Genomic DNA, 48,052 nt, shown 5'->3' with positions numbered 1-48,052 from the left:
TAAAGACGTTAAGCGTACTCAGCGAGATTATACATTAGGCTTTAAATTATCTATTGTTGAGCAAGTAGAAAAAGGCGACTTCACCTATAAACAAGCGCAAAGTCATTACGGTATTCAAGGCCGCAGTACCGTTCTGGTATGGCTGCGAAAACATGGTAAATTAGATTGGTCTAAACCAACTTATATAGCCAACATGCCTAAATCGAAAGAAACCCCAGCACAAAAAATTAAACGTTTAGAGCGCGAGATAGAAGAGTTACGCCTAAAGGATTTAATCAAAGATGAAATGATTAATATTATGGATGAAGAATATGGAGCGGGCTTGCGAAAAAAGTACATATCCGAGCTATCACGCGCGCAAAAGAAAACCATCAAATAAAGCTTACTCCGTTATGCCGTGCATATGGCGTAACGCGACAAGGTTACTATCAAGCTATGCGCAGAATAGATGCTCGGAATAAAGAATTGGAGCCAGTCAAAGAATTAGTGATGTACTGGCGGCAATTCATGCCTCGTATTGGTGGGAAGAAACTTTATCTGATGATAAAGCCAGACCTGCAAGAGCGTGGCATTAAACTAGGTCGTGATTGTTTTTTTGATTATTTGAGAGAGCATGACTTTCTTGTAAAACCAAAGAAAAATTACACTAAAACAACAAACAGTAACCATTGGATGCGCAAGCATCCCAATTTACTAAAGGAATACATGCCTACTGCGGCCGAGGAAGTCTTCGTTAGTGACATTACATACGTAAAGTCAGCGCAAGGCGTGCATTACCTATCGTTAGTCACTGATGCTTACAGTCGAAAAATAATGGGTTATGAGCTGAGTGATGAAATGAAAGCAACCGATGTAGTCAGAGCATTAGAAATGACAATTAAGCAACGCGTATATAAACGTGATGCCATTCATCATTCAGATAGAGGTTTACAATATTGCTCTGAAGTATATCAAAATGCGCTATTAAAAGAGGGCATTAGACCATCGATGACCGATGGGTATGACTGTTATCAAAACGCATTAGCAGAGCGTATTAACGGGATATTAAAGCAAGAGTTTTTACTGTATAAATGTCGCAATATGGCAGAGTTAAAACAGCTCGTTGAAGAATCGATATTTATATACAATGAAATGCGACCGCACTTAAGTTTGGATATGAAAACACCAAATCAAGTGCATAAAAAAGACCTGGCGCTTTCGCACCAAGTCTTTCATTAAAACCGTCAACCTATTTCAGGACGGGACAAACCAAGGCGTTGGAACCCTTAATTATTAGGCTGGTTTGGCTTGGCTTCGCAGTTTTTGAAATAACCAACTAAGCCCCACTAACGACAAGCCTAAGCCAATAAACGACAGCGCTTTTAAAAGCCCCGTTAAATTAGCCATGTCCACTAAGAATACTTTTAAAATAACGGCTGCCAATAATCCTAACCCTATTTTTTGGATTAATAGCTGATTTTTTAAATGCCCTAGCACCACAGTAATAGCCCCTAACACAAGCCAAATAACCGAGTAGCTATAAAGCTCTGCGTTGCTTGCACCTGTTGATAAGTAAATATAAGGGCCTTGCCAGTATTGGCGTATAAAGCCATTAATTGCCAGCACACTCAATACACCCGCTACTGTGAGTATAAATGGCGCAGCTTTTGTATACAGCGGTTTAATTAACGTATAAAGCCAAAGCACGAGACCCGCAGGCACTAACCAAAGCAAAAATAGCCAATTAAATACAAAATATTCGCCAATATAAATAGAGCTTAAAAATGGATTAGCGTTTAGTAAGGTGCTCAGTGCAGTAACACCCGCAGCACCTGCTAATGCTATGCCTGCCACTTGGTATAATTTAGCTAAGCTATCGGCAATACGAGCACGGTGTAAATATACACAACCCAGCGCAAGCCAATTACAGGTGAGTAAAGCTTGTTCATAAAAGCTCAAAGAATCAAACTGCGGATAGTGTCCTACCAGTTGATAACTGGTTTCGGTGGTAATAAATAACGCCAAGCAATGCAGCGCTGCGCCTTCAAGCCAAACTTTTAACTGCGATGCGTTAAAGCATTTGGCTGCAGTGTAAAATAACACCACACACAAAGGATAAACTACTAAGCTCCAGTGCACACCCAATACACTAAGCGCCTCGTAACTTGGGGTCCACGGTGACAGTGTAAGGCGAATTAGTAATGCAGCCACCAGCGCTTTAATTGGCCAATGTGGCATAGGCACCCGATAGCGGTTTATTAACACGCTAATGAGTAAAACTTGAATAGCCAGTGCAATGGTTAGCCCGCTGTCATTTAATAACATAGTAATAGCAAGCGTGATGTTGGCATTTGCCCCCACCCAATATGTAAAGCGCTGAAAAAGCGTTGCGCCACCTATTGCGCACTTAATTAAAATGGCGCTACTTGTAAGTAGTATCAATGCCCACAGTGGATAGGCTGCGGCCAACGCATGGTTTGGGATTATAGCGTATAAGGTGGCAATCATTATAAAAACGCTAAACGAGGCGGTAATATGAAAAGCCAATCGTTTAGGTTGCCACTTTATACCAAAATAAATCCCATATACGCTGAGCGCTAACCCTAAAAATATAGCGCCACCATATTGGTGCCTAAATATAAATAGCGAGTCAGAATAATCAGCATAATAAAAAGGCGTGCTTAATAGCCAGAGTACAGCTATTAGCATCGCCACCCCTTGCCATAAATCCCAGCGGCTATTTTTAAGCACTAAAAACAGCAATGTTAATATGCTTAACGCATTTATTATTTGCCACTGTAAGTAGTTATTACTATCAAAAAGCATAGCCAGTAACAAAGGGACAATACAGGCAAGCATTAAAGGGTTACTAGGGAGTGCGTTTATTAGGCGCTTTAAACTATGTGGGCGAGTTTCAACCACCGCAAGTTTTAACCCCAAGCGTGGCACGGCAATTAAACCAATAACACTTAATAGCCCATACGTGCCCATAAGCCAAATGTTGCTGCTGGTAGCTAAAGTAAAACCAACAACATACCAGCTAAAATGCCCCGCCCAAAGTAAATACCACAGCCATGCACGCTGCACTTTATACGCGACCAGCGCAGCAGATAAGCTCACAAATCCAATGTACATATAAAGCGCAAATAAATTATTGCTGCCAGTGTTAATCAGCACGGGGACACAATAAGCACCAATAATACCTAGTACGGCTAATACTGGGCCAAGCATTATTGCCATAGCGCTCGCACTTATGGCAATAACCCCAAGGACAACAAATGCTGTTAAAGGGCTGATCATGTTATAGCTGCTATACGCTAATAAGGTCAGTGCAAAGCACGTAATAACCCCCCCACTGGCAAGCGCTGCAGGTATATAGTTATTAAACCCTTCAAATACACTATTTTTGTAATGCATATAAGCTGCGGCTGCAATTAAGCCTCCACCAAATACACCGCCTAGGGTTAATCGCATTGCAGGAGAGAGCAACCCGGCTTCTAAACTGTACTTTGCTAAAAATATACCGCCTAGCGCCAATGCGATTGCGCCTATCCAGGTCATCCAGTTTTGCTCAAAGTCGCTACGCAGTTTTTCAAAAAAAGAAGTGAAAAGTGTGGGTTTGAGATTTTTACTGCCTTGCTTATGTTTACTGGCAGAAGCATTAGCGGGAGGCTTTATTGCTGAAGCTGGCGTTCTTACCTGCCCACGAGGCTGACTTGGCTGATTGGATTGATTAGGACTAACTTGATTAAAAGTCGCCTCATTGCTATTTGTTTGAGCCGTGTCTGCATGTTCAGCTGTGGAGCAATCGGTGCTTTTATCGGTGCTTTTATCGGCGTTTTCAGCGTGGCTTTGTGCGTTGTTAGCTAATTCTAAACTAAGTACTTTTGCTTTTAATTGGGCAATTTCTTGCTTTAAATTACTAAGTTGTGCAATTGCGACAATACCGCAAATAGCACCGGCCATTATTGCAAATGCAAATAAACCCACTATTCCTAAAAACTCATCCATGGCACGCTCTTTTTATTTATTATGTTATGAGTGTACCTAAAATTTTTAAAAGTTATAGCAATCTGCTTATATATGGGTTTATTTAATGTAAACAAAATCACGCTACAGCTAGGCAAAAAAAAGCCCCAAACAATAATGCTTAGGGCTTTTACTTTCTAGAACGTGTTACAAGTTGCTTATTCTACGCTGTCTGTAATTGTGCGCGTTACACTCATTTTAAAGCCTGAACTGGTTGTCTCATCGTGCTCTAAAATTAAGATATAGTTACCTTCTTCGGTAAAATCTATATCGCTTTGTTGAATTAACACTATTTGTTGGCCGTTATCTTCGTATACGGCATACACAGTGTAAGCTTCATCATCTACATCAATTTCTTCTTGATCGTATCTATCTAAGCCATCAATTACATTGGTGGCGTCATCAACGGTTTCACCATTTAAGGTAAAGTACACGTCAACTTCGCTTACTGTTTGCCCTGCGTAGCTTTCAATTAGGTTAACAACCGAAATAGTATGGCTGTAGCTGCTAGGTGTTAGGTTTTCCTCAACACTCATCATGCGTAAACCATTATCGACATCGTTGTAAAAAACGCCTACCGCACTTTGCTCGCGCTCTAGGGTCATTAAAAAGTTATCGGCAAGCTTAGTGCCCTCTTCGTCGTACATTGCAACGCTGTAACTGTTTGGCGAAAGCTCAACGTAATCGGTGTAGGTATCGCTTGCTACCGTATTAGTATCGTTAACTGTGGTGCCACGGGTCGTGCTAAAGCTAACTGGCGAGTAATCGTCAACGGTATTTATAAAGCGCAATTGGCCTAACGCTGATTGGTGCTTTAGTGCTGTAACATAGTTATTGTCAGTCACAATATCGAGCGTGATACCGTTTTCTTCTGTTGCATAGCTTGGGCGGATCATGGCTACGTAGCTTTCTTCATCGTAAAAATAAACCGACTCCGACTCATACACTACATCAGTGCTACCTGCCTCAGTGATATAAATTGTGTAGTAACCCTCATCAAGGGTTTGTAAATCTAGTTCACTTAAATACTGTGTTGATGTAAATAGTTCAGCACTTTCAAATACGCCATCATCGGTTGCTAGGTAAATATCGTAGCTAGTGTCTTCACTGGTGATATTGTAAAAACCTAAGTTAAACTCATCTGTATCACTTGAAATGGGCACGCTTAGCTCTGTGAACGTAGGTTCGTCAAAGTTACCGCTCATTACAATTAGTTCGGTTTTGTCCCCTTTGATTGATACTTCTTGTTCGCTAATTGTAATGTAGCTGTCGTTTGCATCTAAGTATTCAAAGCTTAAATCGTAAGTGCCGGTGCTGTAATTATGACGCGTGGTTACATCAGCAAAATCAGTGCCTGAGCGCTCAGTTTCGTCTACAAATAAACGCGTATATGGGCTGTTATATGAGCCGTTATATAATTGTACGTAGCCTGTATCACTTGAGCCGTCGCTGCCGCCACAACCAACTAAAATAGACATTAAACTTAGAGGTAAAGCAGCTTTCAACAGAGAGTTGGTCATTAAAGTTTCCTTATTATTAAAATCACTATTATGACTTCTTTGCTGCATTTTAATTTCATAGTTTACAAAGTATTACCCTCGCTGACAGTTCTTTACGAAAACGTTTAAAAGTGTAATAAATGTGCAAATAATAAGGATATTTGCGTAGAAAGCTTAAGGGGCTATTTTATATTGATCTCGGCCATTATTTTTAGCAACGTATAAAGCCATGTCTGCCCGCTTCATTACCTTGTCGAGGGGCTCGTTAGCGCTTTGCAGCGCCATACCAATACTTACGGTAAGCTGTTTGACCTGTTTAACTTTAATATTGTGTGCAATGTCTATTAGTTGCCCACAAAATTCAGCCGCTTGGCTTATATTACCGGTGGGCAAATAGCCGCCAAACTCCTCACCGCCTAAACGAGCAAATACTGCATTATTAACAAATGCACTATTATACTTAGTAGCTAACTGCTGTAGTACTAAGTCACCCTCATCATGGCCAAATTCATCATTAATAGCCTTAAAATGATCAATATCAACAATTAAAATCACATAAGGCGTGGCGGAGGCGGTTTTAACATGCCGATAAAAATAACGCCTATTATGTACTTGTGTTAAGTCATCAGTAATTAGTTCGCGCGCTAAACGGTTATGAATACTTTGCACAAAGCGCATGGTTTTAAATAAGCCATAGGCGGTAAAAAGCATTCCCATGGTTCTGCATAAGTCTTCAAAATAAACACTCATCCAATAGGGCTGCACAACTAATTCATCTATTACATCGGCCGTTGTGCCCATACTCCATAGCAATAAACCCAATGTAGAAAACACATACGCTTGTTTTGAAAGCTCAGAGCACTGCACTATCCAAAATAAAAATATAAGCACAATAAGGTTGCAAAAGTCGGTAGTAAAACCGTACACGTTATTTTGCACATCTAAAGGGGGGAAAGTATTTAAAGCATAAAGTGAGAAAACAATAATGTAGAGCAGTAACGCTATACTTACCGCCTTATTTATCCAACTCATTTTATAAAAGTTAGACAGCCTAACGGTAAGTTTTACAGTTTCAATCATAGGGTGGCGCTTTTTAGTGCGTTATTAACAAACTATAGCACACCAGAAAAAACCGTTATAAAAGGTTACCTTACCCTGTACTTGCTGGGTTATTTCACCACCTTGAATACAAAGAGTTGAGCAATGCAGACACAAATACAATGCAAAGCTACAAACCCACATTTGCATTAGTACCTACACAGTTTTAGTCGCGCTGAGCAGCTTACTTAACTATACCAACCAAGCATAAAACTATATTAGAGTGCTAAGGCCCCATAAAGCTAATATTAAAATAGTAATAGCAATCATCGCTTTAGTTTTGTGTTTACTGATTATTTGCTCGGCTTTATTACCTGCGTAATATACAACAACGGCTAAACTAAAATAGCGAATTGAACGAGCAATACCAGAGGCTAATAAAAACAAACCAATAGAGTATTTCGTAGCCCCAGCGGCAAGCATCGCAATTTGAAACGGAATGGGCACAATGCCCAGCGTCATTACAAACCAAAAACCTTGGCTTTGCATTTGCTGCTTAACATTTTCAAATTGCTCTTGGCTTGAAAACATTTCAATAACCCAGTCACCTATAGCGTCAAATAGGTAATAACCCAGCGCATAACCAAATAAAGCACCAATCACGCACCCAACTGTAGCCATAAGCGCTATTAACCAAAGCTTTTCACGACGTGCTTGCATAAGAGGCACAAGCACTGCTTCAAGCGGAATAGGGACTATCGTAGATTCTAAAAACGACGCTACGGTAATGCCTGTTAGCATATGTTTAGAATCTATAAAGTGCCGTGTTTTTTCTTTTAGTTTTTTTTGAATAGCCATGTAAATCCTTTTTTGCTTGTGATGATAAGCCGTTGCTCAATGGGTTAATTCTTACATATTTACGTTAATACACGCTGAAAACAGTTAAAGATTTACCCCCATATAACTGTTAACAAATTAGCAATATTTATAAGAATATTTTATTATGTGCCAATGCAGCTAAATACCTACCAAAGCAGTTAAAATTTATGCAAAGTGCACGTTTTATTCCCTTTAGAAAACAAGATATTGTTGATATGTGCAGCGCTGAGCTCACAAACAACTCAGAGCAAACATCGTTTAAACAATTTTGCGATTTATTAGCAAGCCTTATCCATTACGATTACCATTCAACACTTGAGTCGCTCAAAAATAACTACGCGCCCTTTGATCCCAATAGCGATACGCGATCTTTAGCGCCAGTATCCGCTGATCAAAAAGCGCAGTGCCAACGCGAATTTGCTAAAGATTTTGCTAAGGTACTTAATGCAGCTAACTTTGAAGTGATCACCCATCAAGACCTACAAGATGCACTCAACGAAGAGTCACTATTTAAAGTACGCCTTGAGGTAGAGTTTGACGACTTTGAAGAAGTGGTTTTTTATCGTCGTGGCGAATCACAACTTACTGAAACAATAACCAGCTTTTGGGGCTTGCGTAAAAAGCCCCTGCACTTTACCAATTACGACCGCGTTGCAGTGTTTATTCGCTTTAAAGATAAAGCCTACTTTGAGGCTAAAAATAAAACGCCTTTAGGGTTTGAACCAAGCTCTACCATAGTTAAGCTGTTTCAAAATGTACCCAAAGCCGACCTTGAAATGCTATTTCCAAATAGCGAAGTACGTATGCGCCCTATAGATAAAGTGATTATTGGCTCATCGGCTTTAGTAGGCGGTGCTGTGGTATTAATCACTAAGCTTGGCGCATCTATTTTATTGTTATTTGCTTTATTTGCTTTTTGGGGTGGCTTTAGAAGTGAAGCCGTAGAAATGACCCAACAACACTTTATTACCTTTGCTATTGGAATGGGGGTTTTTGGCAGCTTTATTTTTAAAGAGTGGAGTAAATTTAAAAACCGTAAAATTAAATTTATGAAAGCGCTAAGCGATAACCTCTACTTTAAAAATCTAGATAACAATGCCGGTGTTTTTCATACCCTTATTGACGCCGCCGAAGAAGAAGACATAAAAGAAGCCCTGCTTGCCTATACATTTTTACTAAAATCAGAAAGTGGCTTAAGCGCACAAATGCTTGATGAGCAAATAGAGGCGTGGTTTAAAACAAAGTATAAATGCGAACTCGACTTTGAAATTAGCGATGCGCTTGAAAAGCTCACTCGGATGCGTTTAGTAACCTGCACTAACGATGTGTATAGTGCAATAAATTTAGATCATGCCAAGACTATTTTGGATGAGCGCTGGGATAACCTGTTTCAATATAATTAATCTGCAATGTTTACCTAACAACAAAAAAGCAGCTGTAATTACAGCTGCTTTTTACATTACTTAACAAGATGCAATTAGCTAAGCAGCTTGATGCCTAGTAAATTTTGCATGCACTAATTTATAAAGCGCAGGCAATATTAATAGCGTCAGTAGAGTTGATGAAATAATTCCGCCAACCACAACCGTTGCCAGCGGCCTTTGTAGCTCAGCGCCGGTGCCTGTATTTAGCGCCATAGGAATAAACCCTAAACTCGCCACTAAAGCCGTCATAAGTACTGGTCGCAAGCGCGAAAGCGCACCGCTTTGTATTGCATCTATCAAACTAAGCCCATCAGCTCTTAACTGTTTAATAAACGACAGCATAACCACACCATTTAATACCGCTACACCACTTAGCGCGATAAACCCCACACCTGCCGATATTGATAACGGCATATCGCGTAGCAGTAACGCGAGCACACCACCACTAAGGGCAAGTGGTACGCCACTAAATATAATAAACGAATCACGCAGTGAATTAAACGCGCTATAAAGCAGGCCAAATATAAGTAATAAAGTAACCGGTACCACCAGCGATAGCCGCTTACTTGCCGATTCTAGTTGTTCAAACGTGNGCTTGCGCATCGCTTACAAAGCTTGCTAAATCGCGCCCTTCTACATTTGCAGTTACTACAACATTACGCTTACCGCTTTCACGGTTTATTTGATTAGGCCCTTTATTAATACTAATATTTGCAACTTCGCCCAGCGGTACAAATGCAAGGTCGGGATTAGCACTTTTTGGCACAGCAACAGGTAAACGTGCAAGCTGTGTTATATCGCTAGACCAACGCTCATCTAAACGCACTAATAACGAAAAACGTTTGTCGCCTACATAAATTAGCCCAGTTTTTACACCACCTATAGCAGCACTTACACTTTGCTGTATATCGGTTACGGTTAAGCCTAACAGCGCCATGTGGTCGCGAAGCGGCGTTACCGAAAGTGTAGGCAGGCCTTCCATTTGCTCAAGGCGTACATCGGTTGCGCCAGTAATATTTTGTACCAAGGCTGTGGCTTTTTCACCGAACTGTTTTAATGTTGATAAATCATCGCCATAAATACGCACAGCCACATCGGCGCGCACGCCAGCAATTAGCTCGTTAAAGCGCATTTCTATTGGTTGGGTAAACTCATAGTTATTACCGGGTACTTCATTAACTAAATGACGAATTTGCTTAACCAGTTCTTCTTTGCTTAAAGCAGGATTTGGCCATTGATCGCGAGGTTTTAACATTAAAAAGGTGTCGGCAACGTTAGGTGGCATAGGATCGTTTGCTACATCGGGAGTACCAATTTTTGAAAATACTTTTGCCACCTCCGGCTTAGCTAAAATGGCTTGCTCAAGCTCTTTTTGCATTTTTACCGATTGCTCAATACCGGTGCCGGTAATGCGCAGCGCATGCATAGCGATATCGCCCTCATCAAGCTGCGGTAAAAATTCAGCCCCCATATTTTTAACTTTAAAGCCAAGCGCAATTACAAGCACACCCGCAATACTAACCATCATCCACGGTAATTTAAGCGATAAGCCAAGTAGCGGTTTATAGCCTTTTTTAATTCCGCGCATCACGGCATTTTCGCTCTCACTCACCTTAGCGCGTACAAATACCGCAATGGCGGCAGGTACAAAAGTTACTGCAAAAATAAGTGCGCCAACTAGTGCGGCTACAACGGTAAACGCCATTGGCTGAAACATTTTGCCCTCAACACCACTTAATGCAAACAGCGGTAAATACACCAGCATAATAATTAAAATGCCAAATACTGCTGGGCTGAACACTTCTTTAGTGGCGGCGGTTACCACATTTAAACGCTCGTTTAGTGTAAGTTGCCTGCCATGCTTATGTTGCGCAAGGCCAAGTTGCCTTAAGCAGTTTTCAACTACAATTACAGCGCCATCAACAATTAAACCAAAATCGATTGCGCCTAGGCTCATTAAGTTACCCGACACCCTATTACCTACCATACCGGTTATGGCAAATAACATACTAAGCGGAATAACCATGGCCGTAATCAATGCGCCAGTTACGTTACCCAGTAGTAGCAGTAAAATAACAACCACCAGCACCGCGCCTTCAAACAGGTTGGTTTTTACAGTGTCTATGGTTTTATCAACAAGGGTTGTACGGTCATAAACAGCCTCAACCACTACACCTGCTGGTAGGCTTAGCTGTACATCTTTGAGTTTATCTGCCATGGCTTTTGCCACTACGCGGCTGTTTTCACCAATGAGCATCATGGCGGTGCCAAGCACGGTTTCTTTACCATTATAAGTAGCGGCGCCGGTTCTGAGCTCTTTGCCTAAACGCACGTTGGCCACATCTTTTATGCGAACGGGTGCATCATCTCGCTTAGCAACTACGGTATTGGCTATATCATCAATGGTTTTTAATTGCCCCGGCGAGCGCACTAAATATTGCCCATCAAAACGCTCTATAAATCCTGCGCCTTGGTTACTGTTATTTAATTTAAGTGCCGTAATAACATCACTAAGCGTAAGCTTATAAGCGAGTAGCTTTTCTGGCATGGGCGCTACTTGGTACTGGCGCTCAAAACCCCCTTGGCTGTTTATTTCGGTAACGCCTTTTACTTTTAATAGCTGCGGGCGAATAACCCAATCTTGCAGGGTACGTAAATCTTCTGCATTAAATGGCGTACCATCATCTTTTAATGCACCGTTATTTGCATGCACAGAATAAGTAAAAATCTCCCCTAACCCGCTGGCAATTGGCCCTAAGTTTGGTTCAATATTGGCTGGTAGGTCTGAACGAATACTTTGAATGCGCTCACTAATTTGCTGGCGCGCCCAATAAATATCGGTCCCTTCATTAAAAATAACGGTTACTTGCGAGAGCCCATAACGCGAAATTGAGCGGGTGTAATCAAGCTTAGGAATACCCGCCATTGCAGTTTCAATCAAATATGTAATACGCTGCTCGGCTTCAAGCGGGGTAAAACCCGGCGCCTTGGTATTTATTTGCACTTGCACATTGGTTATATCGGGTACGGCATCAACGGCTAAATTTTGTGTGTTGTATACGCCAAACCCAGCAAATAAAAGTGTGAGTGCAAGCACCATCATTCGGCGCTTAACCGCAAACGAAACTATCCAGTTAATCATGTTGCCTCCTAGTGAGAGTGACTTGCGCCGCTTTTTAAAATATCGGCTTTAATTACATAACTATTCTCAGTTACGTACTCACTGTTTGGCGAAAGCCCTTCGAGCACTTCTACCCATTCGCTGTTTTTAGCACCGAGTTTTACTGGGCGTACTTCAAACACATTGCCACTTTTTATAAACACGCTAGGTTTGCCGTTAAACTCTTGAACAGCAATCGCTTTAACGCGTACAGCCACATCTATTTTTGCAATGCTAATATCACTATTAACATGCATACCAGGTCGCCAATGGCCATCAGGGTTTTTAAGCTCGATTCGCGCACGCGCAATATGCCCGCCACTCATCATTGGGGCTATGTAAAACACCTCACCTTGGGCATTTAAATGATGATGTAAGTCATACACTGTAGCGCTTTGCCCTATGGCGAGCTTTTCAATGTTATCGGGAAAGGCCGACAGCTCCACCCATACGGTTTCAAGGTTTACTATTTGCATTAAAGCGCTACTGGCAAGCTCGCCGCGCTTTAAATATTGCTCAGTAATAACGCCTGTAATTGGGCTTTTTATGGCGTAATTTTGTAGGGTTTCGCGGTTGGTTATGCTGGCAAGCTTATCGCCTTTTTTAACGTTTTGGCCAATGCTTACAAAAATATCGTTAACTAAGCCAGTATAAGGCGCCATTACTTCAACGGTGCTCTGCGCAGTGGGTGCTATAACACCAAATAAAGTATCGGTTAGCTCAACGCTACCTGCTTTTGCAATGTCAGTTTTAATACCAGCGCGTTCAACTGCTTTCTCGCTTAGCGTTGTGCGCCCTTCTTCTTGCTCATAATGATAATTTATTTCAGCGCCTTTATAGCGAGCCATTACATCAAGCTTAAAAGAATGCGGCTCGTTTACGCTCACGGTACTCACTAAATAGTCATCTTCAGCTTTAAAGCGAATAAGCTGTGGCGCTTCACTTAAACGCTGCACGTTTATGGTTACCTCTAACTGGTTTACATCAACGGCTTTACCGTTCTTAAACCCATATATTCGCAGCTCAGTATTACCGGCAAACTGGATTAATTTAAGCTCTAAATTAAGCGTGTTATTGGTTAGTAAAAAGCCGCCATGCGGGCCTTTTTGTGTGTGTTCGTCTTTATGGCCTTGTTCGTGGCTGTCACCATGACTTTCTTCGTGATTGTCATCAGATGCCATAGCCATGCTACTCAAAAATGGGAGTGTAAGTAATTGCGTAATTAATAATGCGATAAGAGTTTTATTCATGATTGATGAGTCTCAATTAAAGGTTGACCAGTTAAACGCTCAAGGGTAAGGAGCACTTGGTATAGCTCGCTATGCGTTATGATAAGTGCGCGTTTAGAATCAAATAAAGCTTGCTGTGCGTCGAGTAATTGCAATACCGATATTTGCCCTTGTTGATAGCTTTTTAAACTTTGTTTTATGAGCGTTTGCGCTTGTGGAATAACGCTCTGTGTTAAAAGCTGTGCTTGCGCCGCTTTACCTTGGTAATACGCATAGAGCGTGCGTATTTGCTTACGTAACTGTATACGTAATTGCCCTTGTTGCTCATTAAGTAGCGTAAGCTGATGCTGCGCAGCCTCAATATTCCCGCTATTAGCGTTACTTAATTGCAGCGGCATTGAAAACGAAAACACTAACGAGCTGGCATCAGTTTGCTGGTTATATCGCACACCACCACCAAGGGTTAAATCACTTTGACCCGTTGATTTTTGCAGTGCTAAGTTGGCAGTTTGTTGCATATATTGCTGCTGTAGCAGTGCAAACTCAGGCGCTGTATTTACCATATCAAGTAACGCTGCCTCACTTTTAATAGCAGCTATTTTTGATAAATCGCCCGTATAGTAATCACTCACTTGCTCCTCTTGCCAAAGCTCATTGAGTGCTAAGCGAGAGCGCTCAAATTCACTTTGTAGCATGGCCGTGTTTAAATCTACTTGGCTTAATGCATAGCGCATGCGGGTTACATCAGCACTTGAGACCGCACCGGCTTTAGCGCGTTTTTCAATTGCGTTGAGTGCCTGCTTAACAGTGTTTTTACGCTCACTGTTTAGTGCAATTAACGCCTGAAATTTTAATACTTGGTAATAACGCTCAGCGGTGGTTGCTAAAAGTGCTAACCGAGTATTTTTATACTCAATTGTTTGCGCTTTTATATTTGCAGTAGCGTAATTAATACGATTTTGGCGTTTATCGCCAAGCTCAATTAACTGGCTCAAAGCCAGCGTGTACTGCGCCCCCGAAAACGCATGAGAGCCATGAGTTCCTAAAAAGTTTTCAGCTTCAAAGCTCAGCTCAGGGTTAGGTGAAAGCGCGGCTTGGCTTTTAAGCGCGGTTAATATTTTTTGATGGTAAGGGTAGCGTTTAAGCTGTAAGTTTTGCTGCTCGGTATTTTTAAGCGCTTGCTTTAGCGTTAATACGTTTTGAGGCTCGCTTTTTGCCAAAGCGCTCAATGTTGGTAATGCACACAGTAGCGCCACCAGCATAAGTAGTTTTTTGTTCATATAGCATATCCGTTTTAACAAACAGAGTTGGCTTAATCACTATGCCTATTTTAAAAACAAGCGCGATTAAGCAACCTAAATATGTACATAACTAGCCTTGTAGCGAACAGGCGCAGGCAGTTATATACAAAGTGTTTAAAATTAAAAACTAGCTATAAAAATTGGGTGGCGGAACATCTGGTGGGTAATTTAAACCATTGTAGCAAGCAGGCTGAGCTGCTTGGCTTTTTTCAGGGTTTATAGAGTGATTTAGTGTACTGTAGTAACCACAGTGGCAATGTTGATGGGCATGAATTTCGGGAGGTGGTTGCGCGTCTTCATCGTTTGTATCGGCCACAGACTGAATGTGCGAAGCATGATCGACTTCTTCTTGTAAATGATACGCGGCAGCATCACAGCTAATAAAGCTGTGTACAAGCACAAGAAGTATCACGACTAAAAAGTAGTTTGAGCGCATCCATTACCTAATTAAATTTAAAGTAGGTTCCTATTTTACAAACTAGGAACAGCGGCATATTAAACCCGCACGCGTCTTGAGGTCAATAAACAACGCGCAAAACCGTTGATAAAAGTTTACTGCCCTTCGTCTACACAACATTCGTTTTGTAAAAAACCAATTACATCGTCTAAGCGCTGGTACATAGCCACGCAATAAAGCGTGCGCCCTTCGCGCCTTTGGCTAATTAGCCCAGCATTAACTAAGCCCGATATATGGTGCGAAAGTGTAGAGCCCGCCATGCTTAGCTCTTCTTGTATATTGCCAACACTAATTCCAGTGTGCCCTGCTTTAACTACACGCTTATATATAGTTAAACGCGTAGGATGGCCTAATTCTTTTAATGCTTTTGCAACGTCGATAATTTCCATTACAACCTCGTAATTTCTAAATTATTAGAAATAATAACAATTTGAATCTTTAAATACAGCTTTATTAGCAAGTTACCTTAAAAGTTAAAAAATAAAACATTTAAAAACAAGGGCATAAAAATTATTTCTATATATTTAGAAATAAAGTATTGACGATATTATTGCTCATCAATATACTTCCATAAAATTCGAAATATAACTTACTTAACGTAAGTTATACCTTGTGTACTTTGGAGTGCGTTATGAGTAATGAAATGCTAGCAATGGCAAAAGAGGCGTTAGGCATGTTTGCCTTTTTAGCTACAGAGTTAACTATTTTATTTATTGTTATTAGTTATTTAGTGGGTGTTTTACAGCTATTTATAACACCCGAAAAAATTCAATCCATTTTAAGTTCAAAAAACGGTAAGGGTTACGTTGTTGCTGCTTTATTGGGGGCTATTACACCATTTTGTTCGTGCTCAACCATTCCGTTTTTAAAAGGATTATTAAGAGCGAGAGCGGGCTTTGGCCCTATGATGGTATTTTTATTTGGCAGCCCGCTACTTAACCCGGTGATCATTGGGTTATTTGTAATTACCTTTGGCTGGCAGGTCGCTTTATTTTACTTTTTAGTGGCTATGGTGGTGTCGGTTGTTGCAGGCTATACCCTTGAAAAGCTAGGCTTTGAAAGGTATGTAAAACCAGAAGCTTACAACACAGAATCTACTAGTAGCTGCGCAAAACCAAGCTGTAGTGAGCCTAAAGAAGTTGAGCCAAGCTGTGCAACCACAAACTGCGGCGAACCTAAAGCAATAGAGCCTAAAAAAGCGCAGCCTAATCGCTGGGTAAAAGTGTGGCACGCCACCTTTAAAGACTTTAAACAAGTGTTTCCGTACTTAATGCTAGGGGTAGCAATAGGCTCGTTTATTTATGGCTTTATTCCTACCGAGCTAATTGCTAAATATGCGGGCGATGGTATGTGGTATGCCATTCCTATTGCAGCCATTATTGGTATTCCACTTTATATTAGAGCCGAAGCCGTTATTCCGCTAAGTGCCGCATTGGTCAAAAAAGGCATGGCGCTTGGCTCGGTAATGGCATTAATAATTGGCAGCGCGGGCGCAAGCTTAACAGAAGTTATTTTGCTTAAATCAATTTTTAAAAACCAAATGATAGCCGCCTTTTTGTTTGTCATTATTACTATGGCTATTGGTGCAGGCTTTTTATACCAAGCTATTTTTTAAATGCTCATTTTTCTAAACTCAGTGGGTGACACGCCCACTGATTTTTTAAACCGTTTTGAAAAATTAAATATATTAGGGTACCCCACGTAAGCGGCAATATGGGCAACCGGCCAGCGGGTATTTAGTAGCAAGTTTTTAGCCCGTTTAATACGTAAATAAATAAGCTGCTGCATTGGGCTTTTACCAAATTGTGCCTGGCATAACCTGTGTAAATGCGGTGCTGAGTAATGTACTTGTTCGCACATAGCCTCTATTGTCCAATCAAATTGCAGGCGTTCTTCTACTTCTAAAAACAAGCTGGTTAATCTGTTTTGCCCGCCTATTTGCGGCTCGCTTTGAAGCGTAGTGTTTAAATAGTGGCTTAAAATAGGCATTACGCCTTCGCGCAAAGTAGCGTTTGCCTCGCTGTATAAAAGCTCCATCGCTAAATGTAATGGCGCTAATTGCTGATTAGTTAATACCTTAGCGTGCGCTAAGTTTAAATGTTGCCAGCGCTTGGTATTTGCAAGGTTTAGCCAAATCACATCCCATTTTTCGCTCGCTATTTCTACCTCAAAACTTTGCCTTGCAGGCAATATCGCTAAGCTATTTTCGGCAAGTGTATATTGGTTATTAATGGTTTTAAGCGTGCCCTGCCCAGCTAAGGTATAAAAAAGAGTGTGTTCAAGCGGGTTAGTACGTGCAACACAATAATCACCCAATAAATTTGAGCAACCTGCCAGCTCTATTTCAAGGTTTGGCATTTGCGAAAGCGTGGCTAAATCAATAAACCGCTCTATACACTCTGGGCCAATATCGAGTACATCTACAATGGTGTTGCGCATAATTTAAAATGATAGTTTTGGATAAATAAAAGAGAGCTTTAAGCATAACCGCAACGCATTATTTTAGCTATATTTAAGCCACTATAATTGCCACACATGCAATAGGACACGAATGAACTCACTACAGCACATAATTAACCGCCGCGATTGGGAAAACCCAATTTCGGTGCAAGTTAATCAAGTAAAAGCGCACAGCCCACTTAATGGTTTTAAAAGCGTTGACCATGCCCGTACAAACACACAATCACAAAAACAAAGTTTAAACGGCCAGTGGGATTTTAAATTATTTGATAAACCCGAAGCGGTTGATGAGTCATTACTAAGTGAGGCACTCGCCAGCGACTGGCAAAGTATTCCAGTGCCTTCTAACTGGCAATTACACGGCTTTGATAAACCTATTTATTGTAATGTTAAATACCCCTTTGCAGTTAATCCGCCTTTTGTACCAAGCGATAACCCTACAGGCTGTTACCGCACTGAATTTACGATTACGGCGGATCAATTAGCTCAGCGTAATCATATTATCTTTGAAGGCGTTAACTCGGCGTTTCACCTTTGGTGTAATGGCCAATGGGTGGGCTACTCGCAAGATAGCCGCTTACCCAGCGAATTTGATTTAAGCAAACTGTTAGTTGCAGGTACTAATCGGATTGCGGTTATGGTTATTCGCTGGAGCGATGGCAGTTACCTAGAAGATCAAGACATGTGGTGGCTAAGCGGTATATTCCGCGATGTTAATTTACTTACTAAACCGCAACACCAAATACGCGATGTATTTATAACCCCAGATTTAGACGCCTGCTACCGCGATGCGACTTTGCATATAAAAACCGCAATTGATGCGCCAAATAACTACCAAGTAGCAGTACAGGTTTTTGATGGCGAACAAGCACTGTGTGAGCCACACATACAAAGCACTAACAATAAACGCGTTGATGAAAAAGGCGGCTGGAACGATGTCGTATTTCAAACAATTGATATACAAAACCCTAAAAAATGGACCGCCGAAACCCCGACCTTATACCGCTGCGTTGTAAGCTTACTAGATGAGCAAGGCAATACTGTAGATGTAGAAGCCTACAACATTGGCTTTAGAAAAGTAGAAATGCTTAACGGGCAGCTTTGCTTAAACGGCAAGCCGCTGCTTATGCGCGGTGTTAATCGCCACGAACACCACCCAGAAAACGGCCACACGGTGAGCACTGCCGACATGATTGAAGATATTAAGCTGATGAAGCAAAATAACTTTAATGCTGTACGTACCGCTCACTACCCTAACCACCCTCGTTTTTACGAGCTGTGTGACGAGCTAGGTTTATACGTAGTAGACGAAGCCAATATAGAAACTCACGGTATGTTTCCTATGGGTAGGCTTGCCAGCGATCCGCAGTGGGCTGGCGCATTTATGTCGCGCTATACGCAAATGGTTGAGCGCGATAAAAACCACGCCTCTATTATTATTTGGTCACTGGGTAACGAATGCGGGCACGGTGCCAACCACGATGCGATGTACGGTTGGTCAAAAAGCTTTGACCCATCGCGCCCAGTGCAATACGAAGGTGGCGGCGCAAATACCACAGCAACCGATATTATTTGCCCTATGTACGCCCGTGTAGATACCCATGTTGCCGACGATGCCGTACCTAAATACTCTATTAAAAAGTGGTTAAGCCTACCGGGTGAAACGCGTCCACTTATTTTATGCGAGTATGCCCATGCAATGGGTAACAGCCTAGGTAGCTTTGACGATTACTGGCAAGCATTTAGAGAATACCCGCGTTTGCAAGGCGGCTTTATTTGGGATTGGGTAGACCAAGGTTTATCTAAAACAGATAAAAACGGCAAGCATTATTGGGCTTACGGTGGCGACTTTGGTGATGAACTAAACGACCGCCAATTTTGTATAAACGGCTTATTATTTCCAGACCGTACACCGCACCCAAGCCTGTTTGAAGCTAAATACAGCCAGCAACATTTACAATTTACGCTGCGAGAGCAAACTCAAAACCACTATACCGTTGATGTATTTAGCGATTATGTATTTAGAGCAACCGATAACGAAAAGCTTATTTGGCAGTTAATAGAAAATGGCCAATGTGTAGAGCAAGGCGAGCAAGTTATTAATATTGCTCCGCAAAGCACGCAAACGCTAACTATTAATTCAAAAACGGTGTTTAAAGCAGGTGCGCAATACCACCTTAATTTAGATGTTGCACTGATTAACGACTCAAGCTTTGCAAGTGCCGAGCATGTATTAAACACCGAGCAATTTAAGCTTATAAATAGCCAAAGTTTAAGCGCTGATGCATTTTCGCCTGCTTTAGCAAACGCCTCAACGCACGGCGCACTAAATATTAGCGAAACCAACACACAGCTAAGTATTGAAGGCGATACCTTTAAACTTGTGTTTAATAGCCAATCAGGCCTTATTGAGCAATGGCTGCACAATCAAACCCAAGTTATTAAAAGCCCATTAGTTGATAATTTTTACCGCGCCCCGCTTGATAACGACATAGGCGTAAGCGAAGTAGACAACCTAGACCCTAACGCATGGGAAGCACGCTGGTTAAGAGCGGGTATTGGGCAGTGGCAGCGTACATGTCGCTCGTTTGAAGTAGTGCAATCAACCTTAGATATACGTATTACCTGTGTATTTAGTTATGAATTTAATGGCGCAGTACAAGCAAAAACAACTTGGCTTTATACACTTAATAATACCGGTGAAATTAACTTAAATGTTGATGTACAACTAAACGATACTCTCCCACCCATGCCACGCATAGGGTTAAGCACAACGCTTAATAAACCAAGCGATACACAAGTAAATTGGCTTGGTTTAGGCCCATTTGAAAACTACCCAGATCGTAAAGCGGCTGCGCGCTTAGGGTATTACAGCGCACAATATAATGAGCTACATACTCCGTATATATTCCCAACCGATAATGGCGTACGTAGTGATTGCCAATTACTTTGCATTAATAACCTAAACATAACTGGTACGTTTTTATTTGCCGCCAGCGATTACTCACAAAGCATGTTAACGCAAGCAAAGCACACCAATGAGCTAGTAGCTGATGATTGCTTACATGTACATATTGACCATCAACATATGGGTGTTGGCGGCGATGACTCGTGGAGCCCAAGTACCCATAAAGAGTATTTACTAGAGCAAAAGCAATACAACTACTCTTTAAAATTTAGTGCTAAATAAAACAGCGCTTAACCCATACAAAAATAGCGGCTAATTTAGCCGCTATTTTTTAATACTGAATTGTTATTTACTACTACTGAGGCAGCGATTTATTCGCTAACTTTTTAGCAATTACGTTATCAACCGATAAGCTACCTGCACCTTGTATAGCCAGTGCAGCCGTGGCAACTAACAAAGTAAGTGCGAACTCATAGCCGTTGTTTGCTACAAATAAACCATGACTAATGTGCACGCTAAATATCGCAATCAGCATAGTAAACGCCGTAACTACAGCCGCTGGGCGCGTTAATAAACCAATGGCTAAGGCAATGCCGCCAAAAAATTCAGCGCTGCCTGCCATCATTGCAAGCCAGTAGCCAGGCTCAAGGCCAATGCTTGCCATCCACTGCCCTGTGCCTTCAAGGCCGTAGCCGCCAAACCAAGCAAATAATTTTTGTGCACCGTGCGCTGCTAAAATTAAACCAACGGGTACACGTAAAATAAGTGCTGCCATGCCTGCGTTAGAGCTTAATAATGAGTGTAAGTATTTCATAGTGTGATCCTGTTTTATTGTTAATAAGGCTAGTAACCAATGAGTACAGTTTACTATCATCATTTAAAACAATTAATACGAATATTATTGCCAAATTATCAACATGGTGTTTTTAATTACTTAACTAAGTTGCGGCTATTTTGTACTTAGCGGGCATAAACACCTCAGGAGCTAGTTTAATAGCGCACTTTTAAGCGCTATTAAACAGTAAACTAATAGCTAAATAGTCCGGCTCTGCTAGTATAAAAAAAGTAGTAAAAATTGGACCCGCTTATGAGCTATAAAGGTAATAGATTGACGTTTTTCCCACCTAAAAATAAGGGGGCGCTCTTTTTTGTTTTCATTACTTTGCTCACGTTATTTATTACTTTTGATTCTCATGCTGCCGATACATGTAAAATAAAGCACTTAAACTCACCCACGCCTGCCTCTGTGCTAAAGGTAAATACTCCTTCTGAACTCACTGCTCAACGCGGTGTTAATCAATATAAAATAAGTTGCTCTGTTAAAAATGGTGGCGTACTAAGCTTTTTACGCCCGGGGCTAGATAGCTTTACTTGGCAGCAAAACAACACTGTAAAAGCGCCCTTAAAAGCAGGGCAAGTAGCCTACTTAATGGACTCGGGGGCTTTTACAGCCACAATAACATTAGAATCAAAGCTTAATTACACACCGCGGTTTAAATGGCAGCCAACTCATATTTATTTTAAAAAAGCACAGCAACATTCGCTGATTATGGGCTCATTTTATGGGTTGTGCATTACACTTATTTTTTATGTATTAATAATGGGGCATAGACTTAACGAAAGTGTATTTAAGCTCTACAGCATTTACATTTTTTGTATTGGCAGCTTTATTTTACTCCAAGAAGGGCAACTGTATTTATTTGTAACGCAGCATGTCTCTGGCGTTATTTTTAACTTATACCTACTTAGCATTGGCTTAACCGTACTAAGTGCCACATGGTTTATGCTTGCGTTACTCGAGACTAATAAACGCTGGCCTAAATTAACCAAGCTGCTCAAAACATTGGCCTGTACTGTAATGCTATGCGCGGTACTTAAAATGCTCGTTACCGACCTGTTATTTTGGACAATAGCAGGGCATATAATGGCTTATTCTTCGCTGTTTATTGTGGCTGTTATTTTTACTTTAGCAGCCATGCAAGCCCTCAAAGGTGTACGCGAGGCAACACTCGTATTTGTAGCGCTTAGCTTTGTATTAGTAAGTATGATTTTTAGGGTGCTGCTTATTAACCAAAGCCCGTTTATGCAGCGTTATGGGTTTGTGTTAGCGTTTGCGGTTGAATCATTTTTATTAGCTGTTGCGGTTTCAAGGCGTATAAGCCGAATGCGAATTGCACAAAAGCGCGCCGAAACCGAAGCAGACTACGACCCCCTTTGTGGTATTTTAAACCGCAGGGGCTGGGCTAAAAAATCAACCGCGCTTATCAATATGCACGCCAAAAAAGGCGGCGTATTATGCTTGATGTATATAGATTTAGACGACTTTAAACAAATAAACGACAGCTACGGCCATGCTGTAGGCGATGACGCTTTATGCAACGTTGCCCGTTGCTTAAAAAGCAGTGTTCGCAGCAGCGATGCTGTAGGGCGCTTAGGCGGTGATGAATTTGTCGTACTTGCACATTTTTATACTAATGCGCAGGTAAATCCTAAAACTCATCATTTAAAAACCGCCCTAAATAGGCTCACAATAAATCACAACAACGACCCTATAGCCATTAAAGCAAGTATGGGTACTACCGTATTTAGTGAACCGCCCCACTCTATTGATGAAATTTTAAAAGCGGGCGACACCGCCATGTACCACGAAAAAATACAACGAAAGGTTAAGCCGCTCACGTTAGTAGATGGCTAAATTTAAGCAATACTGCTTATTGCTATTAAACCGTAGCCGGCTTGGCAAATTGTTTACGGTTAACATAGTGGCTCATAATAATGGTAAATAAAGTTGAGCACACTGCAGCCGCTGCATATACCTGCCAAATCACAAATTCAAACTTAAGCGCGAGTGCAATCACAGCAAAAAACACACAGCCCCCTAACGAGCCAATAATGCCGCCGTTAAGCACCTTATACGCCGAGTATTTTTTATCACTTGCATGCGCAATACTGCCCATAACCGCCAAAATTACCGGAAAAGTAGAAAGTAACCCGCTCCACATTGCCCCTATTTTTGCCGATATAAACGTAACTAACATAATAAAGCAGCTGACCAGTAACATTTTTAGCGGCAGCTCCCACGCAGCGGTAAAAGGTTTGGCATCGGGCGCAAATTTTAACTTACTCGATGCCAGCGCAAGCACCAATAAAGTACTGAGCGAGAGCACCGATGCAAAGGCAATATTAACCGGCAATAGCAAGGTAAATGCACTAAAAGCGCACCATAGTGTTAATGCAGCAAACAACGCTTTAACCACCCCATATTTTGCAAGCATGGCAGCATAACAAAAGCAAAATAAGCCTATACCGCTCATGCCATATAGCGACGCCACAGCCGAGTTACTCGCAAATAACTTACCTTGCTCAAGCGCAATAAAATACGAAATAGGGCCCGATGTAATAGGCAAGCCCGGAATAATACCGCTCACAAAACTGCCAAAGCGTTTTTGAGCAAGGTGAATAAATAATAAAAGTAATGGCGCAATGGTGAGTTTTAACAGCAACATAAATAACTATAAAGTATGAGAGTTGCGCGTTAGTCTACGTTTAAAATTCCGTACTGTAGAGTGAATAAATATCACTCATACGGTGTAATTATTTTCATCTATAGGTACAAAAAAGGCCACTACAAAAGTGGCCTATTCTTTAATAAATATTGCTTACGCTTTTTTAAATAAAACCTCAGGGTTTACCATAGTTTTCATTTCAAGCACGTTGCCGTTTGGATCTTCAATAAAAAAGGTTTCTTGTTCAAACTCATCACCAACAAAACGGCGATACGGTTTATCTAGGTATTCAAGCCCCGCATCTTCTATACGTTTTTTTAAACCGTTAAATTCATCTTCAGATAAATGAATACCAAAATGCGGTACCGCCACTGCGCCCATATCTACATCGTGGCGAACAGTGGGTAAGCGCTCTTCGCTTTGGTGTAATGTGAGCTCATTACCCCAAAAGTCTATGTCTACCCAGCGCCCTTCTTCGCTGTTCCCTGTTTTACAGCCAAGCACATCACAGTAAAACGTTTTCGCTACTTTTAAATCGCCAGCGGGTATAGCCAAGTGCAAACAGTTAGACATAAATTACCTTTAATCTTTTAAATTTGTATATTAATAACCTCTATTATACATAAAATATAATTTATGAAACATTAACAGCCACAAATAAGCATAGTTAATACCAACCCAGATTAAAAAGTAGCCTTAATAACATTTAACGCTAACACCCACATTTTATTTATTAGAGATAGTTAGAAAGCGTAAAAGGATTAGTTTAAAATGCGCTGCTATGATTAAATTCTTATTTTTAAAATTTATAACCTTCTTTTTAGGCTTTGTAGTCTGCTTTGCCATGCACACAACTTTTGCATTGCCTTTAGTTATTTCGGCGGCGCTTACAGGGCTAATTGGCTCGTTTATTCCTTTTCCTGCTCGGTTTAAAAACCATCCCTATGCGGCTATTTACGCAGGTAGTTTTGCCGGCATGTGCTCTTCACACTTAATTACAAGTTATTGGGAAATAGCCATAATTTCTGTTATTGGCGCCAGTTTATATGTGCTTACCATAAATATGTTTACCGGATTTGGCGGTAAGCTTGGCAGTGTTGCCTTTGCAAGCGTGGCTTTATTTATGTTGGCCAAAGGAATGGTTTTATGAATTTAGAATACCCGTTTATAGCCTTATTAGGTGCGTTTTTAACGTTTTACTTAGCCAAACATAATCGTTTTGATGGCATACGTGCCTCAGCCTCGCTTTCAATTATTGCTTACTTACTATTAAGTGCTTTGAACCTAAACCCCGACTTATACTCAGTTGTATTTTTTGGCGGCACATTTATAGGCATGAGCGCCCCACACCGATTTGGTATTTATACCGTGGCCAGCTCATCTATTTTATTTTCGTTTTTATTTGAATACCTAGTACCAAAGCTTGATGGTTATGGCGGTGCCTTAGGTGTGAGTGCGTTTTTATCTATTTGTATTTGCCACATGTTTATTTTACTTGGAGCGCCAAGAAGTAAAAAGCCACTTGGCTAAATCACTCGTTTTTAACTTTAACACTACTGGTTGGGTAGCCAAATAGCACTTTGCATTTAGCTTTTAACCCTTTCGCCGTATAGGTACTTTTTAATAAATGAGCCCACTGATGAAACGTTATTATTAGTGGGTTATTACTATTTAGCTGCCCTACTATGCCGTATTTACAGGGCTGATTTTTGTTTTCTTCTACAAATGTGCCAAATAATTTATCCCAAATAATAAGCACTCCGGCAAAGTTTTTATCAAGGTAGCGTTTATTAATTGCATGATGAACCCTGTGGTGCGATGGCGTATTAAATACGCTTTCAAACCAGCCTAACTTAGCCACTATTTGCGTGTGCACAAAAAATTGATACGCCAAATTAAGTGCCACTACACTAAATACGGTTAAAGGGTCAAACCCTAGCAGTATCATAGGTAGCCAAAATACCCACATGCCGGCTACTGGGTACATTATGCTTTGCCTAAACGCAGTGGTAAAATTCATTTTAGTGGAACTGTGGTGCACCACATGCGCAGCCCACAACCAATGAATATGATGCGACGCACGATGAAACCAATAGTACAAAAAATCTTGCAGTAAAAATGCAAAAGCAACGCTTAATACACTTAGCTTTATATCAAATAAGCGGTACTCGTAAAGCATGTAAAAAAATGGCATAAGTAGCAGCAGTGCAATTGCATCTGCGCCTTGGTGCAACAAGGCTAAAACGGTGTTTGCTAGGCTGTCTTTTATATTGTAATAGCGCTTAAATTTTACAAATTCAAAGCATACAAACACTAAAAATACAGGGCTTAGGGCAAGTAAAATAATTTCTGAGTTCATACTTTGCCCGCCATAAAGTAATGCTGCAGTTTATTTAATGCCTGGGTTATATCTTTACTAATTAGGTGTTTTAGCAAAGCATTTGGCAGCCACCACGGCGCTTTGCAGCGTATACAATAATTAAGCTCGGTAGTGATACTTTTAGCGCCTGTATTAGCAACTAAATAAATATCACCTTGATGGTTTGCCACAGGCTTATTACCTACTATTTGGTAGCAAATGTGGCTGGGGTTAGCCATTATTATACGCTCATTAAACGTGGCATTTGCCATTTTCACTTGCCTAATGGCGCCTTTCCCGCCTTTTAGCTCACCGCTATTTGCTGTTTTTATTAGCTCAAACTTGGCATTAAAAAAGCGATCTAACTGCTGATGATCCAACAAGGTGGTTATTATTTGCAAAGGATCTGCATTAAGCGTTTGTTTTATTGATATAAAGATCATTGTTTACAGCGAAGATAATTACTCATGTAACTAGCATATAAAAATTGAACATGGCAAGCTTGCTCATACACGACCATTTTTTAGCTTTAGACGACAAATGCATACACTGGCTGATCATTACTTTTCGAGCATTTTAGATTACTTGCAAACCCAAGGTATTGATTCTAATACGGCTCTTAAGGCAATCGGGTTTACTGAATTTAGTCGCCAGCATAGTCAGCAATTAGCACCCCGTATTAGTTTACAAAGTTACAATGCGCTGCTTGTGTATGGCCAAAAAGCGCTAAACGATCCGCTGTTTGGTTTTACTTTAGGTATGCACATTCGCCCCGCAGATTACGGTATATTGGGCTATTTAATAGAATCGAGCGATACCCTAAGTAGCGCTATAAAGGCACTGTTAAATTACGACAGCTTAGTGGCAGATATTGGTAAAGCGCAGTTTTTGCAAGTTGCAGACACCGCTACGGTGCGCTGGCATGCTCATCCTCATTGTAATGAACAAGTAGTATTACGAAACATGACTGCGTGGGTAAGCGTTATTCGCCAGTTAATAAACGCATCGCTTTGCCCAAGCAGTATCAGCTTTATACATAATTGGCCTAAAAGGCACACACAACAGTTAGAGGCCTGGTTTAAATGCCCCGTTATAAGCGGCGCAGCGCATAACCAAATAAACTTTCCGAGCAGTTATTTAAACCTTGCCTTTAAAACCGACAACGCCATTGTAAATGCTACATTTAAGCAGCTTTCACAACAGCAGCTATCGCGTTTTAAAAGTCAGCAGTGCTTAACAGAAAAAGTTAAACAGCTACTTATTGCAAAAACAACATTACAAAATTGCCAGCTTATTGCAGTTGCAAGCGCACTAAACGTAACACCGCGCACGCTACAGCGACATTTAAAAAAACAACATGTAACCTTTGCGCAATTGCTTGAACAAGAAAGAAAAAACCGCTCCCACACGTTAGTTGGCACGCTCCCACTTAGCGAACTAGCTAACCTGTTAGGCTTTAAAGATCAGAGCTCGTTTAATCGTGCTTTTTTACGATGGCACCATTGCACACCCACACAATTTTTAAAACGTAAATGAACCACAGTGTTATTCACATTAAATAAACATTTATGGTATACCTTTTAATCAACACTCTTTAAACTAGAACGCATAATAATTAAAAATGTGGGTTAAATTTGTGCGTGTAGTATTAAGTATTTTTGTGTTTATGCTTTATAGCGCCATGTGCAACGCACAGACCATTACCTTTGTAGCAGAAGATCTCCCGCCTTATCATTTTATAAATGAAAATAACGAACCCGACGGCGCATTAGTCGATTTAGCCAAAGCCACCATTAAACACACAAAGCTATCCGCCAAGTTTGAAATAATTCCTATGGCGCGTATTTTTACAATGCTTGAAAACAGCCCAAATGCAATTGCGTTGTCTCTTTTAAAAACCCCTATTAGAGCAAGGCAATACACCTGGCTAGGTGAGTCATACTTTGCCGATGCTTATTTAGTTAGCTTAAAAAACCGTACTGATGAAGTTACCCACCTTAATCACGCAAAATTTTACCAAGTGGCCACAATACGTGGCTATTCAAGTGCCACCTATTTGAAAAACGCCGGTTTTACCGAAGACAAAAACCTAGTTCTTGTAAGCTACTATCAGCAACTGTGGCAAATGCTTTATAAAAAACGCATCGACTTTGTACTAACCAATACACTTACATTAAATAACGAGCTAAAGCACTCAGGCCTAAATCCCAATTTAATAACTAAGCGAATTCATTTAACCGACTACCCTTCAAAATTATATTTTAGTGCCAACAAAACCCTAGATAAACACACCGCAAGCGCTATTAGCCATGCACTTAACACGCTAAAAGAAACGGCGAATATCAGGCTATTTTAACCAAGTGGCAACTACCGCTTCCGGCTACTGCCAACAAGTTGTAATAAACAGGGTCTATAATTTTAGCAACGCAAACACTGCTAGTTGGCTATGCGAACAATTAAAACACCTCAGGGTATAAAACTCAGTTACCAAGACGAAGGCGATAAAAAAGCCCCCGCAATCATACTTATTATGGGTTTAGGCGCACAAATGACTGTGTGGCCCGACTCGCTTTACTACACCTTAGTAAAAAAAGGCTTTAGGGTTATACGCTTTGATAACCGCGACACTGGCCTTTCTACTCATTTAGAGCATCACCCTAGCCCGAGTTTATTTAAATCGTGGTTAAGTAAACGCCTGCCCATACGCACGCAAACGCCCTATTTACTTGATGATATGGCAAACGATGTATTGGCGCTTATGGCGGCCCTTAAAATAAAAAAAGCGCATTTTGTAGGTGCTTCTATGGGCGGTATGATTGCTCAGCTAATTGCAGCTCAACATAAAAAAAAGGTGCTAAGTTTAACCACTATAATGTCAAGCTCTAGCCTGCCAAGGCTCAGTGCCAAAAGCATTGGCGTATTTATAAAGCTTGCCAAACTAAAGCCCAAAACATCCAGCCGTGATGAGGCAATAAACTACAACATTAAACTTAACCAACTTATTGGCAGCCCTGCTTACCCTCAATCAGAAGACGCACTTCGCCATCATGCAACGCAAATTGTAGAGCGCTCGCATAATCCAAGTGGCTACAAACGCCAACTTATTGCTATGGCCGCGAGTAAAGACAGGCAACATTTAATTCGTAAAATTAAAACGCCCACTTTAGTAATTCATGGCAGCGACGATGTGGTAATACCCGTAAGTGCAGGCAAAAAAACGGTAAGCCTTATAAAAAAAGCCAAACTAAGAGTAGTCCCTGGGATGGGCCATAACTTTGCGCCAGAACTTATGCCTCTTATGACAAAGTGGATAGTTAAGCATGTAAAAAAAGCGCAGCGCAAACACCTAAATAAAAAACGTAAAAAACAACAGCAACAAAAAACCACTTTGGTATAACCAAAAAGGCACTATAAAAACTACGAAAACAAAAAATTGGTAATATTGATATTTTAAATTGGTATGTTAGATTAAAGTTAAGCGAAGTTAATATCGTTCATTTTTAATATCATCACACAGAGACAACAATGAAAAATCTAACATCTACTTTTAAACTCACAGCACTGGCTGCTGTTACCCCTTTGCTATTTATGGGCTGTGCCAGCACAAGTACACCTGTTGATAGTAATGTCGCAGTACCTGCGTCAAAATTTGATTTATCGCAATGGAAAATAAACGTACCTGTAGATCTCAATAACGATGGAAAAATAGATACCGTAGACGTAGAAGAGATCCAAACCTACGCGCACCCTGATTTTTTCTACCTTGATGATCAAGGTTATATGGTATTTACCTCGCCAAATAAAGCGCTTACCAGTGCCAATTCAACCAATACCCGCAGTGAACTAAGACAAATGATCCGCGGCACCAATACCAAAATAAAAACTAAAAATTCAAAGAATAACTTTGCCCTAGCTGTACACCCGCTATCGGAGCGCTTTGGCTCGGTAGGCGGAAAAATGGAAGCCACCCTCAAGGTGGATCATGTTGCACTTCGCGCTAACGATCCTAATAAAAAAGCCGCTTACTCTGTGGTGGTAGGGCAAATTCACGCAGGTAAAGATCAAGCCTTAATAGATACAAAACTGGGTTTTGGCTGGGGTAACGAACCACTTAAAATTTATTATAAAAAATGGCCTGGCCATAAAACCGGATCTGTTTTTTGGAATTACGAACGTAACTTACCAAAAAAAGACCCTAACCGAACCGACATTACATACCCTGTGTGGGGTAATACCTGGGAAAACTCGGACGATCCCGGTGTGGCGGGCATAGCGCTTGGCGAAGACTTTAGTTACACGGTAAACGTGCATAAAAACATGATGTACTTAACCTTTAGCGCCCAAGGCAAAAAAGACGTTAACTACGCAATTAACTTAGGCAATAACGTAGATGCCTATGGCAAGGTAGATGAAAAAGATCACCCTAATGGCTATGCTGCCGATTGGCATTACTTTAAAGCGGGTGCTTATAACCAATGTAGCACTAAAAGCGCTAAAGGCATTTGGTACCCAGGTTGTTTAGGCACTGGCGATTGGGCCACCGACAAACAAAATGGTGATTACGCCCAAGTGAGCTTTAAAAAATTAGTATTAAGCCCATCAACTAAGCCGTAAGCGTTGTTGTAGTTAAGTAGTTTTTAAGTGATGTAAACAGTGGCGATGGTAAATTATTAATGTCGCACCAGCGCCACTGCATACATTTATTTGGCTCGTTTAGCACAGGCTCGCCGCCCTCGTAATCGGCTTTTACATATAAAGTAATGTAGTGTTTATTCTCAGCACTAAAAATATCGTTAGTAAAATCAAGCTTAGTAATTTTACTCACATTTAGCCCTGTTTCCTCAAATACCTCGCGTATTGCGCACTGCTCAACACTTTCACCAAATTCTAAATGTCCACCAGGCGTTGCCCATGTATTTGCACCATGCGACCCTATTCGCTCACCTAATAAAATAGTGTTTTGGCGCATTATAATAACCGCAACCCCTACTCTTACTACGTTACTCATATTGCGTATTCTCTTATTTTAATTGCTCGCCATGCTGAGCCACACGCTTTGTATTGTCAATTTTGTATTTTAAAACCCAAAGTGTTGCTTAACTTTTAGCCGACCATAGTCGAATACCTATCGGTTAAAAAAAAGCCTACCTTTTGTAAGGTCTCTCACACACATTTAGTATTAGGAGCCCACTATGTTAGGCCCATATAAACAACAATACGAAAGCTTTAAACAAAACCCAGCACAATTTTGGCTTGAACAAGCAAAGCGCTTACCTTGGTATAAAAAGCCTGAACACGCCTACACACAAGACACTGACGGCCTTTACCATTGGTTTGATGATGGCCAACTAAACACCAGTTTTTTAGCGCTCGACCAACACGTTATTGCCGGTTTTGGCGAGCAAACCGCGCTTATTTACGACTCCCCCGTAACCAATACGCAGCAGAAGTATAGCTACTACCAGCTACAGCAAGAGGTAGCTAAATTTGCCGGTGTAATGCAATCGTTAGGCGTTAGTAAAGGCGACCGCGTTGTTATTTATATGCCCATGATCCCCCAAGCTGTAATAGGCATGCTGGCCTGCGCCCGATTAGGCGCTATACACTCTGTGGTATTTGGTGGTTTTGCAGCGCATGAACTCGCCGTACGTATAGACGATGCAAAACCTAAACTCATACTGAGCGCTTCGTGCGGTGTAGAGGTAGATAGCGTAATAGAATATAAACCGCTGATTGATCACGCCATAGATCTTGCCAATCATAAAATAGATCACTGTGTTATTTACCAGCGCGAACAAGTAGCTGCCACGCTTATCCCCTCAAGAGATATTAACTGGGATGAGGCAATGCAAACAGCCACTGCAGTAGAGCCAGTACCTGTAAGTGGGCGTGATCCTCTTTATATTTTATATACCTCAGGCACCACAGGCACGCCTAAAGGCGTAGTACGTGAAAACGGCGGCCATGGCGTTGCTATGCACTACAGCATGGAAACCGTTTACGGCATGCAGCCCGGCGAGGTGTTTTGGGCTGCCTCAGATATAGGCTGGGTCGTTGGGCACTCCTACATAGTGTATGCCCCGCTAATTTATCGCTGTACAACAGTATTATTTGAAGGCAAACCAGTTCGCACACCTGATGCCAGTGCATTTTGGCGAGTAGTAGAGCAATACCAAGTAAATGCATTATTTACAGCGCCCACTGCGTTTAGAGCCATCAAAAAAGAAGACCCAAATGCAGAGGGCTTTAAGCAGTACAACACCAGTAGTTTAAAACGACTATTTTTAGCGGGAGAGCGGCTCNCTGCCAATACTCGATCACTGGTGGCAAACAGAAACCGGCTGGGCCATTGCCTGTAACCCCGTAGGCATAGAAGAATTAGTAACAAAACCAGGTAGCTCTACCGTGCCAACCCCTGGGTTTGATGTGCAAATATTGAATATGCAAGGCGGGCAATGCGCACCAAACGAGCAAGGCGTGGTGGCTATAAAATTGCCGCTGCCGCCAGGTTGCTTACCCACCATTTGGCAAAACACAGCGCGCTTTAAAACCGGTTATTTAACTCAGTACCCGGGGTATTATCTTTCCGGCGATGGTGGTTACATAGATGATGATGGTTACCTATTTATAATGGGCCGCACAGACGATGTTATAAACGTAGCAGGCCATAGGCTTTCAACTGGCGAAATGGAAGAAATAGTCGCATCCCACCCTGCCGTTGCAGAGTGCGCGGTGTTTGGGGTTACCGATACACTAAAAGGCCAATTACCGATGGCCATGATCGTACTTAAAAACGATTTTACCGGCTCCCCTACCGATGTAGAGCAAGAGCTTGTGCAAACAGTACGCAACCAAATAGGCGCTATAGCGTGCCTTAAAACGATAGTAAGCGTAGAGCGATTACCAAAAACTCGTTCAGGTAAAATACTACGCAAAAATTTACGTCAACTGGTCGATGGCGACGAACTACAAATTCCTTCAACCATAGACGATGCCGGTATTTTTGAAGAAATAAACCAGCAGCTCACCCTGCGTTAAATCCAACCTAACAAAGCCATTTTATATTTAAAATAAAATGGCTTTTACTTTGACTGAAATTTTATACTCATTAGCACTTTCCTACTTAATGCTAGGGTCTGTTGATCTTTTAAGGTTAAATTTGCAGCTGTCTGTTTGGTATTTAGGCAAGGCAGAGCCTATATAGTGTGGTTGTTCCCCACAAATAGGCGATAACGTAGCATTAATGCCAAACAGGCGCTGCCCAAAGGGTTCTTCCTAGGGGCTATTTACTCTTTGTTGCCTACATGGATGTAGGTAAAGGGCGTGAGCAGGACGCGGAAGCTTTGCTCGGCTTTTACTTAGCCCACTAGGTTACAAACCTCGCGCCGCGATTAAATAGCCCCTAGTTTGAACAAATTTTAATCCGCAAAGGTCAACAGACCCTTAGAACATTAAACAGGATTGTGCATGCTTCGCTTATTACAAACACTACTTGCCACCAGCCTACTATTTACAGGTTTTATGGCGCAAAGTTACGAAATTGAAGATTTAGGCGATGGCCTCCACCGCTTTATTGACGACAGACACCGCTCGGTATTTTTAATCACCCCACAAGGTGCAATAGTTACCGACCCACTTAATAAAAAAGCCGCCACTTGGTTAAAGGAGCAAATTAAAACTCGCTATAACGTACCCGTTAAATACGTTGTATACAGCCATAATCACAGCGACCATATTTACGGCGCAGAGGTATTTAAAAGCCCGCACACAACCTTTGTTGCGCACAAACTTACCGCGCAAGATATTAAAAACACGAAAATAAAAACGGTTATGCCTAACCTTACTTTTGATGATGAACTAATACTTAGCCTTGGCGGCTCAACCTTAAAACTTAACTACCACGGCCCTAACGATGGCCGAGGCTCAGTAAGTATGCTGTTCGAAAAACAAAAAACACTATTTGTGGTCGACTGGATAGTCATTGGCAGAATGCCATGGCAAAAACTGTGGAGCTACGATATTCAAGGTATGATTAATTCAACCCAAGCGGTATTAAATTACGACTTTAATACCTTTGTGGGCGGCCATGCCGATATGGGTAATAAAGCCGATGTAGCACGTTACTTACGCTATATAGAGAAGCTTTACAGCCAAGTAACCGCAGGCGCACTTGCAGGGCAAAGCCTAGAGCAAATAAAACAAAACGTTAAGCTCGATGAATTTTCAGATTTAAAGCAATATAAAGCATGGCTGCCACTTAATATTGAGGGCGTATACGAGCGCCTTATGGAAGAGTCGGGCATGGGCTGGCGCAGCGATTTATAAATTGTATGTGTATGCATTTATAGCTTAAATACAAGTGCATACGTATTCACATTGAATTAACAACGCAAGCTTGTGATAGTGCACTTTTTGTATGCTAAGGCGCCACCATGAAATTAGTTGCTTTACTGTTTAGCTTATCAATATTTGTAGTGCATACCAGCTATGCAAATACGCCCACAGTGCAAGTAAGCAAGGGCCACATTGAGGTGATCGACAATATAGAATCACAGTTTGTAAAAAACCGTTTTTTAAATGTATGGCTACCGCCAGGTTACAACAAAAACACCACCTACGATGTACTTTACATGCACGATGGCCGCATGCTGTTTGACGCCAATAGCACATGGAACAAACAAGAATGGCGCGTAGATGAAGTAGCCGGCTCATTAATAGAGCAAGGCAAAGTACGCCCATTTATTGTGGTAGGCATTCCAAACGCCGTTGAAAACCGCCACAGCGAATACTACCCACAACAACCGTTTGAGGCCTTGAGCAAACAAAAGCAAAATGCCCTATACCAGTTAGAAAAATACCCAGGCCACAAATTATTTGCCTCTAAGGTGTACTCAGACAACTACTCACGCTTTTTAGTTAAAGAAGTTATTCCTTATATAGAGTCTAACTACAACGTAAATAAAGGCGCGCAGCATCGCTATATTGGTGGCTCTAGCATGGGTGGGCTTATATCGTGGTATACACTACTTAATTATCCTAACGAATTTACAGGCGCTATTTGTATGTCGACCCACTGGCCAGGTATTTTTAGCCACGACGACGAAGTATTTGCCGAGTTTAAAAATTACATTGCCAACAACATCGAAAAGCTGAGTAACCAAAAAGTGTATTTTGATTATGGCGACAGCACTTTAGATGCCATGTACCCTAGGCTACAAGCGCAAATTGATGATTTATTTATGGCGCAACAATACCCAGCAAAGCTATGGCAAAGCCAGTATTTCCCGGGGGAAGATCACACCGAAAACGCGTGGGCAAAACGCTTACACATTCCCCTTGAGTTTATGTTTAGAAAAACCAAGCAAGCTGCCCCCGAATAATCATTTACAAGTATTATCCTATCAGCAATCACAAAAAAGCGGCTTAACGTTTACTACGTTAAGCCGCTTTTTTAATAGACTTTTAAACCTAATTAACCTAATAACTAACTAAAATCAACCACCACTTCATAGCGCCCTGGCATATCGTTTACATCGTAAACCCAGCCGTGGCGTTTAATTATTTTTTCGCTTAATTGCAAGCCTAGTCCGTACCCTATGCTGGCGTGTTTTGCTGAAGGCGAGCTCGCTTTAGGGGCATCGTCTTGCTTACTACAATTAACAATAGTCACTTTACTGCCTTGCTGCGTAATATGTACTTGGCCAAATTGGGTATGTTGGTAGGCATTACGAATTAAATTAGTCAGTACTATGTGGCACGCAGTAGCATCGGTGGTAATAACGCTCTCTTGCTGGGTGTTTAAAACCACCTCAACGTGCTTAGCATTAAGCAAGTAGTTAAGCTCATTACTCAGGGTCGTTATTTTATCACTAAGGTTTACAGGTTCTGGACTACTTTGCTGATCTTCGTTGCGGCTTAGCCATAATAACGTATCGGTTAAATCGCTCATGGTTAAACCGGCGCGCTCTATACGCTCAAGTGTAAGCTGTTGTTTATCACTTAACGGGGCTTTTTCGCTCAGCCGATTGAGTAACTCAACGTTACTGCGAATAACCGAAATTGGCGTACGCAGCTCGTGGCTGGCATAGCTTAAAAAGCGCTGTTCACGCTCTACGCTTTCATTTGCCGAAAGTAAGCTGCTGCGTATTAATGTGGCTAAAGTGTTTAGTTCGTTATATGTAAAATCGGGCGGTGTTTGCTGCAGATTAGTTTGGTTTAACGATTTAGCCCAACCCCTTAACGACTCCACTGGCTTGGCTATTTTTTTCATTACCATAAACAAAAAAAACGCAAATAATACAATGGCAGCAATGCCTGTAATGGCAATCCATAGCATGCGTTGTTCGGGCTCTATATTAGCGAGCAATTTTGGTTTGTCTTTTTCGAGCATAATGCGCGATATATAACGCGGCTCGCCTTCGGGGTTTGGATAATACACCACAAAAAATAAATTTTGCGGCATAGAAAACATCGATGGCCTGTCTTTTGTTTTATGTAAAAGCCCCACCTCTGTTGGTTTTTTAAAACGCTGCTGAATTGACGCAGGCATGTCTTCCCAGCGACTTGCTATATTAAAGCCCACCAGCTCTTTTGTTTCCCCAGGCTTTACTTCTGTGGTTTGCGAAAGCTTTAACATAACTCCGTTTAAGCCTTTATCTAGCCCATCAATAAAGTAATTTACACTTAAAAACGAAAAGCCAATGGCCATAGCAGAGCTAAGCACCACCATACTGGCAAAAAAGTAGAGCCTTAAACTAGGCCTTATTTTCATTGTGGTTGCCCTTCATTTGCTGTTATTGCAAAGCCCACACTAGGAATGGTTTCAAGTGTAACTTGGTGTGTGGTGGCTTCTAATTGCTTACGTAAATGATGCACATGCACTTTTAAACTGTTGCTGTCGGGCTGCTCTTCGCCCCATATAGCTTGCATAATGCTACTGCGCGTAACAGGCTGCGGCGCATGGCGTACTAAGGTTTCTAGCAATTTAAATGCAATGGGCGATAACTTTAATGTTTGCCCCTCTACATCGGCACTGCGCTTTGCTAAATCTAAATTTAAATTAGCTAAAGTGAGGCGTTTTGCCTCACCACTTTTGCGCTTTGCCAGTACTTGTACTCGCGCTACAAGCTCTTTCATGGCGAAGGGTTTTACTAAATAGTCGTCGCTACCGGCGGCAAAGCCCTCAAGTTTATTATCGAGGCTATCGCGTGCGGTCAACATTAATACCGGAATATCTTTACCTTGTTCACGCAATGTTTTGCACATTGTTAAGCCGTCCATTTTGGGCATGTTTACATCTAAAATAATCATTTGATAATCATTAATTTGCAGTAAATTTAAGCCCAAAACGCCGTTGCTTGCATGGTCACACTCAATGTCTTCTATATCGAGGTAATCAACAATTGTTGTTGCCAGGTCTATGTCGTCTTCAACCAGTAGTACGTTTATCATTAAGAGGCAGCTCCTTGGGTGCGTTTACCACTTAAAAAGTCTAACACATTGGCAAGTAAGCGCTTAATGTCTATTTGAATCATTAATAATGCCGGAATAAGGATTAACGTAATAACCGTGGCAAACAAAATACCATAACCAAGTGATGCTGCAGCAGGAATTAAAAACTGTGCCTGCATTGAGGTTTCGCTTAATAACGGCACTAAGCCCGCATAGGTGGTAATTGAGGTAAGCATTACCGCGCGCAGGCGGCTTGTACACGACTCTACAATGGCATCGTGCGTGCTCATGCCTTCATCTTTTACCAGCTCGTTGAAGCGCGATACCAATAATAGGCTGTCGTTTACAACCACCCCACTGAGGGCCAAAATACCATTTAAAGAAAGTATGCTGATGGTTAAGTCGTTCCACCAATGGCCTAAAATAGCACCCACAATACCAAAAGGAATCGCCACCATAATCAACATAGGTTGAATGTACGATTTAAGCGGAATCGCCAGCAATACGTAAATAACTAATAACGCGGCTATAAACATAGTGGCCATTGAGCCTGTTGTTTCGTCTTGCTCTTCGGCTTCTCCGGCAAAGTGAATACTTAAGTTAGGAAATTGCGCGTTAAGCTCAGGTACTAAATCGCGGCTTAAGTTAGCAACTAATTCGTTAGATGCCACAATGTTTTTATCTACTTGTGCGCTTAAGTAAATTGCACGTAGGCCATCAATGCGGGTTATTTCATCTTGCTGATATTCGCTACTTATATTGGCTACGTTAACCAAAGGTACTACGGTGCCATCGGGTAACCTAATACGCGATTGCATTATATCGGCTGGTGTTTTACGGGCGTTTTCTGGGTAACGCACACGTACTTTTACTTCGTCTTTATCGCGCTGGTAACGCTGTACAATTGCTCCACCAAAAGCTTGTAAAACCTGCTCTGATAGGCTCGCCGTATCCATACCTAAAGCGCGCCCTTGTGCGTTTAAGGTAAATTTAAGCTGTGGCTGACCTGGGTTTAAATTATCATCTATGCCATTAACACCAGCAGTATTTTGTAAGCGCTCTTTAAACAGTGCGCCTGCGGCCATTACGGTTTCGTCATCCCAGGCTTTTAACTCTACTTTAAAGTTATCGACCATTTTACGTGTAGCCAATACTTGTAGTTTTTTGCTGCCCTCTGGCATACCGGCAAGGCGCTGCCATTCTTGTGCAAATTCGCTTGCTGTAAAGTCGCCCTCGTTTAACAGCTCAACACTTACCGTACCGCTAGTATCGCTACTGCTCACTAATTGTAAGCTCGTTATTTCGCTCTCTTGCGAGTCAAACTTATCCATTAAATTTTGCTGGGCTTGTAGTGCACTTTGCTCAAGCGCTAACAAGTTTTTATTAGTTTGCCCATACGCTGCATCGTTTTGCATAACAAGCTCAGCGGTTACGGTATCGCCGGCAATACTTGGGAAAAAACCTACTTTTACTGCACCGGTCATAGGCATACCAACAACCAGAATAAAAAAGGCCACAAATGCAGCAACAATGGCGTATCTAAATCGTAACGAGTATTCAATAACGCGGCGGTACACTTTATCGCTAAACCAAGTTAGGCCGCTGTCGGCGCCGTGCTGCACCTTTGACCACAAGCCACTAAGGCCCGACTTTAACTGGCGTTTAGTACTTACGTGGGCTAAATGCGACGGTAAAATAAGTTTTGATTCAACAACCGAAAGCAGTAAACAAATCGTCACTACGGTCGCAAACTGTGAGTAAATTTTACCTAAATTGCCAGATACATTCGAAAGCGCAACAAACGCAGCTACCGTGGTTAATACGCCAAATATGGTGGGGACAGCCACCTTCATGGTGCCTAAAATCGTGTTATTTAGGGTGTCGCCGTGTTTTTTGCGAGTGGTGTAGATACTCTCCCCTACAACCACGGCATCGTCGACCACGATCCCCAACGCCATAATAAAACCAAAGGTGGTCATTTCATTTATGGTCAGCGCGGTGTAGCTGTCGGTCATAAAGTACAGTGTGCCAAAAAATACAAATGGCAAGCCACCTGCAACCCATAGCGCAACGCGTACATTTAAAAATATCGCTAAAATAACAAACACCATAATAATACCGGTTACGGCATTTTTAGTAAGCAGCGATAGGCGCTCGGTGATCATGGTGCTTTTATCGTGCCAGCTTTCAAGCTCTACATTTTGCGGTAATAAGCCGCGCTCGTGCCATGTATCAATTACGCTTTGTGCTTGCTCAACTATGGTGGTTATATCACTATTTTCATCCATTAAAATTTCAATGCCTACGGCATTTTTCTGGTTATAACGACTTAGTGAGTTGGTATCTTCTGCGAATGTGTCGGTAACGGTTGCTACATCACCTAATTTAATTTGTGTGCCTGATTGCGTTGTAAGCAACACTATATTGGCAAAGTCGCGCTGCCAATAAGCTTGGTCTGCCGCTTTTAGGCGCATTATTTTATTGCTATCGCGCAAGCTAGTAGAAAGCGGGCTCGATGATTCGTTGTTAATCACCTCGCTTACATCGCTAATTGTTAAACCGTAGGCTTGTAGTTTGCCTTCGTCGATTTCTACCGACATCATAGGGTCAAGCACGCCCGACTGCTCTACATCGCTAATGCCCGATTTAGCTAATAAATCGGCTTTTAGTTTTTCACCTAGGTTTTGCAACGTATGGCGGTCGGCATCACCAAATAATTGTAAAGTTAATGCGTGATCTTGCCTGCGCGCTTTGTCGATCACCGGCTCTTCGGCATCTGCCGGAAAGTTATTTATGGCATCAACTTGGTTTTTAACATCGGTGAGTAGCTCATCAAGCGAGTAATCGGTTTTTTTCTCAATGCTTACATGGCTGCCGCTGGCATCGGATGTAGAGGTAATGCGCTTAATACCGGGTACGGTTTCAAGGGCTTCTTCTACTTTTAGGGCGATGCCTTCTTCTGCTTGTAAGGCATCGCCACTGTCGTAAACCACCGATACCGAAATAGTATCTGGCTCAAGGCTTGGAAACGCCTCTTTACGCAAAGTAGAAAGCGACATTATGCCCATTACTATTACGCTAATGAGTAATAAATTGGCGGCCACTGAGTTGTTAGCAAACCAGCTAATAATGCCGTGCAAAGGGTTAGTATTATTAGGTAATTGCGGTGCTTGATGCGGGCTCATTATGGCATCTCCTCAACAATTGGGTTTACTAACATATCGTTTAAGTAGCTTACGAGTGGGCGAGCCACCACACGTAAATTAGTGTGCCCTTCAATAGGAGAGATATAAACGTCATCACCGCGCTCAAATAGTTTTTGCGCTTGAATGCTCATTAACGTGTTTTGATCGTTTACGTACCAAATTAAGCCTTCTTGCGATACTGCTGAGGCGGGTAATTTAATTACGTTGTTAAGCGCTTTACCGGCAATTTGTACCGCTAAAAATGTACCTGGTAATAACGGTGTTGCTTGCTCAAAAGGTTTGTCTAGCGCAACCACTACACTGCGCTGGCGAGAGTTATCGTCAAGATGCTGCTCAAAACGAGCAATGTAACCTTGCCACTGATTCTGTGTTGTTACATCACTTAAAATAACCTCGCCCGACTTATCGCTTGCCAGGTTTTGCCATTGGCTTAATGAAAGCGGTACGCTAATTTCTACTTTGTCGGTGCTGTTTAATGTAGCAAGTGTATCGCCAATGCTTACGTAAGTGCCTAAATCTACATCGCGCGATAAAATAACAGCATCAAACGGGGCACTTATATGGGTGTTTTTTTCATCACGCTGCGCAGTTTGTAGTGCGTATTGGGCGTTATCTGCCGTTGCTTGGGCGGCTTCTAGCTGTAGCGTTCTAAATACTAAAGGCGAGCTTGGTGCTTGTGTTACACCCGAGCGCTGCCATTCACGCTTTGCTTGGTTTCCTAAGTCTTGCTCTTCTTGTAGGGCAAGTTTGGCATCTGCCAATGTGGCTTTAGCGCTCGCGACTGCTTGTAAGTATTCGGTGTTATCTATTTGTGCAAGCACTTGGCCCTTTTTAACTACATTACCGGTAGCAAATTGCTCGCTCATATTGGTTATTTCGCCCTTAACTTGTGCTTTTAAGCTAAGTGCCCAGTGTGCTTTAGCCTCACCGTGGCCGCTAACATAGGCTTGATACGTACTTGGCACAGCGTTAATAACCGATACATTGGGTGCCACAGATTTAGCCGGCTCTGGCTTTGGGCCATTTGCTTGCTGCGCCATTTTTTGGCCGTTATATGAAATAGCAAGCCCTATACAAACAATGGCAACAAGAGTTACAACAACAGGTACTGGCGAAATTTTCATGACGATACTCCAAGGCCCAAGGCAAGGCCTAAATCTATACGGTTAGTTAAAAGGGTGTAATTTATTTGGCTAAGCTGAGCTTGTAGGTCGTACACCTGCTGCTGCACAGTGAGTAGGTCTAAAATATCAACCAAACCTTGCTGGTATTTACTTTGGTAGTTGCTATAACTGCGCTTAGCACTGGCAAGTGCTTTACTAATTTGTAGCTGCTGCTGTGTTAATGATTGCTCTTGGCCTAGTGCGTTTTCTACTTCGTTTACGGCGCTAAGTAGCGTGTCTTGGTATTCCCAAAAGGCTTGTTCGGCATTTAATTTTGCAATATCAACTTGTGCACGAAGTGCCCCGCCTTGAAACAATGGCGCACTTAAACTGCCTAATAAGTTCCAAACTGGGCTGGTTAATAATGCTTGGCTGGGTGTAGTTGCTAAATCGCTAAGCGATGCCGAAAGCGTAATGCTTGGCAGTAAATCTTTGTAAGCTACATCAACTAAATAACGTTTAGATTGAATATTGTAATAGGCACTTTGTAAATCGGGACGACGCGCTAAATCTTGCTCTGGTAGCGCGCTTAGCGGCTCAATAACCTCAGGTAAAACAGAAGTAGTAGGTAAGTTTTCAAGTTTATCAACGCCCACTAATAATACTAAAGCACGTTTAGCTTGCGCTATTTGTTCTTGATAATCGGCAATAGTGGCTCGGGTAGAGGCGGTATTTGTACGCGCGGTATCAAGGGCTTCTAAATCACCTAAGCCGTATTGGTAACGCTCAACAATACTTTGCTCGTTATTTTCTAAAACCGTTAAACGCTGCTGCTCTATGTTAAGTAAATCTTGCTGCAAAATAATGTTTAAATACGTGCGCATCACGCTGGCTACTAAGGTGTCTTTAGCGCCTTGGTAAGTGGCCTGATTACTGGCTATGGTCATGTCTTGCGCGGCTACGTTATCAGCAATTTTTTGCCATACGTCGGCCTCCCAGCTAACCCCTAGTGATGAGCTGTACTGTGTGCCAGTTGTTTCGTTGCGCTGAGCGTCAAAATCGGCATCTACACTAAACCACTGGCTTGCTGCGGTAACATCGCGCTGCGCATAAGCAAGTTTTAGCGCCACATGCACTTGGTTAAATGAAGGGTTATTTGCAACGGCTTGGTTAATAAGCGAATCAAGCCCTGCTATATTCACTAAATCAGTGATATAACTTACCTCGGTTGCATCATCTTGTGTGTATTGCCAATTTGCATGCTGCTTTAGCGATTGCTCGGTGCTATTACCTGTATAGCTTGGCTGGCTACTACACGCAGCAAGCGTGCAGCTAAGTGCAAGCAATAAAACCGTTGAGCGCTTTTTAAAATAAACCATTTAACTGTGCCTAATTTACATCATTACACACAGTGTATTAGGGCAAGGGTTAAGGATGGGTTAAAAGGGGTTAACTAAAAACCTCAGTGAAATATTTTTCACCGAGGTAGATAATATTAAAGTGCGCGAGAGTAGCTTAGCGATATAAAATCGAGGCCTGGGTTGGGCTTTTTAATACCAGCGTTTGAATAATGAAAATACTTAAGTGACACGCTATGTTGCTCAGCCTCACCAAATTTCATGGCAATGCCTAGGCGGTCTTCAAACTGGTAATGTGTGCTTATGTTTTTTCCCGCAAATTTGGTGTCATCTAATAAGCTTAAACCAATACCAAACTCGGCAAAAACGCGGTTCCCAGCAATACTGCCAATAGGATAAAAAATAACAGGTGAAAGCGATAAGCCTAAATTAGCGTCGTAGCGTTTTGGGTCATCGTATTCAAAAAAGTTGGCATTGGCTTCTAGGTAAATCTCTAGCTCTTCAAAGCCTTCTATTTGATAATCTAAGGCATATTGATAAGCCACCTTAATCCCTCGCACGTCTCCTTCACCTTGAATATAGCTCATCGAAAAGTAATCTTGTGCAGCCGTTGCAGCGCCTGCGTATAGCGTTATAGCTATTAAAAATAATTTATAAAGTTTCATGTTATTCACCTCAAGCAGCTCTATTTTCATTGCAATTGCTTGACCTAAACACAGCAAATTTAGCTGCTCTAGATTAAGCAATGATTCAATGAGGTGCATACTAATTGCATTTAACTATTTTGATAATTGCAATTTAAGTGGAATAACTTTCTTCAATATATTGATAATTAAACAGTGCTTGAGCGCGCGCTAACGTGTGTTGTTAACCGCTTATATTGCTGCTTAAAAAGCTGCCAACCCACAATGCCCGACAAGGTATTACCGCATGCCATACCGATAAATAACCCTGTTAAACCGTAAAAATACGAGCCTAACCAAAGTAGTGGTAAGTAACACAAAAATAGCCGTAATATGGAGATAAATAAGGCCGTGGTCGCAAAGCCCAGCGCGTTACATACCGACACCGTGATCATACATACACCCAAAGCCGCGTAGCTCAGGGGCACAAATGCAAAGTAATCTGTTAGGTTAGCCACTATTTCACTATTATTGCTAAGCGCATTTGCAAGCGGGTTAGCCACACCTAGCATAATAACCGCTAATAAAATTTGTATGCCAATTACAAAACCGCACGCAAGTTTTACTACGCTTAATATTTGCCTAAGCTCGCCCCGCCCTTTTAAATTTCCAACAATGGGGGGCAGCGCCATGGTAAGCGCTAAAATTAAAATAATCGCAATATATTCAATACGGTTTGCAAGCCCCCAAGCTGCTACAGCAAACCCACCATACACGGCAATCAATGCCGTTACTATCATGGCTGAAATAGGCGGAATAAACTGTGAAAGTAAAGCCGGCGCCATCATTTTGGCAATGGCTTTTATTGCCTGCTCGGTGCGGTTTTTTAAAACGTCAAAGGTTACAAGGTCTCGTTTAATAAGCGTGTAAAACACCACTACTAAGCCTATTGAAAAAGCAACACAGCTTGCCCATGCAGCACCCGCTAACTCCATATCAAAGGTAAACATAAACAATGGATCGAGCGCTATATTTAACACACTGGTTAGCACCATAATTCGCCCAGGCAATAAGGTTTCGTTATGAGCACGGCAAATGCTGTAACCAAAATAAAGCAGCGCTCCAAGCCAGCAGCTTATTAGCCAAGGCAACCAGTAAAGCTCAGTTAAATTAAATAACGAAGGCGTTGCACCCAGCGCTAAAATTATAGGCTGCTGAAAAAGCCACAACGCCAAGCACAATAGCGTTACTATTACGGTGCCAATAAGTACGATTAAACTACCTAAGTAGCGTGCGTAGTTAACTTTATTTTCCCCAAGTGCAGTAGAAATGGTCGCAGTTGCCGCAATACCTAAGCCTACTTGTACTCCCACAATTACCTGAAAAATAGCAATACTAAAGGCAACTACAGCGAGCGGCTCAGCGCCTAGCTTAGCAATAAAAATACTATCAACCAGCTGGCTTCCCATAATAGAAAACAAGCCAACCAACATAGGCCAGGTTTGCTTAAATAAATACTTTAAAAGTAATGATGTATTACGGCTCATAAGGCAGGCTCACTCTAAACTTAAAAATTTAAACGAGAAAAATACCGAAAAAAAAGGCGCTTATAGTAAGCGCCACAGGAAAAGTCACAATGAATAAGCTGCTAGTATATTTACACAACTAAGTATTGATAATATAGTTGTTTAAATAATCAGTTTATTGAAAAATTTGATAATGAACATTGCCCATTTAAATCTGTTTGTCAGAATCGCAACAACACATAATATTAGCTTAGCTGGCAAGGAGTTAGGTTTGTCGGCCGCGGTTTCTAGTGCCCAAATGAATAAGCTTGAAGAAACGCTCGGCGTTAAACTCATTCATCGTACAACCCGAAAAGTATCGCTAACCGAAGAGGGCCAAGCTTTTTTACCCCACGCCGAGGAAGTGCTTGCCAATGTTGAAATGGCACGCGCCTCGGTAGGTATAGGCAGTGTAACTCCACAAGGAAAATTGCGCATTACCGCCCCTGCTTCGTTCGGGCGTATGCATATTATTCCTGCATTGGCTGGATTTATTGAGCAATACCCCGACCTGACAATTGATTTACGCTTAAGCGATAGCATTATTGATATGGTCGGCGGTGGTTTTGATATAGCAATACGCGACGCCGCATTAAACGACTCAACCCTTATAGCCCGAAAGGTTGCCCGCGATAAACGCTTAATTTGCGCATCGCCTAATTACCTTGCAAAACACGGCGCCCCAACAACACCGCAAGATTTAAAAAATCATACCTGTGTTAATTTACATGGTTTAACTACGTGGTCGTTTATTACACCCGAGGGCACACAAAACATTAAAACCAATAACGTATTACAAGCCGATAACGGTGAAGCGGTGCGCGATGCGTGCGTGCAAGGCTTAGGTATTACGCTAATGTCGAGCTGGTGTGCCTATAAAAAATTACAAAGTGGTGAGCTGGTACAAATTTTACAAGACTACCCACTTGCATCCGACACCGCTATTTGGAGTGTTTACCCAAGTTCGCGTTTATTAGCGCCAAAAGTAAGGGCCTTTATAGACTACTTTAGCGGCTACTTTGGTGACGAACCCTACTGGGAAAAAATATAATTATTTAACCGTAAAATATAAAAGCACAAACCAAGGTTTGTGCTTTTTGCGTTTTAAGCTTTAAACTTTAAGCTTTAAACTTTAAGCTTTAAACTTTAAGCTTTAAATATAAGGAGCTTTATTAGGTAAGCCTTGGGCAAGTAAAAACAGCAGCAGCTAACTTGTACTTTTATACTTCGTATTTAATCGTGTAAGTTTATTGAATAACTTAATAAAAACTCCCTATAATGTTAATTAAAAGCTAGCCATGCACCTCAAACATATCAATAACTCTTTTAAAACTTTCATTTTATTTGCACAATTTATTGCCATACTAAAACCTACGTATATAAATCGTTTTGGGGTAAGTATGAGAACAATTAAACGAAGTCGTTTAAAAGCGCCTAGCGTTAACACTACAAAGACTAAGCTCGCATTTTTCCTGCTTAGTGCCACGGTACTTTTAACTGCATGTGGCGAGCAGATAAAAAGCGAAAGTACACCTGCCTCCCCAGAAGCTAAAAGCGCTAAAAACACGCTTATTAATACCGATGATTTTAATATTAAAGCCATGGTAAAGCTGCCACAAACTGTAGAGTGTACGCTTGAAAACGGCCTACAAACTCAGTGTGCTCAAGTGGTTTTAAAATATCAGCCCGACAACATTGAAGTCGGCCCTTTTTGCCCAGAAACACTCGACGACGTAGGCGGAATTTGGGATTGGGATGGCACCGATGCGGGGCTATATAGGTTAGATAAAGCATTTTTAACCATGCTTAACGAGCAAGGTTTTACCTTTTACGATGAAGACGGCAACGTGCATATTGTTGATAACGCGACCATTCGCCCAACAGTTGATCATGCATGTATTAATGTATCGGTAGATAAAAGCGTAGAAATTACCGCCCTTTTACCACTGCACCCTGTTATGTCTGAGCAATCAACAGCGCTGGGCACTGTATCTAAAGTGGGTATAGCGCTTGCGGGTGTGCCTATTTTTTCGGATGCGCCAAGTGTGCAACATACTGGGCATTTACCCGCGCTTGATACCTGCGCAGGCCATATTGATCCGGGCGGTTGGTACCACTACCACGGCACCGCTAGTGATATAGACAGCGTATATAAACACGAACATGTTAACGCCAACTGTAATAATTTAACGCAAAAGCCAAGCGCCCTATTTGGTTATGGCTTTGATGGCTACCCAATTTACGGAAGCCAAGAAATTGATGGTACATCCCCAACCGAGCTTGATAGCTGTAATGGCCACACAGGCCCTGCAGGTGAAAGCGGCATAGTTACTTACCACTACCATGCAAGTAATACATTCCCTAACTTACCTAAGTGCTTAAAAGGCGTGGTTGCACAAAACAACTTTACGACCACAGCACAAGCGGGTGTAGGGGCCAAGCCACCTGAAGGCACTAAAATAACTCGCCATGAACCACCTGGTGGCGGCGCTCCAAAAGCAGGTGGTCCTAACGGCGG

36 protein-coding genes and 3 pseudogenes are annotated in these 48,052 nt (G+C 41.7%); 16 read left to right on the top strand and 23 right to left on the bottom strand.

Annotation, left to right across the window (positions count from 1 at the left end):
- Positions 1-1,218, top strand: a protein-coding gene (locus L650_RS23700; protein ID WP_128081048.1) for an IS3 family transposase whose coding sequence is annotated in 2 segments (ribosomal slippage) — positions 1-335 and positions 335-1,218 — 1,219 coding nt annotated over the 2 segments. Because the reading frame shifts where the segments join, the coding sequence is not laid out codon by codon here. This gene is flagged as partial in the annotation.
- A 54-nt stretch (positions 1,219-1,272) separates the two neighbouring features.
- On the opposite strand, the gene L650_RS0109385 is transcribed toward L650_RS23700, so the two are convergent.
- From L650_RS0109385 to L650_RS0109370, 4 genes are all read right to left on the bottom strand, one after another.
- The gene (locus L650_RS0109385; protein ID WP_029772952.1) at positions 1,273-3,990 is read right to left on the bottom strand and encodes a DUF2339 domain-containing protein; all 2,718 of its coding nucleotides are present in this window, start codon (positions 3,988-3,990) and stop codon (positions 1,273-1,275) included.
- Positions 3,991-4,166: 176 nt separating this feature from the next.
- On the bottom strand, positions 4,167-5,528 hold the full coding sequence (locus L650_RS0109380) for a DUF4397 domain-containing protein (protein WP_024033201.1): 1,362 nt from the start codon (positions 5,526-5,528) through the stop codon (positions 4,167-4,169).
- Positions 5,529-5,681: 153 nt separating this feature from the next.
- The gene (locus L650_RS0109375; protein WP_029772951.1) at positions 5,682-6,587 is read right to left on the bottom strand and encodes a GGDEF domain-containing protein; all 906 of its coding nucleotides are present in this window, start codon (positions 6,585-6,587) and stop codon (positions 5,682-5,684) included.
- Positions 6,588-6,818: 231 nt separating this feature from the next.
- Positions 6,819-7,403 carry a YqaA family protein gene (locus L650_RS0109370; protein ID WP_029772950.1) on the bottom strand — a complete coding sequence of 195 codons (585 nt, stop codon included), beginning with the start codon at positions 7,401-7,403 and terminating at the stop codon, positions 6,819-6,821.
- Positions 7,404-7,591: 188 nt separating this feature from the next.
- Between L650_RS0109370 and L650_RS0109365 the strand changes: the two genes are divergently transcribed.
- Entirely contained in the window at positions 7,592-8,827 is a 1,236-nt protein-coding gene (locus L650_RS0109365) for a TMEM143 family protein (protein WP_029772949.1), read from the top strand.
- A gap of 78 nt (positions 8,828-8,905) precedes the next feature.
- Here the strand turns inward: L650_RS0109365 and L650_RS0109360 are convergent.
- The 5 genes and pseudogenes from L650_RS0109360 to L650_RS0109340 all read right to left on the bottom strand — a co-directional run bounded on the left by L650_RS0109360 (position 8,906) and on the right by L650_RS0109340 (position 15,384).
- Positions 8,906-11,990: pseudogene (locus L650_RS0109360) on the bottom strand (efflux RND transporter permease subunit).
- Positions 11,991-11,998: 8 nt separating this feature from the next.
- On the bottom strand, positions 11,999-13,258 hold the full coding sequence (locus L650_RS0109355) for an efflux RND transporter periplasmic adaptor subunit (protein WP_029772948.1): 1,260 nt from the start codon (positions 13,256-13,258) through the stop codon (positions 11,999-12,001).
- A complete protein-coding gene (locus L650_RS0109350) occupies positions 13,255-14,517 on the bottom strand; it encodes a TolC family protein (RefSeq protein WP_029772947.1) in 1,263 nt (420 codons plus the stop codon). Before L650_RS0109350 ends, L650_RS0109355 begins: the two co-directional genes overlap by 4 nt.
- Positions 14,518-14,665: 148 nt before the next feature.
- Positions 14,666-14,974: a hypothetical protein gene (locus tag L650_RS0109345; protein ID WP_029772946.1), complete on the bottom strand. Its 309-nt coding sequence runs from the start codon at positions 14,972-14,974 to the stop codon at positions 14,666-14,668.
- Between the two features lie 116 nt (positions 14,975-15,090).
- On the bottom strand, positions 15,091-15,384 hold the full coding sequence (locus L650_RS0109340; RefSeq protein WP_024033207.1) for an ArsR/SmtB family transcription factor: 294 nt from the start codon (positions 15,382-15,384) through the stop codon (positions 15,091-15,093).
- A gap of 242 nt (positions 15,385-15,626) precedes the next feature.
- On the opposite strand from L650_RS0109340, the gene L650_RS0109335 reads away from it, so the two are divergent.
- The gene (locus L650_RS0109335; RefSeq protein ID WP_029772945.1) at positions 15,627-16,610 is read left to right on the top strand and encodes a permease; all 984 of its coding nucleotides are present in this window, start codon (positions 15,627-15,629) and stop codon (positions 16,608-16,610) included.
- Here L650_RS0109335 and L650_RS0109330 read toward each other — a convergent pair.
- Positions 16,607-17,434 (bottom strand): AraC family transcriptional regulator, encoded by an 828-nt coding sequence (locus L650_RS0109330; RefSeq protein WP_029772944.1) that lies wholly within the window; start codon positions 17,432-17,434, stop codon positions 16,607-16,609. The two genes, L650_RS0109335 and L650_RS0109330, sit on opposite strands and share 4 nt — an antisense overlap.
- Positions 17,435-17,546: 112 nt before the next feature.
- On the opposite strand from L650_RS0109330, the gene L650_RS0109325 reads away from it, so the two are divergent.
- The gene (locus tag L650_RS0109325; RefSeq protein ID WP_029772943.1) at positions 17,547-20,645 is read left to right on the top strand and encodes a beta-galactosidase; all 3,099 of its coding nucleotides are present in this window, start codon (positions 17,547-17,549) and stop codon (positions 20,643-20,645) included.
- Positions 20,646-20,718: 73 nt separating this feature from the next.
- On the opposite strand, the gene L650_RS0109320 is transcribed toward L650_RS0109325, so the two are convergent.
- Complete coding sequence (locus L650_RS0109320; RefSeq protein ID WP_004586061.1) at positions 20,719-21,177, bottom strand: DoxX family protein; 459 nt, start codon at positions 21,175-21,177, stop codon at positions 20,719-20,721.
- 294 nt (positions 21,178-21,471) lie between these two features.
- On the opposite strand from L650_RS0109320, the gene L650_RS0109315 reads away from it, so the two are divergent.
- Positions 21,472-23,058 carry a diguanylate cyclase gene (locus L650_RS0109315; protein ID WP_223230559.1) on the top strand — a complete coding sequence of 529 codons (1,587 nt, stop codon included), beginning with the start codon at positions 21,472-21,474 and terminating at the stop codon, positions 23,056-23,058.
- A 25-nt stretch (positions 23,059-23,083) separates the two neighbouring features.
- On the opposite strand, the gene L650_RS0109310 is transcribed toward L650_RS0109315, so the two are convergent.
- The gene (locus L650_RS0109310; RefSeq protein ID WP_223230558.1) at positions 23,084-23,869 is read right to left on the bottom strand and encodes a hypothetical protein; all 786 of its coding nucleotides are present in this window, start codon (positions 23,867-23,869) and stop codon (positions 23,084-23,086) included.
- Between the two features lie 153 nt (positions 23,870-24,022).
- On the bottom strand, positions 24,023-24,442 hold the full coding sequence (locus tag L650_RS0109305; protein ID WP_024033213.1) for a VOC family protein: 420 nt from the start codon (positions 24,440-24,442) through the stop codon (positions 24,023-24,025).
- Between the two features lie 271 nt (positions 24,443-24,713).
- On the opposite strand from L650_RS0109305, the gene L650_RS0109300 reads away from it, so the two are divergent.
- Positions 24,714-25,019 carry a hypothetical protein gene (locus tag L650_RS0109300; RefSeq protein ID WP_085065459.1) on the top strand — a complete coding sequence of 102 codons (306 nt, stop codon included), beginning with the start codon at positions 24,714-24,716 and terminating at the stop codon, positions 25,017-25,019.
- Positions 25,016-25,399: a hypothetical protein gene (locus L650_RS0109295; RefSeq protein ID WP_004586056.1), complete on the top strand. Its 384-nt coding sequence runs from the start codon at positions 25,016-25,018 to the stop codon at positions 25,397-25,399. Before L650_RS0109300 ends, L650_RS0109295 begins: the two co-directional genes overlap by 4 nt.
- A gap of 1 nt (position 25,400) precedes the next feature.
- Here the strand turns inward: L650_RS0109295 and L650_RS0109290 are convergent, their stop codons facing one another.
- Both L650_RS0109290 and L650_RS0109285 read right to left on the bottom strand, forming a co-directional pair.
- The gene (locus L650_RS0109290) at positions 25,401-26,228 is read right to left on the bottom strand and encodes a sterol desaturase family protein (RefSeq protein WP_029772939.1); all 828 of its coding nucleotides are present in this window, start codon (positions 26,226-26,228) and stop codon (positions 25,401-25,403) included.
- The gene (locus tag L650_RS0109285; RefSeq protein WP_004586054.1) at positions 26,225-26,671 is read right to left on the bottom strand and encodes an SRPBCC family protein; all 447 of its coding nucleotides are present in this window, start codon (positions 26,669-26,671) and stop codon (positions 26,225-26,227) included. The genes L650_RS0109290 and L650_RS0109285 overlap by 4 nt, the downstream gene beginning before the upstream one ends.
- A gap of 97 nt (positions 26,672-26,768) precedes the next feature.
- Here L650_RS0109285 and L650_RS0109280 point away from each other — a divergent pair, with 97 nt between their 5' ends.
- The 4 genes and pseudogenes from L650_RS0109280 to L650_RS0109265 all read left to right on the top strand — a co-directional run bounded on the left by L650_RS0109280 (position 26,769) and on the right by L650_RS0109265 (position 30,842).
- A complete protein-coding gene (locus tag L650_RS0109280; protein WP_029772938.1) occupies positions 26,769-27,764 on the top strand; it encodes an AraC family transcriptional regulator in 996 nt (331 codons plus the stop codon).
- A gap of 85 nt (positions 27,765-27,849) precedes the next feature.
- Positions 27,850-28,628: pseudogene (locus L650_RS0109275) on the top strand (substrate-binding periplasmic protein).
- A gap of 46 nt (positions 28,629-28,674) precedes the next feature.
- A complete protein-coding gene (locus L650_RS0109270; RefSeq protein WP_029772937.1) occupies positions 28,675-29,625 on the top strand; it encodes an alpha/beta fold hydrolase in 951 nt (316 codons plus the stop codon).
- A 128-nt stretch (positions 29,626-29,753) separates the two neighbouring features.
- Entirely contained in the window at positions 29,754-30,842 is a 1,089-nt protein-coding gene (locus L650_RS0109265; RefSeq protein ID WP_029772936.1) for a polysaccharide lyase family 7 protein, read from the top strand.
- On the opposite strand, the gene L650_RS0109260 is transcribed toward L650_RS0109265, so the two are convergent.
- Positions 30,832-31,236, bottom strand: a complete 405-nt coding sequence (locus tag L650_RS0109260) for a nucleotide triphosphate diphosphatase NUDT15 (protein WP_029772935.1) — start codon at positions 31,234-31,236, stop codon at positions 30,832-30,834. The two genes, L650_RS0109265 and L650_RS0109260, sit on opposite strands and share 11 nt — an antisense overlap.
- A gap of 184 nt (positions 31,237-31,420) precedes the next feature.
- Between L650_RS0109260 and L650_RS0109255 the strand changes: the two are divergent.
- The 3 genes and pseudogenes from L650_RS0109255 (at position 31,421) to L650_RS0109245 (ending at position 35,608) form a co-directional block, all read left to right on the top strand.
- Positions 31,421-33,266: pseudogene (locus tag L650_RS0109255) on the top strand (AMP-binding protein).
- 429 nt (positions 33,267-33,695) lie between these two features.
- Positions 33,696-34,553, top strand: a complete 858-nt coding sequence (locus L650_RS0109250; protein WP_029772934.1) for an MBL fold metallo-hydrolase — start codon at positions 33,696-33,698, stop codon at positions 34,551-34,553.
- Positions 34,554-34,660: 107 nt separating this feature from the next.
- A complete protein-coding gene (locus L650_RS0109245) occupies positions 34,661-35,608 on the top strand; it encodes an alpha/beta hydrolase (protein ID WP_029772933.1) in 948 nt (315 codons plus the stop codon).
- A gap of 104 nt (positions 35,609-35,712) precedes the next feature.
- On the opposite strand, the gene L650_RS0109240 is transcribed toward L650_RS0109245, so the two are convergent.
- The 7 genes from L650_RS0109240 to L650_RS0109210 all read right to left on the bottom strand — a co-directional run bounded on the left by L650_RS0109240 (position 35,713) and on the right by L650_RS0109210 (position 45,516).
- Entirely contained in the window at positions 35,713-36,999 is a 1,287-nt protein-coding gene (locus tag L650_RS0109240; protein ID WP_029772932.1) for a sensor histidine kinase, read from the bottom strand.
- Positions 36,996-37,679, bottom strand: a complete 684-nt coding sequence (locus L650_RS0109235) for a response regulator transcription factor (RefSeq protein ID WP_029772931.1) — start codon at positions 37,677-37,679, stop codon at positions 36,996-36,998. Before L650_RS0109235 ends, L650_RS0109240 begins: the two co-directional genes overlap by 4 nt.
- Positions 37,679-40,864 carry an efflux RND transporter permease subunit gene (locus L650_RS0109230; protein WP_029772930.1) on the bottom strand — a complete coding sequence of 1,062 codons (3,186 nt, stop codon included), beginning with the start codon at positions 40,862-40,864 and terminating at the stop codon, positions 37,679-37,681. The genes L650_RS0109235 and L650_RS0109230 overlap by 1 nt, the downstream gene beginning before the upstream one ends.
- Positions 40,864-42,009 carry an efflux RND transporter periplasmic adaptor subunit gene (locus tag L650_RS0109225; RefSeq protein WP_029772929.1) on the bottom strand — a complete coding sequence of 382 codons (1,146 nt, stop codon included), beginning with the start codon at positions 42,007-42,009 and terminating at the stop codon, positions 40,864-40,866. Before L650_RS0109225 ends, L650_RS0109230 begins: the two co-directional genes overlap by 1 nt.
- Positions 42,006-43,367, bottom strand: coding sequence for a TolC family protein (locus tag L650_RS0109220; protein WP_029772928.1), 1,362 nt, complete (start codon positions 43,365-43,367; stop codon positions 42,006-42,008). Before L650_RS0109220 ends, L650_RS0109225 begins: the two co-directional genes overlap by 4 nt.
- A 116-nt stretch (positions 43,368-43,483) precedes the next feature.
- A complete protein-coding gene (locus L650_RS0109215; RefSeq protein ID WP_085065458.1) occupies positions 43,484-44,110 on the bottom strand; it encodes an acyloxyacyl hydrolase in 627 nt (208 codons plus the stop codon).
- Between the two features lie 68 nt (positions 44,111-44,178).
- Positions 44,179-45,516 carry an MATE family efflux transporter gene (locus L650_RS0109210; RefSeq protein ID WP_029772927.1) on the bottom strand — a complete coding sequence of 446 codons (1,338 nt, stop codon included), beginning with the start codon at positions 45,514-45,516 and terminating at the stop codon, positions 44,179-44,181.
- A 172-nt stretch (positions 45,517-45,688) separates the two neighbouring features.
- On the opposite strand from L650_RS0109210, the gene L650_RS0109205 reads away from it, so the two are divergent.
- Complete coding sequence (locus tag L650_RS0109205) at positions 45,689-46,585, top strand: LysR family transcriptional regulator (RefSeq protein WP_024033248.1); 897 nt, start codon at positions 45,689-45,691, stop codon at positions 46,583-46,585.
- A 247-nt stretch (positions 46,586-46,832) separates the two neighbouring features.
- The coding region (locus L650_RS0109200) for a YHYH protein (protein ID WP_085065457.1) at positions 46,833-48,052 on the top strand (1,220 nt) is incomplete at its 3' end.

The sequence above is a fragment of the Pseudoalteromonas sp. TB51 genome (assembly GCF_000498055.1).
Classification (GTDB): Bacteria; Pseudomonadota; Gammaproteobacteria; order Enterobacterales; family Alteromonadaceae; genus Pseudoalteromonas; species Pseudoalteromonas atlantica.
Note: the sequence above shows the minus strand (reverse complement) of the source record. Positions and strands in the feature narration are given on the sequence as shown.

Bases quoted from the DNA above. Each gene is read 5' to 3' on its own strand.
- L650_RS0109370 (WP_029772950.1), bottom strand. From the start codon at position 7,403: ATGGCTATTCAAAAAAAACTAAAAGAAAAAACACGGCACTTTATAGAT.
- L650_RS0109380 (WP_024033201.1), bottom strand. From the start codon at position 5,528: ATGACCAACTCTCTGTTGAAAGCTGCTTTACCTCTAAGTTTAATGTCT.
- L650_RS0109310 (WP_223230558.1), bottom strand. From the start codon at position 23,869: ATGTTGCTGTTAAAACTCACCATTGCGCCATTACTTTTATTATTTATT.
- L650_RS0109330 (WP_029772944.1), bottom strand. From the start codon at position 17,434: ATGCGCAACACCATTGTAGATGTACTCGATATTGGCCCAGAGTGTATA.
- L650_RS0109320 (WP_004586061.1), bottom strand. From the start codon at position 21,177: ATGAAATACTTACACTCATTATTAAGCTCTAACGCAGGCATGGCAGCA.
- L650_RS0109245 (WP_029772933.1), top strand. From the start codon at position 34,661: ATGAAATTAGTTGCTTTACTGTTTAGCTTATCAATATTTGTAGTGCAT.
- L650_RS0109345 (WP_029772946.1), bottom strand. From the start codon at position 14,974: ATGCGCTCAAACTACTTTTTAGTCGTGATACTTCTTGTGCTTGTACAC.
- L650_RS0109220 (WP_029772928.1), bottom strand. From the start codon at position 43,367: ATGGTTTATTTTAAAAAGCGCTCAACGGTTTTATTGCTTGCACTTAGC.
- L650_RS0109340 (WP_024033207.1), bottom strand. From the start codon at position 15,384: ATGGAAATTATCGACGTTGCAAAAGCATTAAAAGAATTAGGCCATCCT.
- L650_RS0109350 (WP_029772947.1), bottom strand. From the start codon at position 14,517: ATGAACAAAAAACTACTTATGCTGGTGGCGCTACTGTGTGCATTACCA.
- L650_RS0109235 (WP_029772931.1), bottom strand. From the start codon at position 37,679: ATGATAAACGTACTACTGGTTGAAGACGACATAGACCTGGCAACAACA.
- L650_RS0109285 (WP_004586054.1), bottom strand. From the start codon at position 26,671: ATGATCTTTATATCAATAAAACAAACGCTTAATGCAGATCCTTTGCAA.
- L650_RS0109290 (WP_029772939.1), bottom strand. From the start codon at position 26,228: ATGAACTCAGAAATTATTTTACTTGCCCTAAGCCCTGTATTTTTAGTG.
- L650_RS0109260 (WP_029772935.1), bottom strand. From the start codon at position 31,236: ATGAGTAACGTAGTAAGAGTAGGGGTTGCGGTTATTATAATGCGCCAA.
- L650_RS0109300 (WP_085065459.1), top strand. From the start codon at position 24,714: ATGCACACAACTTTTGCATTGCCTTTAGTTATTTCGGCGGCGCTTACA.
- L650_RS0109240 (WP_029772932.1), bottom strand. From the start codon at position 36,999: ATGAAAATAAGGCCTAGTTTAAGGCTCTACTTTTTTGCCAGTATGGTG.
- L650_RS0109305 (WP_024033213.1), bottom strand. From the start codon at position 24,442: ATGTCTAACTGTTTGCACTTGGCTATACCCGCTGGCGATTTAAAAGTA.
- L650_RS0109215 (WP_085065458.1), bottom strand. From the start codon at position 44,110: ATGCACCTCATTGAATCATTGCTTAATCTAGAGCAGCTAAATTTGCTG.
- L650_RS0109280 (WP_029772938.1), top strand. From the start codon at position 26,769: ATGCATACACTGGCTGATCATTACTTTTCGAGCATTTTAGATTACTTG.
- L650_RS0109230 (WP_029772930.1), bottom strand. From the start codon at position 40,864: ATGAGCCCGCATCAAGCACCGCAATTACCTAATAATACTAACCCTTTG.
- L650_RS0109335 (WP_029772945.1), top strand. From the start codon at position 15,627: ATGAGTAATGAAATGCTAGCAATGGCAAAAGAGGCGTTAGGCATGTTT.
- L650_RS0109385 (WP_029772952.1), bottom strand. From the start codon at position 3,990: ATGGATGAGTTTTTAGGAATAGTGGGTTTATTTGCATTTGCAATAATG.
- L650_RS0109270 (WP_029772937.1), top strand. From the start codon at position 28,675: ATGCGAACAATTAAAACACCTCAGGGTATAAAACTCAGTTACCAAGAC.
- L650_RS0109295 (WP_004586056.1), top strand. From the start codon at position 25,016: ATGAATTTAGAATACCCGTTTATAGCCTTATTAGGTGCGTTTTTAACG.
- L650_RS0109210 (WP_029772927.1), bottom strand. From the start codon at position 45,516: ATGAGCCGTAATACATCATTACTTTTAAAGTATTTATTTAAGCAAACC.
- L650_RS0109325 (WP_029772943.1), top strand. From the start codon at position 17,547: ATGAACTCACTACAGCACATAATTAACCGCCGCGATTGGGAAAACCCA.
- L650_RS0109205 (WP_024033248.1), top strand. From the start codon at position 45,689: ATGAACATTGCCCATTTAAATCTGTTTGTCAGAATCGCAACAACACAT.
- L650_RS0109250 (WP_029772934.1), top strand. From the start codon at position 33,696: ATGCTTCGCTTATTACAAACACTACTTGCCACCAGCCTACTATTTACA.
- L650_RS0109265 (WP_029772936.1), top strand. From the start codon at position 29,754: ATGAAAAATCTAACATCTACTTTTAAACTCACAGCACTGGCTGCTGTT.
- L650_RS0109375 (WP_029772951.1), bottom strand. From the start codon at position 6,587: ATGATTGAAACTGTAAAACTTACCGTTAGGCTGTCTAACTTTTATAAA.
- L650_RS0109225 (WP_029772929.1), bottom strand. From the start codon at position 42,009: ATGAAAATTTCGCCAGTACCTGTTGTTGTAACTCTTGTTGCCATTGTT.
- L650_RS0109355 (WP_029772948.1), bottom strand. From the start codon at position 13,258: ATGAATAAAACTCTTATCGCATTATTAATTACGCAATTACTTACACTC.
- L650_RS0109365 (WP_029772949.1), top strand. From the start codon at position 7,592: ATGCAAAGTGCACGTTTTATTCCCTTTAGAAAACAAGATATTGTTGAT.